Origin of the sequence: Pseudoalteromonas sp. CuT4-3 (assembly GCF_035666335.1) — a bacterium.
Taxonomy (GTDB): Bacteria; Pseudomonadota; Gammaproteobacteria; order Enterobacterales; family Alteromonadaceae; genus Pseudoalteromonas; species Pseudoalteromonas atlantica.
Genome location: NZ_CP142032.1, coordinates 1 through 57671, shown reverse-complemented (window position 1 = coordinate 57671; position 57671 = coordinate 1). Strand labels below are relative to the sequence as shown.

45 protein-coding genes and 2 pseudogenes (1 of these 47 running past the window's edge) are annotated in these 57671 nt (G+C 41.6%); 18 read left to right on the top strand and 29 right to left on the bottom strand.

All coding sequences use genetic code 11. The annotated features are described in order from the left end of the window. The 3 genes from VOI46_RS20705 to VOI46_RS20695 all read left to right on the top strand — a co-directional run. On the top strand, positions 1 to 1597 hold the 3' portion of the coding sequence (locus VOI46_RS20705) for a prolyl oligopeptidase family serine peptidase (protein WP_282338606.1). The gene continues 866 nt to the left of window position 1, outside the view; only the last 1597 of its 2463 coding nucleotides appear in the window; its start codon lies off the left edge, out of view; it ends in the stop codon at positions 1595 to 1597. 68 nt (positions 1598 to 1665) lie between these two features. Next, positions 1666 to 2283 (top strand): LysE family translocator, encoded by a 618-nt coding sequence (locus tag VOI46_RS20700; protein WP_004589553.1) that lies wholly within the window; start codon positions 1666 to 1668, stop codon positions 2281 to 2283. A gap of 76 nt (positions 2284 to 2359) precedes the next feature. Beyond that, entirely contained in the window at positions 2360 to 2851 is a 492-nt protein-coding gene (locus tag VOI46_RS20695) for a DUF2798 domain-containing protein (RefSeq protein ID WP_004589554.1), read from the top strand. Here VOI46_RS20695 and uvrA read toward each other — a convergent pair. Beyond that, entirely contained in the window at positions 2848 to 5409 is a 2562-nt protein-coding gene (uvrA, locus tag VOI46_RS20690) for an excinuclease ABC subunit UvrA (protein WP_004589555.1), read from the bottom strand. The genes VOI46_RS20695 and uvrA overlap by 4 nt on opposite strands. A 192-nt stretch (positions 5410 to 5601) precedes the next feature. Here uvrA and VOI46_RS20685 point away from each other — a divergent pair, with 192 nt between their 5' ends. Then, a complete protein-coding gene (locus VOI46_RS20685; protein WP_004589556.1) occupies positions 5602 to 6012 on the top strand; it encodes a hypothetical protein in 411 nt (136 codons plus the stop codon). 16 nt (positions 6013 to 6028) lie between these two features. Here the strand turns inward: VOI46_RS20685 and VOI46_RS20680 are convergent, their stop codons facing one another. The 3 genes from VOI46_RS20680 to VOI46_RS20670 all read right to left on the bottom strand — a co-directional run bounded on the left by VOI46_RS20680 (position 6029) and on the right by VOI46_RS20670 (position 9735). Further along, positions 6029 to 6817 (bottom strand): LytTR family DNA-binding domain-containing protein, encoded by a 789-nt coding sequence (locus tag VOI46_RS20680; protein ID WP_004589557.1) that lies wholly within the window; start codon positions 6815 to 6817, stop codon positions 6029 to 6031. Beyond that, positions 6814 to 7797 carry a histidine kinase gene (locus VOI46_RS20675; protein WP_232424014.1) on the bottom strand — a complete coding sequence of 328 codons (984 nt, stop codon included), beginning with the start codon at positions 7795 to 7797 and terminating at the stop codon, positions 6814 to 6816. Before VOI46_RS20675 ends, VOI46_RS20680 begins: the two co-directional genes overlap by 4 nt. An 84-nt stretch (positions 7798 to 7881) precedes the next feature. Then, entirely contained in the window at positions 7882 to 9735 is a 1854-nt protein-coding gene (locus tag VOI46_RS20670) for a CIA30 family protein (RefSeq protein WP_004589559.1), read from the bottom strand. 429 nt (positions 9736 to 10164) lie between these two features. Here VOI46_RS20670 and VOI46_RS20665 point away from each other — a divergent pair, with 429 nt between their 5' ends. Beyond that, positions 10165 to 10761, top strand: coding sequence for an HD-GYP domain-containing protein (locus VOI46_RS20665; RefSeq protein WP_004589546.1), 597 nt, complete (start codon positions 10165 to 10167; stop codon positions 10759 to 10761). A 407-nt stretch (positions 10762 to 11168) separates the two neighbouring features. Beyond that, on the top strand, positions 11169 to 11774 hold the full coding sequence (locus VOI46_RS20660; protein ID WP_004588796.1) for a hypothetical protein: 606 nt from the start codon (positions 11169 to 11171) through the stop codon (positions 11772 to 11774). Between the two features lie 172 nt (positions 11775 to 11946). Here the strand turns inward: VOI46_RS20660 and VOI46_RS20655 are convergent, their stop codons facing one another. Both VOI46_RS20655 and VOI46_RS20650 read right to left on the bottom strand, forming a co-directional pair. Next, entirely contained in the window at positions 11947 to 13530 is a 1584-nt protein-coding gene (locus tag VOI46_RS20655) for a sulfotransferase (RefSeq protein WP_004587135.1), read from the bottom strand. A gap of 92 nt (positions 13531 to 13622) precedes the next feature. Continuing rightward, a complete protein-coding gene (locus VOI46_RS20650) occupies positions 13623 to 16040 on the bottom strand; it encodes a TonB-dependent receptor (RefSeq protein ID WP_004587134.1) in 2418 nt (805 codons plus the stop codon). A 425-nt stretch (positions 16041 to 16465) separates the two neighbouring features. Here VOI46_RS20650 and VOI46_RS20645 point away from each other — a divergent pair, with 425 nt between their 5' ends. Both VOI46_RS20645 and VOI46_RS20640 read left to right on the top strand, forming a co-directional pair. Continuing rightward, positions 16466 to 17560, top strand: coding sequence for an NADH:flavin oxidoreductase/NADH oxidase (locus VOI46_RS20645; RefSeq protein WP_004587133.1), 1095 nt, complete (start codon positions 16466 to 16468; stop codon positions 17558 to 17560). A 79-nt stretch (positions 17561 to 17639) separates the two neighbouring features. Then, positions 17640 to 18819: pseudogene (locus VOI46_RS20640) on the top strand (MFS transporter). 75 nt (positions 18820 to 18894) lie between these two features. Here VOI46_RS20640 and VOI46_RS20635 read toward each other — a convergent pair. The 4 genes from VOI46_RS20635 to VOI46_RS20620 all read right to left on the bottom strand — a co-directional run bounded on the left by VOI46_RS20635 (position 18895) and on the right by VOI46_RS20620 (position 23274). Continuing rightward, positions 18895 to 19752, bottom strand: coding sequence for a DMT family transporter (locus tag VOI46_RS20635; RefSeq protein WP_004587132.1), 858 nt, complete (start codon positions 19750 to 19752; stop codon positions 18895 to 18897). Positions 19753 to 19971: 219 nt separating this feature from the next. Beyond that, on the bottom strand, positions 19972 to 20721 hold the full coding sequence (locus tag VOI46_RS20630; protein WP_004587131.1) for a FadR/GntR family transcriptional regulator: 750 nt from the start codon (positions 20719 to 20721) through the stop codon (positions 19972 to 19974). A gap of 512 nt (positions 20722 to 21233) precedes the next feature. Beyond that, complete coding sequence (locus VOI46_RS20625; RefSeq protein WP_004587130.1) at positions 21234 to 22235, bottom strand: Gfo/Idh/MocA family oxidoreductase; 1002 nt, start codon at positions 22233 to 22235, stop codon at positions 21234 to 21236. A gap of 31 nt (positions 22236 to 22266) precedes the next feature. Beyond that, positions 22267 to 23274 carry an AraC family transcriptional regulator gene (locus tag VOI46_RS20620; RefSeq protein ID WP_039972205.1) on the bottom strand — a complete coding sequence of 336 codons (1008 nt, stop codon included), beginning with the start codon at positions 23272 to 23274 and terminating at the stop codon, positions 22267 to 22269. A gap of 176 nt (positions 23275 to 23450) precedes the next feature. Here VOI46_RS20620 and VOI46_RS20615 point away from each other — a divergent pair, with 176 nt between their 5' ends. Next, the gene (locus VOI46_RS20615) at positions 23451 to 25061 is read left to right on the top strand and encodes a GMC family oxidoreductase N-terminal domain-containing protein (protein ID WP_004587128.1); all 1611 of its coding nucleotides are present in this window, start codon (positions 23451 to 23453) and stop codon (positions 25059 to 25061) included. Here the strand turns inward: VOI46_RS20615 and VOI46_RS20610 are convergent. From VOI46_RS20610 to VOI46_RS20600, 3 genes are all read right to left on the bottom strand, one after another. Next, entirely contained in the window at positions 25056 to 25880 is an 825-nt protein-coding gene (locus VOI46_RS20610; protein ID WP_004587127.1) for a class I SAM-dependent methyltransferase, read from the bottom strand. The two genes, VOI46_RS20615 and VOI46_RS20610, sit on opposite strands and share 6 nt — an antisense overlap. Before the next feature lie 3 nt (positions 25881 to 25883). After that, positions 25884 to 26282 carry a hypothetical protein gene (locus tag VOI46_RS20605; RefSeq protein ID WP_029774450.1) on the bottom strand — a complete coding sequence of 133 codons (399 nt, stop codon included), beginning with the start codon at positions 26280 to 26282 and terminating at the stop codon, positions 25884 to 25886. A 67-nt stretch (positions 26283 to 26349) separates the two neighbouring features. Further along, on the bottom strand, positions 26350 to 26769 hold the full coding sequence (locus VOI46_RS20600) for a DUF3429 domain-containing protein (protein WP_004587119.1): 420 nt from the start codon (positions 26767 to 26769) through the stop codon (positions 26350 to 26352). Positions 26770 to 27023: 254 nt separating this feature from the next. Between VOI46_RS20600 and ahpC the strand changes: the two genes are divergently transcribed. Together ahpC and ahpF are read left to right on the top strand one after the other, a co-directional pair. Then, the gene (gene ahpC, locus VOI46_RS20595) at positions 27024 to 27593 is read left to right on the top strand and encodes an alkyl hydroperoxide reductase subunit C (RefSeq protein ID WP_004587118.1); all 570 of its coding nucleotides are present in this window, start codon (positions 27024 to 27026) and stop codon (positions 27591 to 27593) included. 156 nt (positions 27594 to 27749) lie between these two features. Further along, positions 27750 to 29333 carry an alkyl hydroperoxide reductase subunit F gene (gene ahpF, locus VOI46_RS20590; RefSeq protein WP_004587117.1) on the top strand — a complete coding sequence of 528 codons (1584 nt, stop codon included), beginning with the start codon at positions 27750 to 27752 and terminating at the stop codon, positions 29331 to 29333. Positions 29334 to 29437: 104 nt separating this feature from the next. Here ahpF and VOI46_RS20585 read toward each other — a convergent pair whose 3' ends face one another. The 4 genes and pseudogenes from VOI46_RS20585 to VOI46_RS20570 all read right to left on the bottom strand — a co-directional run bounded on the left by VOI46_RS20585 (position 29438) and on the right by VOI46_RS20570 (position 33526). After that, positions 29438 to 29893, bottom strand: coding sequence for a PH domain-containing protein (locus tag VOI46_RS20585; protein WP_004587116.1), 456 nt, complete (start codon positions 29891 to 29893; stop codon positions 29438 to 29440). Between the two features lie 43 nt (positions 29894 to 29936). Then, positions 29937 to 30188, bottom strand: coding sequence for a hypothetical protein (locus tag VOI46_RS20580; RefSeq protein WP_004587115.1), 252 nt, complete (start codon positions 30186 to 30188; stop codon positions 29937 to 29939). A gap of 17 nt (positions 30189 to 30205) precedes the next feature. Next, positions 30206 to 32062, bottom strand: a pseudogene (locus VOI46_RS20575) (ATP-binding protein); the annotation flags it as partial. A gap of 309 nt (positions 32063 to 32371) precedes the next feature. Continuing rightward, positions 32372 to 33526 carry an IS110 family transposase gene (locus VOI46_RS20570; RefSeq protein ID WP_029772239.1) on the bottom strand — a complete coding sequence of 385 codons (1155 nt, stop codon included), beginning with the start codon at positions 33524 to 33526 and terminating at the stop codon, positions 32372 to 32374. A gap of 127 nt (positions 33527 to 33653) precedes the next feature. Here VOI46_RS20570 and VOI46_RS20565 point away from each other — a divergent pair, with 127 nt between their 5' ends. The 3 genes from VOI46_RS20565 (at position 33654) to VOI46_RS20555 (ending at position 36378) form a co-directional block, all read left to right on the top strand. Beyond that, positions 33654 to 34019, top strand: coding sequence for a hypothetical protein (locus VOI46_RS20565; RefSeq protein ID WP_282337881.1), 366 nt, complete (start codon positions 33654 to 33656; stop codon positions 34017 to 34019). Positions 34020 to 34500: 481 nt separating this feature from the next. Further along, positions 34501 to 34800 carry a hypothetical protein gene (locus tag VOI46_RS20560; RefSeq protein ID WP_282337880.1) on the top strand — a complete coding sequence of 100 codons (300 nt, stop codon included), beginning with the start codon at positions 34501 to 34503 and terminating at the stop codon, positions 34798 to 34800. 168 nt (positions 34801 to 34968) lie between these two features. Then, on the top strand, positions 34969 to 36378 hold the full coding sequence (locus VOI46_RS20555; protein WP_282337892.1) for a S41 family peptidase: 1410 nt from the start codon (positions 34969 to 34971) through the stop codon (positions 36376 to 36378). Between the two features lie 52 nt (positions 36379 to 36430). Here the strand turns inward: VOI46_RS20555 and VOI46_RS20550 are convergent, their stop codons facing one another. The 10 genes from VOI46_RS20550 to VOI46_RS20505 form a co-directional block, all read right to left on the bottom strand. Then, positions 36431 to 39364: a TonB-dependent receptor gene (locus tag VOI46_RS20550; protein WP_282337879.1), complete on the bottom strand. Its 2934-nt coding sequence runs from the start codon at positions 39362 to 39364 to the stop codon at positions 36431 to 36433. Between the two features lie 66 nt (positions 39365 to 39430). Then, the gene (locus tag VOI46_RS20545) at positions 39431 to 42091 is read right to left on the bottom strand and encodes a glycoside hydrolase family 16 protein (protein WP_282337878.1); all 2661 of its coding nucleotides are present in this window, start codon (positions 42089 to 42091) and stop codon (positions 39431 to 39433) included. A gap of 597 nt (positions 42092 to 42688) precedes the next feature. After that, entirely contained in the window at positions 42689 to 43480 is a 792-nt protein-coding gene (locus VOI46_RS20540; protein ID WP_004589580.1) for a sterol desaturase family protein, read from the bottom strand. After that, a complete protein-coding gene (locus tag VOI46_RS20535; RefSeq protein WP_004589581.1) occupies positions 43473 to 44117 on the bottom strand; it encodes a CDP-alcohol phosphatidyltransferase family protein in 645 nt (214 codons plus the stop codon). The genes VOI46_RS20540 and VOI46_RS20535 overlap by 8 nt, the downstream gene beginning before the upstream one ends. Positions 44118 to 44144: 27 nt before the next feature. Then, a complete protein-coding gene (locus tag VOI46_RS20530) occupies positions 44145 to 44783 on the bottom strand; it encodes an ATP-binding cassette domain-containing protein (RefSeq protein WP_004589582.1) in 639 nt (212 codons plus the stop codon). A gap of 22 nt (positions 44784 to 44805) precedes the next feature. After that, positions 44806 to 46560, bottom strand: coding sequence for an ABC transporter permease subunit (locus VOI46_RS20525; RefSeq protein ID WP_004589583.1), 1755 nt, complete (start codon positions 46558 to 46560; stop codon positions 44806 to 44808). Beyond that, positions 46557 to 47834: an ABC transporter substrate-binding protein gene (locus VOI46_RS20520; RefSeq protein ID WP_004589584.1), complete on the bottom strand. Its 1278-nt coding sequence runs from the start codon at positions 47832 to 47834 to the stop codon at positions 46557 to 46559. Before VOI46_RS20520 ends, VOI46_RS20525 begins: the two co-directional genes overlap by 4 nt. Next, positions 47821 to 48639 carry a DUF547 domain-containing protein gene (locus VOI46_RS20515; protein WP_039972556.1) on the bottom strand — a complete coding sequence of 273 codons (819 nt, stop codon included), beginning with the start codon at positions 48637 to 48639 and terminating at the stop codon, positions 47821 to 47823. The genes VOI46_RS20520 and VOI46_RS20515 overlap by 14 nt, the downstream gene beginning before the upstream one ends. Position 48640: 1 nt before the next feature. Beyond that, positions 48641 to 50794 carry a bifunctional TVP38/TMEM64 family protein/FAD-dependent oxidoreductase gene (locus VOI46_RS20510; RefSeq protein ID WP_004589586.1) on the bottom strand — a complete coding sequence of 718 codons (2154 nt, stop codon included), beginning with the start codon at positions 50792 to 50794 and terminating at the stop codon, positions 48641 to 48643. 16 nt (positions 50795 to 50810) lie between these two features. Continuing rightward, a complete protein-coding gene (locus tag VOI46_RS20505) occupies positions 50811 to 53165 on the bottom strand; it encodes a TonB-dependent receptor (protein WP_004589587.1) in 2355 nt (784 codons plus the stop codon). A gap of 347 nt (positions 53166 to 53512) precedes the next feature. Here VOI46_RS20505 and VOI46_RS20500 point away from each other — a divergent pair, with 347 nt between their 5' ends. Further along, entirely contained in the window at positions 53513 to 53926 is a 414-nt protein-coding gene (locus tag VOI46_RS20500; protein ID WP_004589588.1) for a hypothetical protein, read from the top strand. A gap of 85 nt (positions 53927 to 54011) precedes the next feature. Here VOI46_RS20500 and VOI46_RS20495 read toward each other — a convergent pair whose 3' ends face one another. Continuing rightward, entirely contained in the window at positions 54012 to 54437 is a 426-nt protein-coding gene (locus VOI46_RS20495; protein ID WP_004589589.1) for a hemerythrin domain-containing protein, read from the bottom strand. A 317-nt stretch (positions 54438 to 54754) separates the two neighbouring features. Here VOI46_RS20495 and VOI46_RS20490 point away from each other — a divergent pair, with 317 nt between their 5' ends. From VOI46_RS20490 to VOI46_RS20480, 3 genes are read left to right on the top strand one after another with little or no spacing between them, the layout of a single operon-like run. Further along, positions 54755 to 55006, top strand: coding sequence for a hypothetical protein (locus VOI46_RS20490; protein WP_004589590.1), 252 nt, complete (start codon positions 54755 to 54757; stop codon positions 55004 to 55006). A gap of 57 nt (positions 55007 to 55063) precedes the next feature. After that, positions 55064 to 55321 carry a hypothetical protein gene (locus tag VOI46_RS20485; RefSeq protein WP_004589591.1) on the top strand — a complete coding sequence of 86 codons (258 nt, stop codon included), beginning with the start codon at positions 55064 to 55066 and terminating at the stop codon, positions 55319 to 55321. A 26-nt stretch (positions 55322 to 55347) separates the two neighbouring features. Continuing rightward, on the top strand, positions 55348 to 55566 hold the full coding sequence (locus VOI46_RS20480; RefSeq protein WP_004589592.1) for a DUF6500 family protein: 219 nt from the start codon (positions 55348 to 55350) through the stop codon (positions 55564 to 55566). Positions 55567 to 55576: 10 nt separating this feature from the next. Here VOI46_RS20480 and VOI46_RS20475 read toward each other — a convergent pair whose 3' ends face one another. After that, a complete protein-coding gene (locus tag VOI46_RS20475; RefSeq protein ID WP_004589593.1) occupies positions 55577 to 57484 on the bottom strand; it encodes a tetratricopeptide repeat-containing diguanylate cyclase in 1908 nt (635 codons plus the stop codon). Positions 57485 to 57671: the final 187 nt, after the last annotated feature.

The following is a 57671-nucleotide window of genomic DNA, read 5'->3' as shown; positions in this document are numbered from 1 at the left end:
AATATGGGGAATGCGCGGTTACGCATTAGCCGAACTTGTAAAACAACCGCTTGCCGATAACATTCCACAAGGCTATGACAGTGTTCGTACCGGCCGCCGCGATTTTGAATGGCGCGCGGATCAAGGCGCAGAAGTTATTTGGGCCGAAGCGCAAGATGGCGGCGACATGAAAACCGATGTTAAGCACCATGATTATATTTACAGCCTACGCGCGCCGTTTAAACGCGAGCCTAAGCTGTTTGCTAAAGTAGAGCGCCGCTATGCTGGTATAGTCTGGGGCAATCAAAATATTGCCATGCTTAGCGACTGGCGCTTTAGCGACCGCCAAGTGCGTACGTATGTTATTCAGCCACGCAATGCAGATAAAAACCGTGTGCTTTTTTCTGAGCGAAGCTATAACGATGCGTATAAAAACCCAGGTAGCTTTATATACGAGCGTAACGATTTAGGCGCCAACGTTATTAAAATTGTTGGCGGGCGTTATATGTATCTGCGCGGTAACGGCGCGTCTGAGCAAGGTAATATTCCGTTTTTAGACCAGTACGATGTAAAAACGAATAGCAGCAAGCGTTTATGGCAATCACAAGCGCCATACTACGAGCGTGTTCGTGCATTGCTTGACGACGAAGGCAAGCGCTTTATAACTGTGCGAGAGTCTAAAACCGAGCAACCTAACTTTTTTATTCGTGATTTAGATAACGATACTCTTACGCAGCTTACTAACTTTGCTCATCCGTACCCAGCATTTAAAGGGGTTACAAAAGAGCAGTTACGTTACAAACGTGATGACGGGGTGGAGCTTTCTGGCACGCTTTATTTACCGCCAGGTTACGATGTAACCCAAGGCCCGTTACCCGTACTTATGTGGGCGTACCCACTTGAATACAAAGATAAAGCCGTAGCATCACAAGTGCGCGAATCGCCATACGAATTTACTTACATTGGTTATTGGGGCCCTATGCCTTACCTTGCTAAAGGTATTGCCGTATTTGACGACCCTAAAATGCCTATTGTAGGTATTGATGGCAGCGAGCCAAACGATAACTTTAGAAAGCAGCTAGTTTCAAGTGCGCAAGCTGCGGTTGATGTGCTGGTTAAAAAAGGCATTGCCGATAAAAACAACATTGCTATAGCAGGGCACTCGTACGGTGCATTTATGGTGGCAAACCTATTAGCGCATAGTGATTTATTTAAAACCGGTATTGCTCGCAGTGGTGCTTACAACCGTACCCTAACGCCGTTTGGTTTTCAGGGTGAAGAGCGTGATTTTTGGCAAGCACAAAGTGTGTACGCAAACATGTCGCCGTTTTTCCATGCTGAAAAAATTGACGAGCCAATGCTAATGATCCACGGTCAAGAAGATCCTAATTCTGGAACTTTCCCAATGCAAAGTGAGCGCATGTACGCCGCCCTAAAAGGCTTAGGTAAAGACGCTCGCTTAGTTATGCTTCCTTACGAAGCCCACGGTTACCGCGCTCGTAAAAGCTTATTACACGTACTGTGGGAACAAGAGCAATGGCTAGATAAGTATTTATTGAGTGATACCGCAAAGCCAGTAGAGGTCATTACTCAGCCAGTGGCAAGTACTGAACAATAGTAGATAATAGGTAACCAATAGCGCGGCTACTTTAGCCGCGTTTTTTGCTTTTAATATAGAGAGAAAAAATGATTGATGTTGCAGCGCTTGCCGTTTTTATTCCTACCTTCTTTTTTGTATCTATTACACCGGGTATGTGTATGACCCTTGCCATGACATTAGGTATGAGCATAGGTGTAAGGCGCACATTATGGATGATGATAGGTGAGCTGTTAGGGGTCGCAAGTGTTGCTATTGCTGCGGTATTAGGTGTTGCAAGCGTAATGCTAAATTACCCTAATGCGTTCGATATTTTAAAATGGGTAGGCGGTGCATACTTAATTTATATAGGTATAAATATGTGGCGCGCAAAAAGTAAAATGTCGATTGATACACATAGCCCAAGTGATGTAAGCCGCCAGTCGCTATTTACGCAAGGCTTTGTGACTGCCATTGCTAACCCAAAGGGCTGGGCGTTTATGATCTCTTTACTACCGCCATTTATTAGCGTTGAACACGCACTCGCCCCGCAACTGTTAGTGCTTGTTTTAGTTATTATGATAAGCGAATTTATCTGCATGTTAGCGTACGCCACAGGCGGTAAAAGCCTACGTTTATTTTTAAGCCGTGGCGATAATATAAAATGGATGAACCGAATTGCAGGCAGCCTTATGGTGCTAGTAGGCATATGGCTGGCATTAGGGTAATTAAATAACAGTTGATATTATCAATTAATTTGATATGGTTGATTTTGTCATCTATTTTAAGAGAAATACCTGTTTAATGAATACGCCTACTTTAGTAAATTCTGCGCTCGTAGAGCCTAAAAAAACACCGATCATTTATAAAATAATGGTGATGGTAAGTATTATTGTTTTTGTAGGCGGCAGCTTAACAGGCATTATGACTTACACAAATGTAGGTATAACTGAGCATTTTTATATAGATTGGTTTACCTCGTTTTTAAGTGCGGTGTTGGTTATGGCTCCTGTGGGGTTAGCAATGACAGCCCTTATGAATACCTTGGTGGCTAAGTTATTACCAAAAGCAAGTGAGCTAAAACGTAATTTAGTGATTAGTGTTTTTATGGCGCTTACCATGGAGTCGCTAATGGCGTTTGTAACCGCTACTAACAATATAGGTTTTGCCAATATGCGCTTATTTTATACCGCGTGGGTAGAGGGGCTATTAGCCGCGCTACCCATTGGTTTAACATTAATGCTTGTTATGTCGGTTACTGTAAAACCTAAATTAGAGCGATTTTTAAAAAGCTAAATTGCGCTTTTTAAAAACGTTGACGTGCGGCTATGCTTAGATTGAGCCACATCTTCAGGTTTACCTTGAGCAACAATTAAGCCACCTTCGTCCCCGGCTCCTGGGCCAATATCAATAACCCAATCGCTGTTACTGGCTACTTGCATATCGTGCTCAACCATAATAACGGTGTTGCCCGCATCAACTAAGCCATTTAACTGCGTCATCAACATGGCTACATCTTTTGGGTGTAGGCCGGTGGTTGGTTCATCTAAAATATACAGCGTATCGCCGCGCTGCGCACGTTGCAGCTCTGTGGCAAGTTTAATGCGCTGGGCCTCTCCGCCCGAAAGCTCAGTAGCCGGTTGCCCTAAACGTAAATAGCCAAGGCCTACTTGTAAGAGCGCATTTAGCGCACGTAAAATAGCGGGTTCATCGGCAAAAAATGTATGCGCTGACTCCACCGTTAAATTAAGCACATCGGCAATGGTTTTATCTTTGTAGGTAATGTCGAGTGTTTTTTGGTTGTAGCGCTTGGCGTTACACACAGGGCAAGGCGAATACACGCTAGGTAAAAATAACAGCTCCACGCTTACAAAGCCTACGCCTTCGCAGTTGTCGCAACGGCCTTTTTTCACATTAAACGAAAAACGACCTGCATCGTATTTACGCGCTTTTGCCTCTTTGGTATTGGCAAACAATTTACGTACGTGATCGAACAAACCAGTGTAAGTAGCAAGGTTTGAGCGAGGCGTGCGACCAATGGCTTTTTGATCAACCGTTATTAGGCGCTTTATATGCTCAAGGCCCTCGGTTATTTTGCCATGGGTTGGTGTTTGGAGTTCTTGATCAAGCAAGTCGGCTTCATCGGTAGGCATTGGCGGCGGCGTTTTTTGTCCTAAAGCATCTTGAATAAGCTCGACTAAGGCTTGGCTTACTAAGCTTGATTTACCTGAGCCAGAAACCCCCGTAACACTTGTAATAACTCCAAGCGGAAATTCGGCACTGATGTTGTGTAAATTGTTGCGCTCAATACCACTTAGCTTAAGCCAGGCTGCTGGCGTACGTTGTGTTTGATGATTTGGCTTTGCGTTATTGTTATGTTTAAAAAGATACTGACTTGTATGTGAGTTGCTCACTTGCTCTAAGCCTTCAACTGGGCCGCTGTAAACAATATTACCGCCATGCGAACCCGCATTTGGCCCTACATCAACGACCCAATTGGCGTGGCGAATTACACTTGTATTGTGCTCCACCACAAATACTGAGTTACCAGCCGCTATTAGCTCATCTAGGGCGCTTAAAAGTGCTTGCGTATCGGCTGGGTGTAAACCTGCCGAAGGTTCATCTAGCACATACACAACACCAAATAATTTTGAGCGAATTTGCGTTGCAAGCCGCAAGCGTTGTAATTCCCCGGCTGATAACGATGGCGTAGTACGCTCAAGCGATAAATACCCTAAACCAAGCTTAGTGAGTGCTTCTACGCGTTTAATAATGTCGCTTGTGATGCGCTTTGCCACAATGGCTTTTTCGGGGTTGGCTGCGTTACTTTTAGCGGGGTTATTGGCAGCAATGCTTAGTTTTTCTGCCAGTTCGCCAAGTGTTAACTGCGAAATTTCACCTATATCAAGGCCTGCTACTTTAACCGATAACGACTCTTTTTTAAGTTTTTTTCCTTCGCACTGTGGGCATTGTGATATTTGCATATACTGCGATACGCGCTTTTTAGTGCGCGGACTTTGAGTGCTCGCAAATGATTGTAAAACAAAGCGTTTAGCACTTATAAATGTACCCATGTAGCTGGGGCTTTCTTCATTTTTAATAGCCGCTTGGGTTTGCTCAAGCGTGTACTGGGGAAACACGGGCACTGTGGGCGTGTCGTCGGTAAACAAAATCCAATCACGGGCTTTTTTAGGCAGGGTATTCCACGGTTTATTAATATCGTAACCTAACGAGGTAAGAATACGGCTTAGGTTTTTACCTTGCCAAGCTGGCGGCCATGCTGCAATGGCGCGCTCTTTAATTGATTTAGTCGGGTCGGGCACTAACAGCTCTTCGGTTACGTTAAATACGCGGCCAATACCGTGGCACTCTGGGCAGGCACCTTGTGGCGTATTTGGCGAAAAAGCATCGGCATACAGTATACCTTGCCCTTTAGGGTATTCGCCCGCGCGCGAGTAAAGCATTCGCAGCGCGTTAGAAATAGTGGTTACGCTACCCACCGATGAGCGTACCGAGGGTGCCCCACGCTGTTGTTGTAATGCTACCGCGGGTGGCAGCCCTTCAATCGAATCTACATCGGGCTCATCTACTTGGTCTATTAATCTGCGCGCATAAGGCGATACCGAATCAAGATAACGATGCTGTGATTCGGCAAATAATGTTCCAAAGGCGAGCGATGATTTACCCGAGCCCGATATACCAGTAAAAACAACAAGTGAATTACGGGGCAAGTTTACATCCACATTTTTTAAGTTATGAACACGCGCGCCTCGTACTTGAATGCTGTGCTCAGGGTTTAATAAAGCCGATTGCGCTTTACTAACCTCATGTGAATTTTTAGGTGTGGTTGCCATGTAATTTACTCCTGTTTAATAACCATGTGTTTATTAACGTGCCGCAAAGTATTAATACTAATGGGGCGTCACTGAATGAGCGCTTAGTTAGTTTACTGAGCGTTTAATAGAGTGTTTACATAATAGGTAAAAACTGCGAGTATAAATTTCAATCAAGTATTAAAGCATCTAAATTTAAAAGGACGTTTAATTGTGGCAAAAATTGTCGTTAGCTTTTTATTTTTATTAGTACTTTGCGCCAATGTGTGTGCAGCGCAAAATAATGTACTAAACGTTGACCGAGCCATACCAAATAGCATGCACTTATCGTTTCCAAACGATAATAATATAACGCCTAAAAAGTCTGACTTTTCTATTGCAAACTATGTACTTATGAGCAACGAAATAGGAGAGCGTTGGGCGGTTATAACCCTTACTAATTTAGCCTCTGGCAAGCGAGAGCTTAATCAAGAACACGTGTTAGCGCTGTTTGCAGATGGCAGCAGGCTAACACCAAGTGAATTTAAATTAGGCTTTAAAGGCAATCAAACACAGTCGGTAACGGTATCGTTTGCTGAGCATACGTTTCCTATTTTAAGTGTGTATACCAGTAATGATCAGTAACATGTTTTTAGATAAGTTAAATATGTAGCAATTGCTTTAGTTTATCGGCACCGGCTCTGCTGGTGCTTAGTTCAGATTTAATATCATCATTTACAATCACCATCAATTTGCCATTAAACCAACGCTGTATTTCTTTAATGTGGTCAACGTTAACCAAATAACTTCGATGAATTCGTACAAAGTTTTTTGCTACTAGGGCATGTTCAAGTTGATCGAGTGTATCGCTTAAGTGATGAAATGTATCGCCATTCCACGCCAAACTATTGCCTTGCTCCGATTTAATAAATTTAATGTCACTTGGGGAGAGTAAAAATATCCGCTCACCGTTTTTACTAATGAGCTTATTTATGGTGTTTTTGGTTAATGTAAAGGTTTGCTCGTGTTCTGGGTTGTTAACTTGGCAGTGGGCACGCTGTAGCTCTAGTTGTTGCTGCGCTTTGGCGAGAGCTTTTTTTAGCCTAGCAATAGGAAAAGGTTTGAGTAAGTAGTCAGTTGAGGCGTGCTCAAAAGCTTCAATTGCAAATTGGTCATACGCGGTTGTGTAAATAATAATGGGCTGGTAGTTAAGTAAATCAATAAGCTCTAAGCCGTTAATTTCAGGCACTTGTATATCAAGTAATACCACATCCGGAGTTAGCTCATTAATTAATGAAATGGCCTCTTTGCCATTTGTGGCCATACCCACTACTTCAACATGCTCCATTAAACTCAATTGATGGCTTAATTTTTCGCGAGCGGGAAGCTCGTCATCGGCAAATAATACGCGCATTTTAGTCATTGTGTTTGGCTGGTTTTTGCTGCTCATAGTGTTAGCTCCAACGTAACCACTGCACCATTATTATTGCTCAGTAGTACCTTACTTTTACCAAGTTGTTTAACGCGTTTTAGTATGTTTTTCATTCCTACACCACTGCCATGGCCGTGTTTTATAACATCGCTCGAAAACCCTTTACCATTATCGCTAATTTGTATTTTAACGCCGTTAGGTAGCTCACTAAGCGTTATATTAAGTATTAACGACGTTTGTTGGGCGTTATGTTTAATGGCGTTTTCAATAATTGGTTGAATAAGTAGCGGGGGCAGCGATATGTTTTTAAGCGTATTGGGAATGTGGTAATTAACTTTGAGTTTATCGCCAAAGCGGGCTTTTTCAATATTTAGGTACTTTTCTATTATTGTAAGCTCTTGCTGTAAAGGTATTTGTTGTTGCTCTGCCGTGTCGAGGGAGTACCTTAAAATGTCAGCCAGTTCATGCAGTACTTCATCGGCTAAATCGGGGTTTGTATGAATATAAGCCGAAATTGTATTTAAGCTATTAAACATAAAATGTGGGTTTAGTTGGTAGCGCAATGTAGCAAGTTGGGCTTGTTTAAGCGCGTGTTTTTCTGCTGTTGCGCGTTTTTTGTTTTCAATAAAAATACTGGTAAAGTAAATACACGAGCCCCAAAGTAAGCCGTTAAAAACAACAAACACCCCCATCGATTTGTGCCCATCAAAAAGCTGTGTGAGTACTATATCGGTAAGTACATTACCGAGTGCCATAAATACAACAGCTATTAACCATTCAAACGCTATTTTGTTAATGTGTTTATTGCGCAGGTAAAAAATAACTGCTGCCGCACTCCAAACAGGAGCCCAGTAAAAAGTAACAAACCATACGGTAGCAGCAAGTGCACTACCCGCAGTAAAAGGTGCAGAGTTAGCAATTATGAGCCCAAGGGCATAAGCAATATCTACAACAAGTAAAATAAAAAAGCTGTATTTATAAAAAGGATGTTTGAGCATAATAGGTGCTTCTTTTTGTAATTGATTAAACCATAACAAAAAACAGTCAAAACCCAAAGAGTTTGTGTTTTGACTGCTACTCTTTTAAAAGTATGTTAGCTCTTTGATTTGTAATGTATTTTTTAATGGCTCATTGCTTGCGCCTGGCATTTTACGCCACATTAAGTTAACTCCAGTTAATTCAGTGGCCGACCACGTAACGGGGCTACCAAAGCCAAATTGTTTAAATGTAGTGAAAGGAATATCAAGCGTTGTCCACTCATCGCGCGGCTTTAAAAGTACACTAAAGTGATCCCAATCTTTTACATCACTATGATAAACAGACAGGGCAAAAGGCGTACTTGAACCTTTATATGTTAGTCGAATACCTTTAAATGATGAGGCATCAGCCGGCGATGTAAATTTTATTTCAGCGCCTGCCCACGCGCCAAAGCTGGTCGGCTTTGTAATGGTTGTATCAATAGTTAAGCTGTTTTTATGCGTGGTAAGTGTTGCCACAGACTGACCACCCATTACCGAGTCGCTCAAGGCTTGCCATGGTGTATCACCGGTAAAATCATCAATAACATGCTGAGCTTGGCGGCTTTTAACTTCTTCATTACAAGTGGGGCCTTGTGGTGTTATAGCCTTGTTTTGCGCAATTAAGGCTGGGCGGTCTACTTGTATACCTGATTTGTAAACCTCTGAGATAGTATGAATGTGGTTTATATCATCAAGCGGGTTTTGCTTAAGCAGTACAAAGCTTGCCTCAAAGCCATTAGCCAGCTTGCCAATGCTCTTGGCTTTATTAATCGCTTTTGCGCCGTTAACAGTGGCCGCATTAATTATTTCACCATTTGTTAGGCCCGCTTTTTTAAGTGCATCTAACTCGTTATGTAACCCAGTACCGTGCAGCGTGTAAGGGTTTCCGGCATCAGATCCTGTGCCTATAGTAATATTAGCTTTATGTAGTTTTTGTATATTTGCATAAGCGGTTTTACGCTCTACCCACGCGTGCTCTTTCCATTTTGAAGGTGCAGGCACGTTTTCAAACAAACACCCTTGAAGCTTTTCGGGAATGGTTTTTAGTAACTCGCTTTGAGAGCTAATAGTGTGGTTATGCTTTTCATCGCTATGGTTATGATACACCGCAAGGGTAGGAATGTAGGTTACATTATGCTGTTTCATTAGCGTAATAAACTCATCGTCAATCGCTTCGCTATTAATACCGTGCGCTAAAGCCGTTGCACCGGCTTTAATAGCGCGTTTAGCATCATTTAGTGTAGAAACATGCAAAAAATACGGTAAATTAGCCGCTTTAGAGCGTTTACCTAGCTCGCTTAATTGGCTATCAGTTAACGATTTACCCACACCGCCAAAGGTTTCAATAACCGCTTTAGTTACATGTGGATTAGTGCTTATATGTTTTTTCCATAGCGCTGCTATGTCTTCATCTTTTGCAATTTCGTATGCGTGGCCGCCAAACTGCGTGCCGTGTCCGCCAGGGTTGGTAAACAAAGTCCCCGCATAAAAAAGGTTAGGGGTTAGCTGGGCTGCTTTTAATTGAGCGGCTTCGTTTAGGGTTTGCTCAAATGAAAACAAATCAACAATGTTTGTTACGCCTAAATACAAGTTAGAATTAAAGTGCGATTTAACCGGCAAATACTGAAACTCAGTAAAGTTACTACCCGATGAACCCAAATGTACATGTAAATCAATTAAACCAGGTATTGCATATTGGTTGTTAGCATCAATAGTTTTATCGGCGTTTTGTCGTTGGTCAGTCGCTTTAGTAATACTTACTATTTTACCATCATCAATATACAGCGAACTCGGCGCAGAAAAGCTTTGCGAACTACTTTGGTATAAACGAATGTTATCGACCCGCAGGTCAATGGCATACGCACTAAAGTGGCTTGCTAAACTCAGTGCTATAACTGTTTTTGTAATAATGTTCATGACTATATTCCTTATCAAAATAGGTGTTTGGCGTTTTGTTGATAAGAAATTTAGCGAGTTTTTTAACCAGCTTCATTAATGTTTATCTGAATCGACATTATTAGAGGTTGAACCGACACAAAAGTAAATAAGCGTTGTGGTGGGGTGCTCGGGCTAACTAAATTAAGTTTTTAAAGAGCCGCTATGAGCGATAACCGGTCATTGAGGATGGCTAAATTTAGGGCTAATTAATAGATAAAGTTGTGTCGTTTATTCATATAGTCAAGCAAACGAGCAACGCGTATATCCTACATTTAAATTTATTTAAAATCTTGAAATACCCTCGGTTATTTGTTGGAATGTGGATAGATGAGCTTGAAGTCAGCAAAAATATGCGTGATGAGCGCACTATTAAATTGTTAGGCGTTGCTGAACAAGGAGAGATATTCAATGGCTTTTGCCCTCGCACCAGATCAAGAAAATGCTTACCCATCACTCATTACGGCATTGTGCGCGCGCGATGCGTATACTAGAGGCCATTGTGACCGCGTCTGTGCGCTTGCGTTGGAAGTGGGGCGTGCGGCCGATTTGAGTGCCCCCTCATTAGATGACTTGCGTATTGCCAGTCAATTACACGACGTGGGTAAGATTGGAGTTCGTGATACTGTTCTCTCGAAGCCTGGAAAGCTCACACCTGATGAAAGGGAAGAGATAAAGGCTCACTCGGTTATCGGTGAGAGAATAATTAGTGAGACATTCCTGACAAACAGAGACGAGGTCGCGTCTATTGTCAGACATCATCATGAAGCATTTGATGGAAGCGGATACCCAGACGGACTGGCTGGTGCCGATATTCCCCTGAGTAGTCGAATACTTTCGATCATTGATGCGTATGATGCACTGACGACTAGCAGGCCATACCGCATGGCTAAATCGCACCTTGAAACTATGAATATCTTGAAGCATGAAGTGGACACGAAGTTTGATCCAAATATTTTTTTGTTGTTTACAAAAGTCATAAAGGCCAGTTCGGCACGTGCCTCGTAAACGCTCGTTCCTAGAATACGGTGAACGCTGCCTAAAAAGTCTCTGCAGATGACATTTGATCCGCCACCCACTTTTTTGCTAACGCAAAAGCAGGCGTTGTCTCAAATGCACCTGAGCTCAGGCGTTGCTAATGTCTGCAAATGGCACTTAGGCGGACTTCGGCAAAGTGCGATAACTGGACACTGAAAAAGTTAAATTTATTCCTATTTTTTGAGTAGGAGCCTAATTTTATCCGATAACATTATTAAACGTCGTTTTGGGGCAAAATAACATGCTTAATTCCTAGCTGTTTAAATACTTGTTTACAAAGGTAATTATTGTTGAAATTATTAGGTTATTATAGTATACGCCGTTTGGTGTGTTACAAGCCACCAAATGGTTTTTAATAAGCTGCTCAAGGAAGAAACATGGAAAATACTGCACAATCTATTGATATTATAGGACTAGTAAAGGCTAGTGGGCCATATTTGGTAGCAGTGGCGGGTATGTTATTTTCTTTTATTCAAACTAAGCGTGTCGCTGAAATTACCAAAGAAAAAGATCTAGAAATTACCAAACTTCAACAGCAATCTGTAATTTCAATAGAAATTTTAAAATCGAAAAGCTCTGCAATATTAAAGTTGCAGGAAATTTATAGCCCCTTATTTGCAAAAGTAACAGCTACTCTAAATGTTTATTGTTGTGTAGTTTCAAGCAAGAAGAAAAGTGAAGATATTAAAACTGATTTAAGTGAAAGGTTCGCGGATGACTATAACTCATTAACATTTGAGAGCAGAAAAATAGTCTTGGCAGAGGCAATTGCTATTTGCCAATCTTTAAAGGATCACAATTGCTATGAGCTTGCAGTCAAACTGGATAATAAAATGACAGAAGCATTAGCACTAGTTGACATACCTGGTGCTTGTGCAGGTAGCGAACACGTTGAGCCTATATACACAGCTTTACGCGAATTAAATTTGTTGTACGTTGCTTTTTTCTTTCGTCTAGCAGAATCCGAGGCCGCAGCAAGCTGAACCGCTTCTTGAAGCATTACGACCGTCCGCTCATGGCACTCTTTAGCCACCGACAACATAAAAAATTGATAATAATTGGCAAGGTATTTTACTGTGTCGGATGGCGCTTCGCTTATCCGACTTACACTTACACAAGTCGCTTATTTAGGTTCACTTACTACCCAAAAAACGTCTATTCAACACTAATACCTTGCTTTAAAAGGTACTCCACTGCTGCATTAGTATGGGGCTTAAACGCCTTCCAACGGCCAATTGCTTTGTTGTTAAGTGGTTGGCGTACTTGTACTTTACTAGCCGTAGAGACCGGTGCGGTGTTTAAGTGAAAGTCTATACACTGTGCTTGCCACTCTAAATTACAAAAGCTAACTAGCTCTTTTATTTGCTGCTCGGGCTGGGCGACTAGCTCTTCGTATTTTACTAATTTTATATTGCTGTGCAGGGCGCTAAAGTGCTGCATGAGTTTGTAAAAGCGGCTGTAAAATTTGGCAGTGTCGAGTAAATCGAGCGAGTATGCGTAGTAGGGGTTATTAATGGTAAATAACTGGCGATAGTTACCAATGCAGGTGTCCATTGGGTCGCGTAGCATGCAAATAATTTTCGCGTTTGGCAGGGCTTTGGTTATTAAGTCGATATAAAAAAAGTTAAACGGGAGTTTATCTATAAAGTGCTTATGGCTGCCGGTGGTTACGCGAGTGGCGTTTAAATACGTTGTCCCAAGCTGATTAAAATCAAGCTCATACGCTTTAGTGAGTGTTTGAGTATCGAGCACATGCGGTGTTTGAGTTTGGCTTAATTTTTTAACGCTTAGGCCAAAGTCTTGTAATTCACCGGCTGATTGTACGTCGCTGTGGCTCGATAAAATACGCTCAACCAATGTGGTGCCAGAGCGGGGCATACCTAATACAAAAATAGGCTCTTGCGTTGGGCTGCCGTGTGTTAGCGCGTGTTTATTCTGCTCACTTAAATGTTTAATGTGTTCAAATAATGCGGCTGAGCTTTTATGATCAAAAGGCTGTATAGCGCGTTTAGTGGCTTTTCCTTGCTCTAGGCTGTTAAACGCATCATCAAACTTGCCTATGTCTTGGTACTCTTTTGCAAGTGCATGGCCAATGTGTAATTTTGCATCGGGGTGTGTTACTTGCTCAAAGACGTTTTTTAAGCGTTCAATATGGTTAGTTTGCAGCGTCGCTTTGGTTAAATCGCTTAATGCGAAATGGCTTGCGTGGTGCAGTGAATTTAGCGCAATGGCGCTTTCAAAGGCATTTTTGGCTTGTTCAAATTGGCCTAAAAATTTAGCGCTTACCCCTAAATTATAATAAAACTGAGGTTGCGGTTTATTTGCATGGTTAGCCAGTTCAATTGCGCAGTTAAAATAGTTTAGTGCCTCTTTGTGCAGGCCTGCTTGTGTAAGCGCTACACCTAGGGTATCGGCATCAAGACTCTTTTTTATTTGCTCAACGGGTATCGCTAAAGCGGTATTTTTGGCTTTGGTAAGCTCACCTGTTAATGCGTAACACTTTGCAAGCTGCGCGCTGTATTCAATGCTTTTACCAAGGCTAAGGGCTTTTTCTATTAGCTTTATGGCTTTGTGAATTTGCCCAACACGTAAATTAACCATCGCCAATAAAAAGTATCCATCAGCAAAGTCGGTTTTTTGAGTGACTAATTCAACTAAGGCTTTATGAGCAAGTTCAATATTGCCTTGGTTTAAATGTGTAATTGCACTTTGGTGGAGTTGTTTTAAATTTGGCTGCATTGTTTAATTTTTATTGTTTAGTTGCGCGTTAATAAAGAAAAAAGGCTCAAATAAATTTGAGCCTTAAAACATTGTTTAAAAGTGACTATAAATTATATTTCAAATTTGTAGTTAAATTTAACGCCTACCGTAAGTGGGCGATTTATATAGTGGCCGTAGTTACGTTGTATGTCGGCACCGTTTGCAGTTGTTATATCGGCATCTGAACGACGTACTGATGTAACGGCGTATTTATTAAATACGTTATCAATGTATAAAGTAGTAGACCACTCATCAGCCGTTAGCTTAGCAGAAATATTACTTAAGCTGTAACCTGGCAGGGTTTCGCCATTGTCATGCAAACCTACTTTTGAAATTACATCACTTTGTGCGGTTAAACCGTAGTTAATATCAAGGGTTTTGTCGTTAAACACATCTGTTTGATAGTTTACACCCATTGAGAACTGATGCTCTGGCGAGCCCGGTAAACGGTCGCCGTCTTCTGCGCCATCGGTGCCATCAGCATTAAACAAAAATGGTGCGTCTGATGTTAGCTCTGCTTTGGTGTATGCGTAAGTTGCATAAACCGAGAATGAGTCAGATAAAATCGCACGGGAAGAAATTTCAATCCCTTTTGCATTTGCGCTGCCTGCGTTTGAAAGGTACGTTAATTGGCCTACATCTGTAGCGCCTGTAATTTGTGCATCATCCCAATCTATGTTGAATAACGCGGCATTAAAGTGTAGTTGGCTTCTAAACCAGGTACTTTTAAAGCCTAACTCGTAGTTTGTAGTAGTATCTGCATCAAAAAGCCTTTCGTCAGCGTTACCACATCCTGTTTGCTGGTTTTCAGGGATAGGATCAGGGCAAACAGCTAGAAGGTTGGAACCGCCAATTCTAAAGCCTTCACTTACTGTTACATAACCCATTACTGAATTAGTAAACTGGTATTTAGCATTAAATTTGAATAAGTTACCGTTATCGCCTGCTTCGTCTTTTTCGTAAGCAACGGTGATTGCATCAGGGTCTGCATCGCCATAAAGTGTATTTGCAAGCGGGAAGTCAAATGCTGCTTGCGCCTCTACATCGTATTCGTAAAAACGTGCACCAATGGTAATATCTAATTTTTCGGTAACTTGGTAGCCAACTTCGCCGAATAGCGCAGACTCAGTGACTTTACTTTTTGTAAGCTCTAAGTATTCTAATGAGTCAGGTCTTAGCTGAGCGCCACCAAAGTTATCGATAGCAAATTGGTCAAACCCAGGCGTAAACTCTCTACTTGATGCTTCGGTTTCTGTTTTGTTGTAAAAGCCACCCACAATCCAGTTAAAGTCGCTGTCGCTTTGAGACACTAAGCGAATTTCTTGAGTGAAGGTGTCTTCTTCTTCAATTTCACGCGTGAAAGATGAAAACGCTGGAAATTCTTCGTAGCCGTAATCAAGACGAATAAGTAAATCGGTTTGGTCGCGTTGGCCGTCGGCATCAAAGCTTGAAATACCCGTAGCCGATACTAGCTCTGCAAAACCTAGGTCTGCTTTTAGCTCGAGGCTTAGTAATTGATCTTCTTTTTCGCGGGGCTCTTCATAACGATAAGCAGACTCGTATTTACCTACAATATCGCTTAAGCCATTATCATCGTTTAAACTGTTGTAATGAACAATCGAGCGGCCTTCGCTGTCTTGGTTTTGGTAAAAGTAATTAAGTGTCCCTTCAAATGTTTCGCTTGGTTTCCAACGTACAGAAATACGCCCTGTGGTAGTTGTTTCGCCGTTGGCGTCTTTTACATTTTTAATGTTTTCGTTAACTGCAGCGCTATCGCTCCAATCAGGGTCGGCAAGCGATACACCTGGCTCACGCACTGTGTAAGCATAATCAATAAAACCTGGGTCTTCATATACGTTTAAGCTTGCACGCACTGCAAGTTCATCTTCGATAATAGGAAGGTTAACAATAAACCCGCCTTCGCCACCTAAAGAGTCACTTTCTTGGGTTTGAAACATATCGCCGTAAACTTCAAGCGATGTAAAATCAAGCTCAGGCTCTTTAAGCATGTAACGAATTGCACCGCCTAATGTGCCCGCACCATAAAGGGTGCCTTGTGGCCCAATAAGTACTTCAACACGTTCTACGTCTACCAAGCGCATATCTACCGAAACCGGAATTTCGTTAATGTAAGTTGATACTGTACCGCCATCTGATGATGGGCCAGACGAGTTAGTGTTTAAACCACGAACAATGATAGGAGAGCCTGAGCGGCCACCTTGATCGGTAATTGTTAAACCAGGTACCCAGCGTGCTACATCCGCAAGCTCACTGATATTTTGATCTTTCATAATATCGGCATCGAGCGCTGTAATATTTAGCGGTGCATTTTGCACAGAGCCACTGCGCCTTGTTGCTGTAACTTCGATTACTTCGAGCGATTTGTTGTTAGCTGCAACTTCTTCTTGAGCAAGTGCGGCATTAGGAAATAAAAATACGCCAGATACAGCGCTCGAAATAGCCAAGGTTAACAAGCTTGGTTTAAACATAAAAAGTGATCCCCAGTTCAAATGTTTTACATTAGTAAATTAAGTGAACAGTTTATCAGGGAGTTAAGGGGCAGGGAATAATAAAATTGAATTTTAATTCACTTTTTTGGAATAAATAGCGCGTTAAAATAAACCTTAACTCATGTAAATACATCTCGCATCCAATGATTTTCAGTAAATTAGGTACATGTTACATACAGCTAGCATGATTGTTTAAAAGTAATAGCCATTCACGTTTTTAAAATTGCACTAATTGTTGTGTTTGTTAATGCTTCTTAAGCCCTGATAAAAAAACGTTTGAGGTAGCTTTTTTAGTAATGACTTATTCTATTTTTTGCACTGTAAAAATTAAGTTTGATCCCCATTATCGTTAGTTATCGTAAGCTATTTCAATTCGCACATGTGTGCGCATCAAGGAGCAAGCAATGAGTCAGTTATTCTCGGAGTTAAACATAGGGCAACTCACATTAAACAACCGAATTATTATTGCACCTATGTGCCAGTATTCAGCAAATAATGGTGCAGCTAGTGATTGGCATACCATTCATTTAGGGCAGTTAAGCTTAAGCGGGGCAGGGTTACTTATTTTAGAGGCCACAGCGGTTAATCCAGAGGGGCGTATTAGTTATGGCGATTTAGGGCTTTGGAATAATGAAACCCAGCAAGCATTAGATAAAAGTTTAAAAGCGGTTAGACAATATAGCTCTATGCCTATTGGTGTTCAGCTAGCACATGCTGGGCGTAAAGCATCTACTGAAAAGCCATGGGATGGGGGTGGTGCATTAAGCCCAACGGATGAAAACGGCTGGCAAACGCTTGCGCCTTCAGCAGTCGCGTACGACGAAAATAGCCCAGAGCCAAAAGCCATGAGCCAATCCGACATAGACTCATTAATTAAAGACTTTGTAAGCGCCGCTAAACGCGCTGATGAGCTAGGGCTTGATTTAATTGAGCTACATGGTGCGCATGGTTATTTGTTACACCAGTTTTTATCGCCTCTTTCAAACAAGCGTGATGATGAATACGGGGGCAGTTTGCAAAACCGTATGCGCCTTGTGCTTGAGGTGTTTAAAGCACTAAGAGCTGAATTTGCAAGCCATAAACCGGTAGGCATTCGTATCTCTGCTACTGATTGGGTAGAAGGTGGCTGGGATTTAGCACAATCTATTGAGCTTGCTAAAGCATTAGACAAGCTTGGCTGCGATTTTATTCACGTAAGTACAGCAGGGCTAAGCCCAGAGCAACAAATACCGGTTAAACCTAACTTTCAGGTACCATTTGCAACCGCTATTAAAGAGGTAGTAAGTATGCCGGTAATAGCCGTAGGTTTAATCACTGAGCCACAACAAGCCGAAGATATTATTAGCGAGCAGCAAGCCGATGGCGTAGCACTAGCGCGAGGTATTTTGTATAACCCGCATTGGCCTTGGCATGCTGCAGCGCAACTTGGTGCAACCGTTAATGCGCCTAAGCAGTACTTGCGATCTAGCCCGCATGGGCAGCCTTCACCTATTAAGTAACCCACACTTTTACATTTACCATGGCTATCCACTGCATTTATATGCAGTGGGTTTTATTATTTATAAATTAGAGTTATTTATGAACCAATCACGTGCACAGCCAGTGCAAATAAGTAATACCTTAGTGAGCATTATTGCTCTGTGCTGTGGCCTTATTGTGGCAAATATTTATTATGCCCAACCTATTATTGAGCTATTAGCGCCCGATGTGGGTTTAAGTGCGCACAGCGCCAGTTTTATTGTGTCGCTTACACAAATTGGCTATGCAATGGGACTGTTTTTTTTTAGTGCCATTGGCTGATTTAGTCGAAAACAAACGCTTAATGCTCATTACCTTAGCCATAACATTTTTAAGTTTAATAGGCGCAGGCTTGGCGCAAAGCCCAAGTGTAATGTTGCTATTATGCTTATTGGTGGGGGCGAGCTCTGTATCGGTGCAAGTATTAATACCGCTTGCTGCGCATTTATCGTCAGATGAAAAACGCGGGCAAGTACTGGGTAATATAATGGCGGGGTTGTTACTGGGTATTTTATTAGCCAGGCCAGTTGCAAGCTTAATAGCCGATCATTTTGGTTGGCGAGCCGTATTTTACTTTGCCGCAGGCTGTATGGCATTTATAGCCAGTGTTATATATTTTGCTATACCGAGCAGGCAACCGGCACACAATACAACGTACTTTAAGTTATTAAAATCGCTTAAGCAGCTAATAATACAGCAGCCCGTGCTGCGTCAGCGGGCATTGTATCAAGCGCTTATGTTTGCCTCTTTTAGCTTATTTTGGACCAGCGTACCGGTTGTATTAGCCAGAGAATATGGTTTATCGCAATCGCAAATCGCCTTATTTGCTTTAGTAGGCGCAGCTGGTGCTATTGCAGCCCCTATTGTTGGGCGTTTAGCCGACAAAGGTTACACGCATCAGTTATAGTTACTTGCAAAAGTGATTGCTGCTGCGTGCTTTTTACCCAGTATATTTGAGCTTCCACACGGTATTATTATTTTAGCGCTAACGGGCATGTTTATTGATTTTGCTGTGCAGGCAAATATGGTGCTGGGTCAGCGGGTGGTATATTCATTAGAGCCGCAAAGCCGAGCTCGCTTAAACGCCATATACATGACCAGTATTTTTGTTGGCGGAGCGCTTGGCTCGTTAATGGCAAGCCCGCTATACGAAGCTGGTGGCTGGGAAAGCGTGGCGTTAGTGGCAGCGGGTATGCCAGTTATATCACTAGTCGGCTATTTAATGACAAGTAAAAAGTAGCGCGATACAAGTTATATAAAATTTTGTTATTTAAAAGGCCAGCGCAGTTATGTGCTGGCCTTTTTATAGAGGCGATTATTGTTTTTTAACACTCGAAAATGAGCTACCCACCGAGGCTATAATCACTAATAAAATAGCCAACCATTGCCACAAAGTTAATAACTCGCCAAGTATAATAAACCCAGCAAGGGCGGCAAATGCAGGCTCTAAACTTAGCATAATGCTAAACCCTTGAGCGGGCATATTACGCAGTGCAACCATTTCAAGTGTATAGGGCAGTGCGCTTGATAAAAAAGCAATGCCAATGCCCAGCGGTATAACACTCCATGTAAACGCACTGCTTTGTAATATGCCGCCATAAGGTACAAGTACAATGGCTGCTACGGTCATGCCGAGTGCGACCGTTGCGCCGCCTGAGCTTTGTGTGCCGGTTTTTTTGCCAAATAAAATATAGGCTGCCCAGCAAGCACCGGCACCTAGCGCGAGTATTACGCCAATTGGGTCTAGGCTTTCTTGGCTGCTCATATCGGGCAGTAACAGTAAAATACCCGCAATTGCACACGCCACCCAAAATAAGTCGCGCTTAGCGCGTGAGCTAAATAACGCCACCGCTAATGGGCCGGTAAATTCAAGCGCAACACCAATCCCTAAAGGGATACGCTCAATGGCGTAATAAAATAAAATGTTCATTCCGCCTAGGCTTAAACCGTATACCACAATTGATAACCGATTACCCTTAGCTGGTAGGTGTTTCCACGGTTTAAATATTAAACACAAAATAAGTGCAGAAAAGCCAAGCCTAAGTGCAGTAGTGCCTTCGGGGCCAACGACCGGAAATAACTGCTTAGCAAATGAGGCGCCAGATTGAATTGTGATCATTGCTAAAATAACGCACACAAGCGCGAGCAAAAAGTCTTTAGTGGATGATTGCATTGTTTTCCTTGGTAACAATCGTCTAGTTTTGCGCAGTGTATCTGTTTTTTATTGGCTAAGTAATAGCTTGTATGGCATACACATTAAATTTGGGAGGGAGTGACTAATATGTGCGATGAATTAGCGTAGCTGATTATGCATAACTAAAGGCAAAAGCTGAGTGTCTTAAAATAAAAAAGCCAGCGAATAGATCGCTGGCTTATAAACGTTTAGGTCGTTTTAGTGTGTTTTGCTAGCACTTTTAACTAGGCCATCTAAAGAATAAAGGCCACGTTTTTCATCATTTTTACGTTTGATTTCTTCAAGCGCACGCGCTTCTACCGCGTCAAATAATGCATTAATTAAACGGTTAAAGTGTTTATGCATTGCGGTACGTGCGGCGCTTGCATCGTGTGTTTGCAGCGCATTATAAATAGCGGTGTGCTCATCCATTACGCAATCGTTATTGTTTTTACACACACTGCCGTAATCAGCTACAATTTGTGAATTGTTTAAACGTAAATCCCATAAATTTGCCACCGCATACTCAAGGGCTTTGTTACGTGTAGCACGCGCTATAATTTCGTGAAACTCGCGGTCTGCTTGTTCTACATATAAGCCTTTTTCCATGGCTATTAGCGTTTGCTTTAATTGAGCTAGTTCTTCATCGGTGATTGATTGAGCGGCAAGTGCGGCTATTTCACCTTCAATGAGTGCGCGAGCTTGTGTTAGCTCAAAAGCGCTGATCTCTTTAGTTTTTACAGATGTTTCTTGTTGTTCTATTACATAAACGCCTGAGCCGGTTTTGACCTCTACGCGGCCTCGTACTTCTAATGCAATAATAGCTTCACGAATTGTTGGGCGGCTTACGTCAAACATGTCGGCAAGTTCTCGCTCTGGTGGTAAACGACTCCCAGCAGAAAACTCTCCTTGGTTTATCAAAGCTTCAACTTTATCAACAATGCGCCAAAATAAGCGACGGTTTCCCATATTCTACCTTTATTACCTTAAGGAATAGCGGCTAATAGGCTAAAATAGCCTAAACCTACTGTTATTAGCAGAGGTTACCCCAAAATTCACTATTATGTCAAAATTCTAAAGTGATGTAACGGTCATATAATATTATAAATGAGTGTTAACCTATTTATGTTACCAATTTAGTATAAATTTTAATAATTGGCTAGCTTGATTGGTCATGTTTTTGTGTACTAAGTTAACTTTGCTCATTTATATAAGCGTGCTTAGAGCAAGCTAACTTTAATGGATTGAAATGTGTGCAATCTAGGCGCGGGTTAATGGTGGTGCGAGGTGAGTAACCTAGTTCGCCTAATAACTGGCGCAGCCTTGGTTGAATGGTGAATAGATTTATGCATATTAAACCATTAAAAATCTACACGCTTTAATAAAGAGCCTGTGTAATTTAGCTGTACCTAATAAAAAATAAGTAAGCACATAATTACAACTAGGCTCTTGCCTTGATTGCCCACGGATGGGGGTCAACTTTAGTCCGCTGCTGCGTTTTTATCATTAGGGTAAACTACCCCAAGCTGTTTTCTTGCGGTATCAAGTACGTTCATTACGTCGCGAGCAAGCTGATGTGTATTAACATCTGACTCTCGCTTTTGCGCGTTTATGGTTTGCATAAAGTGCGCAACTTCGTATTTCATAAAGTGCTCATCAAATTTATCAGAAATAACCTCAACCTCCCCGTTATTGGCAACAAACTCTATGTGTTTTAACTGCGACACGGCATGTATTCGTAAGCGTCCGCGCTCACCTTGTATTTCGGTGATGTTATCGCCTTGAGAAATTTTAGAGTAGCTAATAACGGCTTGTTTATCATCGTAATTTAATAATACGTCGCCTGCACCATCTACGCCTGTATCTAATAGTACACCGCTGGCACTCACGCGCTGTGGAGCGCCCCAAAGTGCTATAAGTAGGTAAAGCGGATACACACCTAAATCAAGCAAAGCGCCATTGGCAAATTCCGGTAAAAAGGTATTTGGGCGTTCGCCGTTTTTGTATTTATCGTAACGTGATGAGTACTGACTGTATTGGCCAATAAACTTACGGGGTTTACCAATTTTACTCAGCGCATTTTTAAGTCGCGCAAAATTTGGCAAATGCGTGGTCATCATTGCTTCCATGTAAAGGCGTTTATTGGCGTTAGCTGCAGTTAAAATAGCATTTAGCTCTTGGCTATTAGCGGCTGAAGGTTTTTCGCCTAGTACATGTTTGCCTGCTTCAAGGCACATTACTGCATATTGCTTGTGTAGGCTATTTGGCGCTGCAATATACACCGCATCAACATCGGGGTCTTGGCATACCAGCTCAATTGAGGTGAAAATTTTTACATCGGTATTGGGGTGATTAGATAAAAAGGCTTCGCCGCTTGATTGTTTGCGTGAGCACACACCGTATAAATTAAATGCAGGTAACGTATTTGCTGCGCTTAATAGGGTATCACTAATAAAATTTGTACCGACAATGACAAAGTTCATGCCTGCTCCTTAGCTTAAATAATAAGAGCCGTTACTTTAACATTTTTTTTGCCCTGTATGCGCGTGGAGAATACCCAAACCAGCGTTTAACACTTGCGCATAAGGTTGCCTGTTCGTGATAGCCTAAAAGCATTGAAATAGTGCTGATAGAGTATTGTTTTTGAAGCAAGTAATGCGCTGCCAGCGCCCGACGTGTGGTGTCTTTAAGTTTTACAAAGCTGGTGTTATGTTTAGCCAATTCACGGTGCAAGGTACGCGGGTGCATATTAAGTGCCTCGGCAATAGTTTGGTTTGAACACTGATAAATAGGCAGCATTGGCCTTATGAGTGCGCTTACTTGGGCAGGTAATGACTGACTGTGTTCGTTGCGTTTAGCTAAAAAATTAAAGGCCGCGTCGGTTTTATTAAGGTTATTGTGGTTAAGCTTTATCGATAAGTCGGCTTTGTTTATTACAATGCCCGCACTGTTGCGGTGCTCTATTACTTTACAGCCAAAATAGGTTTTGTATGCGAGTGTATTAGTTGCCAGCTTTTGCGGTAAAAACACAGTGCGAGGCTTGCACTGATTATTACTTAATTTTTTAATTATGCTCATGGCTAAGCCAAGCGTTAGCTCTATGGCTTGGTTTATTTGTGGTAGGGGCTTTAGGTTAAATTCAAACGATAAAAATAAGCTCTCGTCATTATCTAATGAGTGCGTTGTTAAGCACAATGCGGGGCTGTGTAAGTGTAAATATTTAACCACCCAGCTAAGCGCTTCTTCTAAATTAGTCCCACTTTTAGCGGCTATGGCTATGTGGCCTAAAATATCAAAGTTTTGTTTATTTGCTAATTTAAGCCCAAAGCTTGGGCAGTTAAGCGTGTGGCTGCAGTACTCTAATAAATTTGCATAGCTCAAATAGGGTAAATATTGGTTTTCAAGGTTATTAAAGTCGACATTGACCTTACAGGATTTCATTACGCTTGCTGGGTCTGCGCCAAGTTCTTTAATTAACGAGTCTATTGAATATAAAGAGGTGGCACGTATTGGGCTGCTCATACACTGGCGCTGTAAATTAAAGAAGGTGTCTAAAAATATCAAGTTTTTAGAATTTAATCTATGCACTATAGAGCGAATAGCTTGCTGCAATAAAACTGCTTATTTACAACTGCATGGATGCACAAAGCAGAAGCAGCTACCAATAAGAACTAAATAGTGATGATGCAAAGGCACCTATGAGTAACCACACGTTTGATTATATTATTATTGGCGCAGGCAGTGCAGGTTGTGTGCTGGCAGCGCGTTTATCAGAAGATCAGCATATAAGTGTGTGCTTAATAGAGTCGGGCGGTAGCGATAAGAGCGCTTTAATACAAATGCCTGCGGGTATTGCGGCCAGTGTGCCATACGGCATAAATAGTTGGCATTACAACACGGTACCGCAAAAGGCGCTTAATAACCGATGTGGCTTTGTGCCGCGGGGTAAAGTGCTAGGTGGGTCTAGCTCTACTAATGCCATGGTGTATATACGCGGTAATAAATACGATTACGATAACTGGGCACAAAATGGCAACCTTGGGTGGGACTACAACAGTTTATTACCCTATTTTATAAAAGCCGAAAACAATAAAACGTTTAATAACGCGTTACATGGCACAAAAGGGCTATTGCATGTGCAAGAGCTGACTAAGCCAAGTGCGGTAAACTCTTGCTTTTTAAAAGCGTGTGTTGAGCAAGGAATACAGTTAAATGACGATATAAATGGCGCTGAGCAACATGGAGCACGGCTTTCGCAGGTTACGCAACATAATGGTGAGCGCTGTAGTGCTGCAAAAGCGTATTTAACACCGCACTTAAACAGGCCTAACCTTAGTGTGTTTACCCACAGCCACGTTAATAAAATTATAATCAAAAATAAGGTTGCCTACGGCGTAGAGCTTGAGCGCGGCGGTAAAATTATTACATTAATGGCCAAAAAGGAGGTGCTTTTAAGCGCCGGAGCAATTAACTCTCCGCAGGTGTTAATGCTTTCAGGAACTGGCCCCAAAGCGCATTTAGCAGCGCATAACATACCACTGGAACATGCACTGGAAGGAGTAGGGGGTAATTTACAAGATCACTTAACCGTGGTGCCTTTGTGTAAAGCAAATACTGCAAAAGGCACCTTTGGGGTAAGTGTAAAAGGCGCTGCAAGTATTATTAAAGGGTGTGCGCAGTGGTTTAGTAAACGCAGCGGAATATTAACCAGTAATTTTGCTGAGTCACATGCGTTTATTAATGTGTTGGATAATTCGCCTGCACCGGATATTCAACTTGAGTTTGTAATTGGGTTGGTGGACGATCATAGTCGCAAAGTTCACTTTGGCCATGGTTATAGTATTCACAGTAGTATTATGCGCCCCAAAAGCCGAGGGACAATAAGGCTTGCCAATAGCAATCCACGCAGTGCGCCGCTTATCGACCCTAATTATTTAAGCCACCCTGATGATTTATCACTCATGCTTGCAGGGCTTAAAAAAGCGCTGCGTATTATGCAAAGCCCCGCCTTTGATAAAATTCGTGGCAACATGGTTTACCCGCTTGATGTAAATAACGATTCCCAGCTTATTGAATTTATTCGCCAAACTGCCGATACCGAATATCACCCTGTGGGCACCTGTAAAATGGGCACCGACAATATGGCGGTGGTTAATAGCAAACTACAAGTACACGGGATACGCAGCTTAAGGGTTATTGACGCCTCAATTATGCCAACCATAGTAACAGGTAACACAAACGCACCTGTTATTGCCATTGCTGAAAAGGCCGCTGATTTAATTAAATTGAGCTATAAAACAGGGTTATAAAGTGTGGTTGTAAAAGTCAGTAAGCCACGCCTGCCAGTCATCTTCTAGTTTAAGCATTTGTTGGTGCTTTTTAGCGTTAAGGTGTTTGTTTTCATCTTCGGTAGCAATAAAAGGGCCTACCCGACAAAGCGAGCAATGATTTTCACCTAAATACGCAGGCTTTGTAAGGTGCGTGCTTAGTTCGTCAGATTGCGCCGAGATTGCTTTAGGCGTAAACACATAAGTGATGCCAGTGGTGTCTTTTACGTGTTTATCACGGTCTACGTTTCTTATTTTGTAACCATCAAACTGGTTAATATCAAAAGGCATTTGGCCCGCGTATTTAGCCTCAAGGCCATTACTTAAGCTGCCTTCAATATTCCACTCGCGATAGGGTTTTACATCTTTTGAGGTTATGTAGCAAAGCATAGGGCCGCTTTTGTCGAGTGCGTATTTGTTAGCGTATTTAATAAATTGATGTAGTAACGCGCGATTAAGCACGTTCATGCTGGTTTTTTGAGTGTTGCTTTCAAATGCTTCGCGCCCTACAAAGGCTGGAATAAGCGGAAACTGAAAAATAACCACATCAAAGCTGTGCTGGTGGGCAGCTAATTTTTGCCAACATAAAGGCTCCGTTACATCAAAGCAATTAATAACCTCAACATGACACTTTTTTAAACTACTTAGCGCATTGTGCTGGTATTTTTGCTCTATGGTTTGAGCGCTATCATAAGTAGATGCGACTAACTTTGCCGGTTTTATATGATTAACCACCGCATTAGAGAACGATAGATCGCCATCGCCTACGGTGAGAATTCGCCAATTAGGATTTAAATACATAACTTAATTAGATTTGTGAGTGTTTTGATCTGCACTTTGAGTATTTTGCGCTGTATTAGCACCATGCAAACGATGAAACGCAAGGCGTGTTTTAAGCCCTTCAATGGCTATTTGTTTTAAAATTAAATTAAAGGTAATTAAAATAGCAAACACAATATGAATAGGACCATGTGTAAAACCCGCCTCTGGGTTATAAAGCGTAAGCCCAAACAACATAAATAACACCACTAACAGTATTTCTATTAATTGGTTTGAGTAAAAGCTGAGCCGGCCTTCATTTTTGTGATCTTTTTTAATACTAATAGCGCAAAAAAACGGAATAACTTTAATTTTAAAAGCGGCGTTTTTTTCTACGTAGTTTTCGCCAAGCTCGTTAAGCTGCTGGCGTAATGTATCAATCATGGTGCGTCCTTAAATAGCAGTGCGCGGATGTTACACTATTACGCCTAGTAGGTTAAGCAGCGCAAGGTTATTTTGGGTAAAGGCTCATACCAATGGTGAGTATGTGACACACAAATACCACTGAGGTAAGAATAAAGCGCATTTTTTGATAATCGCGATGGTAGGTTTGCCATTGTGGTGTGGCTTTTTCAAAGATAAGAACTAACCAAAAACTAGCCCCTAACCAGGCAAGCGCCCACTCCAGCGGAATAAACGATAAAAATGGTACGGGTATAACAGGCACAACCGCTTTAATTGCATCGCTGTAGCTTTGCATCCCAGCGCGCCATAAACTGCCCGCCATAAATGCCAGTATGGCAATGCTGTAAAAAGTAAAAAACTCCAAGTTAACGCTATTACTGCCAAACATAAGCGGCCACGCTACACAGCCCAAAAAGGGGAGTAACCCCAAATAGCCAAGTTGAATATGATTAACAAATTTTTCCATTACAGCATGCCTTATGTTGTGTGTTTTTTAGCGCGGCTATTGTAGCAGTATTCTTAGCACTTACAGGTAATAAATCGTTTACGAATAGAAGAGCTGGATAGTTCAATCTTAAAAATCGATTGTTTTAATCTAAACAATCAATTTTATTTAGTTTACCAATGGGCTTATTGTATTAATCAAGCCAACGCGAAAGGCCACACATTTTGGCTGCGTTGAGTAACTTTAAAACACTTTAAATATAAATGAGGAATACTATGAGCACTTCATTGATCAACACAAAAATTCAACCTTTTAACGCAACTGCATACCACAATGGTGACTTTGTAGAAGTGTCTGAAAAAGACGTACTAGGTAAGTGGTCAATCTTCTTCTTTTACCCTGCAGATTTCACGTTTGTATGTCCTACTGAGCTTGGCGATGTTGCTGATTACTACGAGCAGCTACAAGAAATGGGTGTAGAAGTTTACTCAGTATCAACTGATACTCACTTCACGCATAAAGCATGGCATGACACGTCAGACACTATTGGTAAAATTAAATTTCCAATGATTGGCGACCCAACTGGCCGTATTACTCGCAGCTTTGGCGTTATGATTGAAGATGACGGCCTTGCACTTCGCGGTACTTTTGTAATGAACCCAGAGGGCGAAATCAAAGTAATCGAAACGCATGACCTAGGTATTGGCCGTAGCGCTAAAGAGTTAGTACGTAAAGTACAAGCTGCACAATACATTGCAACTCACGACGGTGAAGTTTGCCCTGCATCTTGGCAGCCAGGTGAAGACACACTTGCTCCTTCACTAGACCTAGTTGGTAAAATCTAAATACAGGTTTACCCACTTTTATGAGGGCAGGTAACTGCCCTTAAACCAACATCATTTCGCTTGTTGGTGCCTCCTATCTCAACTCGGACTCATTAGCACATGCATTAGTTGGCATGGGAGGCTTGCTGTTTAAATTTTCCTAAAAAGGGTTAAGCCATGTTAGATAACAACATTAAAAATCAATTAAAAAGCCATTTTGAATCGCTTACTCAACCTGTTGAGCTGCTTATTGCCTTGGATGACAGCAAAAAATCAGCAGAAGTAGAAAGCTTAGCAAACGATTTAGCCTCGCTAAGCGATAAGTTTACGGTAGTGAGCAACCCTGATTCGAGCGCACGTCGCCCATCTATGGTTGTGCATTCACCTGAAAAAAACACCCACATTACGTTTGCTGGCGTACCTATGGGTCACGAATTTACAAGTTTAGTGTTAGCGCTTTTACACACTGGCGGACACGCAAGCAAAGCAAAAAGCGAAGACATTGAACAAATAGAATCACTCAATCAAGAACTTAATTTTGAAGTTTACATAAGCTTAAGTTGCCAAACATGCCCACAAGTAGTGCAGGCGCTAAATACAATGGCAGCAACAAATAGCAAAATTAAAGCAACAATGATTGACGGCGCACTCTTTCAAGACGAAGTAGAAGAGCGCAATATTTTAGCAGTACCAGCTGTGTACTTAAATGGCGAACCGTTTAGCCAAGGTGCATTAAGCCTGACCGACATTTTAAATAAAGTAGACACTAAAGGCGCTGCTAAGCAAGCTGCAGCATTAAGCGAAAAAGGCGAGTTTGATGTGTTAGTAGTAGGTGGCGGACCTGCGGGTGCCTCAGCCGCTATTTATTCTGCTCGTAAAGGGTTAAACACCGGTATAGTGGCCGATAGATTTGGTGGCCAAGTTGCCGATACGTTGGCTATCGAAAACTTTATTTCGATTAAAGCCACTGAAGGTCCAAAGCTTGTTGCTCAGCTTGAAGAGCATGTTAAAGAATACGATGTAGATGTAATTCATAACCAACGCGCAGCAGGGCTTGGTCGCGGTAGTAATGGTTATGAAATTACCCTTGAAAACGGGGCTACTTTAAAAGCTAAATCGCTTGTTTTAGCAACCGGTGCACGCTGGCGTGAAATGAACGTACCTGGTGAGCAAGAATATCGCGGCCATGGCGTAGCTTACTGCCCACACTGTGATGGTCCGCTATTTAAGGGTAAGCCTGTTGCCGTTATTGGTGGTGGTAACTCGGGTATAGAGGCGGCTATCGACTTAGCTAACATTGTAGAGCATGTAACGGTACTTGAGTTTGCTGATACGCTGCGCGCTGACGAAGTACTTATTCGCAAAGCGAATAGCTTAAGCAACATCACTATTATTAAAAATGCGCAAACCACTGAAGTAGTAGGCGATGGTAAAAAAGTAACCGGACTTAATTACACTGACCGTGTAACAGGCGAGGAAAAATCATTAGCACTTGCGGGTATTTTTGTACAAATAGGTTTGATCCCTAATACCGAATGGTTAAAAGAGAGCGACCTTACACTAAGCAAGTTTGGCGAGATAGAAATTGACGCTAAAGGCGCAACCTCATTACCGGGCGTTTACGGTGCGGGTGACGCGACAAATACGCCGTTTAAGCAAATCATTATTGCAATGGGTAGTGGTGCAACAGCAAGCTTAGGTGCGTTTGATTACTTAATTCGCCATAGCGAGCAAAGCAACCAAGACCAAAATGCAGCTTAATAGGCAAACCTTCTCTTGATGTAACAGCAATAGGTACACCCAAAAGCTGTTTGTTAACCCAAGCCGCCCTCTCCAAAGGCGGCTTTTTTAACGACTTTGAGAACTTAGTTAGGTATTCGTTCTTCAAGCCAAACTCTAAGGCTTTTAGGATCTTTGATGAAAGGTATCCTAACCCAGCTTCCATAAGCATATAAGTGGATTGTAGAGTAACCAAAAATACGGCCTAAAAATGTTGTTACTTGTTCAACATTTTCGACACTTTTGAAGCCTAGCTTGTCTTCTCTTCTTGTTAGTATTCCACTAAATACGGTTATCGAGTTATCTTTTGCAATAACTTTTATGAAAACTGCTTCCAGAATTTTATGAGAATCTTTTAAGACATAAATTGCAGGTAAGACGACTAAGCTTAGTAGAACATCATTTTTGAACTGCTCACCTATTAATTCTTGCCCTATGAATGAGAAAATTAGATAGACTAATCCTAGGCCAAGGATTCGCGTACAAATTTCTCCAAATGCTTCAATAGAACGCCAGAATTTAGCAATTTTAATTGCTGGCAAAATACCTCCGTTCTACAAAGCTTTAATAGGCCGCTTTAAATTATTAATCACAGCCGCCAGAATCCCCACCGCAATCATTATTAGAGTGTGAGTTATTACTAGCATAAATTGAAGAGTCAGTGCTTGTATAAGTTGAACGGCCTTGTGATGCCTTACCACTGATAAACGTAACTAATAGCAATACGCTTGATACAATAACAACGATTATTGATGAACCCCATTGCCCTGTAGAAATGCCTTTAAATATGGCTAACAACAGTACAGTAAAAAGTAATGTTCTTATTATATTTCTCATAGTATGTCCTTACTAAATTAAAGCGAATTTACTTTAGCTGTATGTTCTAAGGCATTAGAGAGCGCTTTTTCTATGTGCGGAAGCTTAAATGGCTTAGAGACAAACATATCCATGCCTGCTTGCTGGCAAGCTAGTTTATCTTGCGACGATGTATTAGCAGTTAGCGCTACAATGTAGGTGCTTTCGCTAGGGCAAATACGTTGCGCTCTCAGCGTTTTAGTGGCTTCAAAACCATCCAGGATTGGCATAATGCAATCCATAAAAATAAGGTCGTAATGCTTTTGCTTACACTTAAAAATAGCGTCTTGGCCATCAATGGCGCAGTCGGCTTTTACGTTTAACTTATCAAGAGAGGCATCAAGCACACGGCGGTTTATATCGTTGTCATCAACAATAAGTACACTGAGCGAATGGCTGTTTAACTCAATTTTTGATTTAATATCGTCTATTACTTGCTCTTTACCAAGCTCTAGCGGAATATTAATGCTAAACGTTGAGCCTTTTTGTAGCTCACTTGTCACCTTTATTGTGCCGCCCATGTATTCTACAAGCTCTTTTATAATTGCTAGGCCAAGCCCTGTGCCCCCTTTATTATTTTTAGCGTCAACCTCTTGTGTAAACGGCGAAAATAAAGACTCTAAAAAGGCAGGGGTCATTCCGCGACCAGTGTCAGAAACAGTGATACCAAGAGATAGCGCATCGTTATTATTTATGAGCTGTGTTTTAAGTTTTACATGGCCTTGCTCGGTAAATTTTAACGCGTTACTTAATAAGTTAGAGGTAATTTGGCTCAGGCGTGTGCTGTCGCAAAAGGCCCAGCAGCTATCATCAATTGTATTTTCTATGATTAATTCAACATGGGTTTCTTTAAATAACGGGGTATATAAAGAGGCTAAATCACTAAATATGGTTTTAAGCAGTACATCGGTTGGCTCTAGTTTTAATTCACCATGATTAATTTTAGAAAAATCGAGTACTTCGTTGATAATATTTAGTAAAATATCAGCGCTGCGTAGCGCTATTTTTATTTTTTCGTCTCGTTTTTCAGTGTCTTTTTCATCTATTAGGGTGGTGAGCATGCCGGTTATGCCATTTAGGGGGGTGCGTAACTCGTGGCTAATTTTAGCAAATAGCATACTTCTATCTTCTAACATATGCTCTGCTTCGGCTTTTTTCTTTTTTAGCGCTTCTCTAAGTAAGATTGATTCGGTAATGTCTTGAAATGTACCAAATAGCCTTATGCAATTACCTTCGTGAAACTCGGCTTCTCCAAAAGTCGAAATCCAAATTTCTTGGTTTTGTGCAGTGATAACCTCAAGTTCTAAATCCCATTTTTCACCTTTGTTTATGGCGTTTTCTACTGCTTGGTCTATGGCTTCTCTGCTGGCGCCCTCTTTGTAAAACTCAATCGCGTTATCAACTATTGGCTGATAGTCATCGGCTACCTGATGAATGCGTTTAGTTTGCTTACTCCAATAAACTTTGTTCTCGATTAAATCGACCTCCCAAGTGCCGATATTAGCGATGTTTTCGAGCTTTGACAGGGTGTAGCTATTTTTTAAAAGTTGCTCTTTAGTGTCTATTTTTGCAAATTCAGATCCTAACCATTGGGCAAATAGCTCAATGTAATCGTAGGCTTCGTCGCTAAATGCAGTTGACTCGTTAGGCGATGAAAAGTTAACCGTGCCAAAAGTTTTACCGGCTACTTTTATAGGTGCGCCAATGTAGGACTCAAGTTGAAAATTTATGTAACAAGGGTGAGTTGCAATCGTACTTTGTGAGGCTTTATGAAACGATAGCGCCGAGCCCGCAGATAACGTATGGACGCAATAGGTGCCATCTAGCTCAAATTGTGTACCGGGTAATAAGGCGTTGGTATGACTCCCACTGTCAAGTTAAACGCACTGATCCCTGCCTAACTTTTTAAGCCATAATTACTTTAGCTCGAATTAGAGCGAGTTAATACATAGGATGAAGCAAGTAATGTCGTCGGTTATCTTGCTGATATTCGTTGGTTATTACTATTTCTAGTAACAGAGCAGACCTTACTTATTTCGTCGTGGCACCTGTCTTCAGTCTATGTTCGTGGTTCAATGCAGCGTTAGCTGCACTGCCATCCTAACGCCGTCGGTGGTTGTGCCACACCCGATGCTTGATCCCATGCATTAACTCTAATACGTTTATCATGCGGGTACTCTTGCCAATCTAAGTTTTGTATTCACTGGCGTAAGCACCACTTCTTTTGCAATAGCCCATATGTACGCAATCATTTCTCGGGCAATGGCGGTAACAACCAGATTGTAGTGTTTCCCTTTGGCTATCATTTTTTTATAGCGTTTGCAGAGCCTAATCTGTGCTTTCCACGCAATATCAATAATGTCCTTTGGTAAGCCTTCTTGTCGTTTTTGCATATCTGTTGATATATTTGCCGCATACCGATAAGTGTGTGCACCTTCCACAAGAAGGCGTCTTGCTCGGCCATTTCCGCATTTTGTGATGGCGCCAATATGGCGTTTGCCACCACTCGAGTGTTCACTGGGTACAAGACCGAGATAACTCATTAATTTACGGGGATGGTCGAAACGCGATAAATCGCCAAGCTCAGCAACAACGCCAGTGGCGACCAACAAACGGACACCACGCATAGCTTGTATTGCTTTGACAACAGGATAATAACGCCACTGGTGAACGTGGTGTGTTAGTTCATTGTCTAGCCGTTCAAGTCGGCTTATTCGTTCGGTAATTGTGTGTAAAAATTCTTGTAAGACGATGTGCTGAGCGGGGTGTGGCAGCACAATCTCAGTGAGCCAACGTAAATGTTTTTGTGACCAATTCGCAGTGCCTTTATAATTAATATTATTGCGAAGCAACAGCGCCTTTAATTGATATTTGGCATCTTTTAAGTCCTTCATTGCCACTTCGCGTGCACGAGATAAATCGCGTACAGCTTCATCTTCAGGCTCGGGAACATAGATAGGTGTTAAATCTTCAGACTTAAGTAATTTAGCAAGCTTAAGAGCATCACGTTTATCGGTTTTAATCTTCTCACCAGGTTTTTTAGGAATAAGAGAGGGCGCCACCACGTAACAGCAATGGCCGAGGCTGGTAATTAACCTGTAAATCCAATAACCACATGGGCCTGCTTCATAAACAAAATGAAGTGTTGCGCCAGAGTATTTCGATTCGAACTGACGAACAAGCTTTTGAACGGCCACTTTGGAAGACGAAACTCGGCCAAGATGAACAGGTTGCGCACCTCTATGTTCTTCAATATAGGCGACTTCATTGAATTCTTTATGTGTATCAAGACCGATAAAAAGTATGCTATGTTTATTCATGTTAGCCTCTGCTGTTTAGTTAATTGACAAACTAATTATGGCTCTGGCTTTGAATTAAGCTAACCCACGAAAAGCGGAGGCTAACACCGTGTGGGAGTCATTATGTCTAGGTGATTCTGAGAAATCAATGGCCAAATCAGAGATAAGACAGTTCTTAAAAGAGATCAGCACTAAATTTCCTGACGTTGTGCCTCTCATGGAAAAACATGAAAAATGGGCACTCACATTCCTAATGGAAGAGTTCGCAAATTTGACAACCATTTTGTTTAACCAAGGTAATTTAGAAGAAGCATTAGAACAGTTGCAGTACATGAGCGAAAAACTAGATACTGCAACCAAAGCAGAATTCGAATACATAGATGTATATTATACAGAGCACTTATTCTGGAAAGGTACAAAAGAAGGTATTGAGCGTGGCTGGCCTCTCGTGCCAGGTAATCTCAAAAAACTATACTTGGGCTTTCATGGTAAAGCCCCTAGGGTAGTGGTTTAAATATGCACGCACCTAACAACCTAATCAACACACTCACTTCGTTCGCTGGGATGCATACACATGGGCAGCGTCGCTTCGATCCAAATTATAGCCCATGTGTTTGCGCCTCTAAGCAGGGTGCTATGAGGTGCTCTAGATAGTATGCAGAATATAAATCCATGGCTTTGGTCAGCTTTTGTTTTGTCTCTTTCAGGAATCTTTTTTAGATGGGTGTTTGGTAATACGTTTGTGGGCTTTTTTCTTGCCGTATTGCTAGCTTTAGCGATAGTGCCTTTAGTTAAAAAAATTCAGAGAAAGAATTAACAAAACACCCATTTTAAACTTTACATCTTTCGAAGCCTAGATTCTAATTGGCTAAATAAAGTACGTGTCATTATAACTTGCTTTTTGGGTACAAATTGATTGCCTTAAAGTATAAAGCTATATAACTTATTAAAGTGAATACATTTTATTGACGTAAATTAATTAGCAGGAAAGCCAAATGAACAATAAAATACTCAAATCATCTACAGCTACGTATCAAGGTGGTGTTGCAAGAGCCGATGGTAAATTTTATGTAACGCAAGGTGAGGTACGTTTTGAGCCATACAATGAAAGTGCTGGTTTAGGGCCTTATACTTTTACACGAAGCGCAATCGTAAAAATTGAAAAGTCAGCAGGGAGAGGTGCAGGCATTTTACCACTAACAAGCGATGCAATAACAATCACTTTAGATAATGAAGATACTTATGACTTTATTTTAGCAAACCCCGATGAATGGATTCGTCTACTCAAGCATTAAACAATCTCTAGAGCTGGCATTTAGGCATAATTATTTTAAGTGTGTGCTAAGTTAAACGGCATCAATAGTTTCCAGTTTTAACTATTAAAAAACTACAACAAAAGGATTTGAATGATGGTTAAAATATCTATGCTCACTATTTCTACTAGCAGCTTTATTGTATCTTTTATGGGTTTTGCTAACACCGCTGTGTCACCGCAAACGGATGAGCAGTGGCGAACAGTAATAGAAAATGATATTCAAGCTGCTTACAACATTACAGCACAAAATCACCCAGGTATGTTTGATGCTAACAACCCCGCGTTCCCTGACTTATTAAAAAAAGCAAAAGCAGAAGCACTTACATTGTCGGCTCAAGCGAGTGGGCCGCAGGTTCATGCAGCGGCAATTTCTCGTTTTAGCACTATTTTACAAGATGGCCACGCCGGTGCGTTTTCAAGCGTAGATAGACCCGCGCGCCGCTGGCCGGGCTTTAGAACTGTGTGGCGAGGTGATGCGCTAAAAGTGTATTACAGTGAAAACAAAAATATTAGCAAAGGCGACGTTGTAAGCCAATGTGATGGGCAAAGCACCGAGACCTTAATACGTGAGAGAGTGTTTAAGTTTTATGGGCAAGTTGCACAACCTGGCCATTGGTGGCAGCAAGGTTGGCGGTTACTCATTGACGAGGGCAATCCATTTTTAACTCCTTTAAAAGAATGCGAATTTGTTAAAGCCAATGGCGATACCTATACACACGTATTAAATTGGTCTGTAAGGCCTAAGTCAGCCAGTAAGCATTTAGAAAATGCCTACAACGGTGATGAACTCCCCATTGATTTAACCTGGCCTGAAAAAAATATTGCGTGGATTGCTATGCCTAGCTTTTCATCAACCGAAAAGCAAACTGCTGCCTACAATAAAGTGTTTGAAAAAATACAACAGCAGCGTAGCAAGTTACTTACTGCAAAAGCCGTGGTGTTAGATTTGCGCCATAACCAAGGTGGCTCATCTTATTGGAGCTCACAAGTAGCCAAAGAACTATGGGGCAAAAAAATAGTAGAACAAAAAGTAAATAATACTTCTCAAAACACGCAAGTGTGGTGGAGAGCATCAAAGGATAATACCGACCATGTAGTGTCTTTATTAGAGGTTGTAAAAAATCAGCCTGAATTATTGAAAATATTTAAAATCACAGCTGCGGGTATGGCTTTATCACTTAAAAGTGGTGATCCATTTTATGTAGAGCAAGAAACTAATACGCTAAATAACATACCACAAAAGCCTTTAACTAGTGACTTTAAAACCAAGGTGTTTGTTATTGTTCCGCCGCAGTGCGCCAGTGCTTGTTTAGATGCGCTTGATAAGTTTAAGCTTTTTGAAAATACTACGTTATTCGGTGCGCCAAGTAGTGCTGATTCTATGTATATGGAAGTACGCTTAGCTGATTTACCTTCAGGGTTGGGGAAAGTGATTGTACCTAACAAAGTATACGTAAACAGAGCGCGTGGGGCAGGGGATTTTTATAAGCCCGATGTGGCATATAACGGCATTGATTGGACAACTAATGTATTGCTTGAGCAAATAAAAACGTTATAAAAAAAGCCGCTTGTTAAAACAAGCGGCTTAACTATTCTAACTAGGGAATAGTTTAAAACGTGTAACGGGCACCAATTGAGTAGCGTGGGCCGTACTGATTAGCAAATAAAAACTGCTCTTCGTAACGGCCGTAGCCTTCTTCGGTGGCATTATTTAAGTTTATGCCATCAAAAAATACGGTTACGTTTTCGTTTACATCGTAGTTAACGCTCATATCCCATTGGCCGTAGGCTTTAGCATATTGCGGTGGCGCATCGGCTGAGCCTTGTGCCTGGCCTACACCAATTAGGTATGAGTCGCGCCATGCGTAAGTAATTTTGATTGATAGGCCGTCTTTTTCGTAAAAGCCTTGAAAGTTAGCAGAGTCACTTAAACCTGTAAGCGGCGCTTGTTGGTCTAGGCTTTCGCTATCAAATTCTACATCGCCATCTACAAACGTGGCGTTAACACCTACACCAAAACCAGTTTCGCCAATTAAGTGCTGAACAGCCACTTCAAAACCATCTACCGATTTGCTGTCGGTGTTTTGTGGTTGGCTTATGTTCCATACCATAAGTGGGTCATCGCTATTTGGCTCAATGACGCCATTCGCATTGCCATAACCATTGCTAATCATTTGCGCAAAAATAGCATCGGTGGTTGCTTGCTCGCCGCGCGATTCAATATCGCTAACTGCTTGTAAGTAACGCGGGCCGTTTAAAATGTCGTATAGGCCTTCAATCGTGGTTTGCGTAATGGTGGTTTGAATAAAGTTATCTACGTCTTTTTTAAAGTAACCAACAGAGGCATAGCTGCCTTCTGCGTAGTAATACTCTAATGATAAGTCGAGATTGGTTGATTCAAACGGCAATAAATTTGTATTTCCTTGGCTACCCGTGCGCGAGCCAGGTTTTGGGCTGCCTGTTAAGCTACGGCCACCGGCTAAATCACCCAGTGGTGCACGCGACATAGTTTTACCCCATGAAACACGGGCTACAACGTCTTCGGTTAAATCAACACTTACATCGATTGACGGTAATAATATGTCGTAATCGCCTTGCTGCTCTAAGAAGTTATCATCGCCGCCGGCTGCATATTGCATTATCCACTCTGAGGCGCTGATCCAGTTTACTTGTTCTTCAACACGTTGGCGTACTGTGCTGGTTACATCTGTTTGCTCGTAGCGCAGGCCTGCGTTTACTTTTACGTAGTAATCGCTTACATCAAACTCCCAGCTTGATTGAATATAAAAGCTGTTTGTAATTTCTTCTACGTAGCTTTCGCTATCAATACCATCCATGTAAGCATTGGCTGCGTATGCATCGCCACCGGTTACATCAGAAGTTAGGTAAGCCATTTGGCGAGCCACTGCTTCGTCAAAATCGTAGGTGTAGTAGTAACCTGGTTGTAAGTTACTGCCGCCACCATCAAATTGAGCTAAAAGGCCCGACGTATCGTGGCGAGTAAACATGCTATCTGGGAATATTTCTGTGTACGATGGGTTAAAACCAGGGCCACCTACTAAGCCACTCCAAGCAGTGTAACCACCGGTGTTTTGCTCAGTGCGCGATGCACCAAATTTTACTTTAACTAGGCCAATATCAAAGTTTTCATTGTACCAAGTGGTATGTAATTGTAATTGCTCAATGTTTGATTCACCCGGCGAGTGCGTAAATTGGCTAAAGTTAGAGTCAATTTCGCCTGGCGTTAATTCGCTTGTGCCGTTTAACCAGTTCACCTGTGCACTTGGGATTTCGCCTGTGCGGTAATCGTAAATTTTATTTGCTAGCTGATCAGAGCCTAAAATCACTTGGCCAGTACTGCCTAGCCCGTCATCGGCGCCGTTATCGGTTTCATTTTTAGAGTCATGGTAATCAAGTTCAACGTGCCACGTGTCGTTAATTTCCCACTCTAGGTTTAAACCAATAGAGCGTGCTTTTACTTCTGTGGTGCCTTTGTTGGCTGTAAACGAGGCATCATTACCGCTAATATCGGCATAAACAGCGGTGCCGTTTTCATCAAGCTCGTAGCCATTAATATTGCTACCAAAGTCGTTCCAAATACCCCAACCAATACTTTCAGAGCCCGTAACCGCTTTACTTGCTGTGTAATCTAAGGTGGCTACAAAGCCATCAACTGGTTCAAATTGAAAAGTAACTTGGCCGTTAGTACGTTCACGCTCTACATCTTCAATAGAGTAGTTCATGTCTTTAGGGAAGTAGTAGTTACCTGATGGGTCAGTACGGTTATCAACAACGTTACTGCTATCTAATTCAGGTAAATCAACATTGGCTTGCCAACCTTGAATATTGGCGCGTTGTTTTTGAAAGTCGCGTTCTTGGTGCGAAAACGAAAAACCAAAACCAAATCTGTCATCTGCAAATGTGTTGCTATAAACAGCAGAAAGCTCTGGGGTTACATCATCACCGGCTTCGTTTGATGAGTCGTGATTTGCTTTAACCGTGGCTGAAAAATTTTGACCTGGCTTTTGAAAAGGGCGCGCAGTAGAAATATTAACTGTTGCACCTAAACCACCGCTTGGTACATCGGCGCGCGCTGTTTTAAATACTTCTAGCGCACTTACGCCTTCAGAGGCAATGTTTTCAAGGTTGTACGAACGCGTGTAACCTGTGCCTGGCATTTGGCGGCCGTTTAGCGTAATTAAGTTAAACTCTGGGCCAAAACCACGTACGGTAATTTGGCTACCTTCACCGTTTGCACGGCTCACCGATACACCGGTAATGCGTTGTAATGACTCTGCTAAATTGGTATCTGGAAATTTCCCCATTTCTTCTGCTGAAATGGCATCTACTACGCCCGATGAATCACGTTTCATATCCATAGAACGAATAAGTGAACCACGAATACCTTTTACCTCAATAACTTCTACATCAGGAGATGCTGCAGTGTCTGCCTCGGCAGCAATGGCCGTATTTAACGTGCTTGCAGCAATGATAAGAGACACAGAAGCCGCAAGTTGGCTCTTTTTAAAATTGAATGTGTTCATAATAGCTCTGCTTTATAAAATGTTGTTGTGTAGCAATAGGCGCCATGCGCCTATTGTAGTGTGTTTTTATGGATTCGCGATAATCATGTTATCTATGCGGTATAATGCGCCGTTGCCCATATCCCACGTAGGAAATACCATGAGCACGTTTATAGCGCTAATATCTAAGCCCGCATCAAATAGTTGCCCAATAGGGAAGGTGTATGTTTGCCATTCGCCTGTAACAGGTGTTTGCCCTTCATTGCTTTGCGTTAATGCCAGCTCTACTGCGCTTGAAGCGCCAATTGATTCAATTTTAAATAACCATTGTGCATCCACGTCTGAAGGTGCTGTTATTACTTTTAAATCAAACTGTACAACGCCATTTTCTAACAGGGCTGATGCATCAAACGATACGTCTTCATCGGCTAAAAAGCCCATTACAGTAGGTGTTGCACCAATGCTAAACTGAGCCACTTCGCCGTGCTGATCATCGTCGGTTTCTGTTGTAGGTGTTGAACCACCACAGCAATCCCATATGCTCCACTGATCGGCGACTGTATCTGTAAATACGTTTAGCTCACCAGAGGCAACGGGCGCTGCATTAGGGTTGTAAATTTTAACATTATCTACACGGTAAACCGCGCCTTCACCTGCACCCCATGCCGGAAAAATCATAAGTACATCAATTGCACTTACATCAAGGCCTGCACCAGCGAGATCTGATAACTTAAATGTATAAGTTTGCCACTCGCCAGTCACTGGCGCTACACCTTCAACACTTTGCGTTAGCTCAAGTTCTGCAAATGAAGTTGCACCATTTGCCTCTACTTTAAATAACCACGCAGTTGACGGGTCGCTAGGGGTAGATGTTACTTTTAAATCAAACTGAATAACGCCTTCATCTAAAATGCTGCTTGCATCAAATGACTCACCTGCACCACCTACTTCAACACGGCTGTTAAAGCCCATTACTGTAGGCTCTGCACCAATACTAAATTCAGCGGTTACACCGTGCGCTTCATCATCTACCACTTCGATAGGTGTTGAGCCACCACAACAATCCCACATTGGCCATGCTAGGTTTTGCTCATCTTCAAAAATAGTTAGCTCAGGTGATGCGCCTAGGTTGTCTTGTGTAATTTCAACGTCGTCAATTAAAAAGGTTGCGCCTTCGCCCGTGCCCCACTCAGGAAATACCATAAGTACGTCAATTGCGCTGATATCTAAATCTAAGTCAGCAAGGTCAGAAAGTAAAAACGTATAGGTTTGCCACTCACCTACTACAGGTGCTTGGCCTTCAACGCTACTTGTAAGCGGCATATCAGCATCGGTTGAGGCTTCTGTGCTTTCAAGTTTTACAAACCAAGGTGTGTCTGGCACGCTTGGTGCGCTGGTTACTTTCATTTTAAAGCGTACGTAGCCTTCTTCTAGCATAGGTGATGCATCAAAAGGCGTTGCAGCGCCGTTTTCGTCAGTAATAAACGCATCGCGGCTAATAAAACCAACCACTGTAGGCTCGCTACCTATTGTAAATTCAACAACGTCGCCTTGCTCTTCATCACTTACGATTGCAGGTGTAGAGCCACCACAACAATCCCATGCTGGCCAGTTAGGGTTAAAACTGTCGCCAAAAATAGTTAACGGTGTAGCAATACCTGTAGATGGCGGGCTAGGAATAGGCGCTTCGCCCTCTAGCAGGGCATCGTCTAGGCTATCGTAACCTGGGCGAATAGTTTCACACCCTTTGCCGGTATCTGGGTTTGATGCACATTGATAAACGCGTACGTAGTCAATTGCAAACGTTTGGCCGTTTTCAAATGCGCTGGCATCTACGCCTAACTCATTTACGTTTTCAGGCCAGTCGCCGCCTACTGCTAAATTTAACAGTAAGTGAAAGTCTTTATCGTAAGGAGCGCTATCCCAATGAGTTTCTAGCTCGCCAGAACCTTGTTCAAAATACTCTGCAAACCAACCGCGATGTTTCAAACCTGCGGCTTCGCCTTTGGAATTATATAATACTTCTGATTGGCGCTGTGTGGCATATAGGTAGCCATCAACGTACCAGCGTATTTCACCTTCTTGCCACTCTACTGCGTAAGTATGAAAGTCATCTGCTGGGTTGCTATCTTCAGGAAATTTGTACTCTTGGCCTGTGTAGCTGTTATCTGGCCAAGCGCGGCCGTAATGCAATGTGCCATGAATGCTTGATTCAACACCGCCATCTTCGTCAGCGGTTTTTAGGTTTACTGATTCTAAAACATCAATTTCGCCTGAGCGTGGCCATGTACCGTATTCTTCATCGGTTGGTAGCATCCAAAACGCAGGCCAGCTGCCTTGCCCCGAAGGGAGCTTTGCGCGCACTTCAAAGCGGCCATAAGTAAAATCAGCATTGTAACGGGTATTTAAACGCGCAGAAGTGTAGGGCTTTTCAGCGCCTTCAGTTGCGGGTAGGGCAACAATGTTTAACACACCGTCTTGTATAAAGGCGTTTTCTTCGTTATCGGTGTAACATTGTTTTTCGTTGTTACCACCGCCATCGCAGTTTAATTCAAAGTTCCACTTATTAGTATCAATGGCAGAGCCGTCAAACTCGTCGCTCCATACTAGTTGCCAATCTGAAACTGGCTCAGAAGCGTCGATATTTTCAAAATTAGATGTTGTGGCTGAGTCGCCACCACAGCCAGCTAAAGACGCTAACGAAATAGCAGCCAGTAAGCGAGCAATGTGTGTTTTTTCAATGTTCATAGCTGAACCCCGGTTTCACAGATTGTTGTCAGAATGTGTGTTTAAACTTATTAAAAAGAACCATATTTATTTTTGTAAGCGCTTACATTTATCATGTGTTTTTGTAAGCGCTTACAAATAATATTGCGCACTACGTAAATGGTCAACATATTTGTGTGTTTTATTTACATTTAGTTTACGGTAAGACCAGTTTACCAATTGGAGTTATTAACTAAATCGCTAATAAATTTAACAGCTTACATTATTTGTAATGTTGCATTTTTAATACATCTATTAATGTTTTACTTAATTGGTAAATATTAAAGTGACCTGTAGCAATTACATTTAGCGCAAATTGCGATGATTTACCTGTATTAGGCTAACTATAATGGCGTGTAATTTTGCTTTTTTACAAAAAACGAAAGTTAAAAACAAAGTGAAAGTGGTATAGCATTCAATAGGTTAGTAGACCTTTTAAGTGTTTAGCTTGTTAAGGTTAAATTTTAGGGGGTAAGGCTTTGGCGGGGTTTAATAAGGTAAATGTGTAAATTTAAATACGCATTTACCTCTTAATTTATTGTTTATTTTAATAGTATTGTAGCCACTTGAAATGGCAGCTTATTTACGTTTAAACGGCATAATTAGCAAGCCCCACAGCGAGGCGTTTTGCTGCGGGTTAGGGTATTCTTTTAAGCCTATATCTATGTCGTTATCGGCTTTTTGCGCTTCATTTTTGTAACTACCAAACAGTTTATCCCACCAAATAACGCTAAATCCATAGTTTGAATTGGTTTCGCTCACGCGCTGGCTATGATGAATGCGGTGCAGTATTTGGGTCATTAATATGAGCCGAAGTGGTTTTTCTATGGCATTGGGTAAACGTATATTGGCGTGGTTAAACAGCGCTAAACCATTAAGTGCTATTTCAAATATTAATACAGCAATAGCAGGTACACCCAAAGCGGTAACGGCAATTAATTTTATAACTATGCTGAGTACAATTTCGATAGGGTGAAAACGCAAACCTGTGCTGGTATCTACATGGGCATCGGCGTGGTGCACACGGTGCAAGCGCCACAAAATAGGCACTTGATGAAAAAGCCTGTGCTGCCAATAAATAACTATATCAAGCAGTAATATGCTTAAAATAATAGCAACACTACTTGGTGTGGCTATTTGATTAAATAAACCGATACCGTGCTCTTGGTTATAAAGCGCTACGGCAGTTAAGCCTATTGGCACACTTAAGCGAGCAATTACAGAGGCAGCAAACACCAGTCCAAAATTGGCCAACCACCGGGTGGTGCTTTTTATCGGCGATTTACGGGCAGGCATGCGCGATTCTAGCAGCATCATAATAACCAAAATGCTAAAAAAGAACCCTAATCGCCACCAAATTTCATTACTCATTGGCTTGTGTAACCTCATCAGCTTCTTGGCGTTTAAGCGTGTTATAACCACCATGTATACGTGTAAAAATAGTAATAGCGCACGCAGTGGCAAAAATACTCGCCATTAGGGCAAAGTGCTGCGGCCAAATACAAAAGGCAATAAACAGCGCGATGGTTTCTGTGCCTTCGGTTAAACCATTTAAATAGTAAAAGCTTTTGTATTTAAACTGGGGTTTTTCGAGCTTAAATTTTTCGGCGGCTATGGCAAAGGCTAAAAAGCTTGAGCCAGTGCCTATAAAGGTGGCCAGTAATATGCTACCTGCAATGGCGTTTTGCTCGGGGTTTGCCAAAATAAAGCCAAGCGGAATTGCCGCATAAAATAAAAAGTCGAGGGTAATATCTAAAAAGCCGCCAGCACTTGAACTTAAATTTGCATGGCGTGCCAATGCGCCATCTAGCCCATCTAAAATACGATTTAAAGCAATAGCCGTTAACGCTGCGTACCACATTTCAAACGCAATTAATGGCACAGCTAATAGGCCTATTAAAAAGCCTACCACAGTAAGTTGGTCGGGCGTTATGCCGCGTTTGTGCATTAACGCTACAACGGGGGTTAACAGTGGCTTTATTACTGGGGTGATGTATTTGTCTAACATGCTTGGTGCCTTGTACTTTTTGTGCGTTTATTTGGCTAAATTTAAGGTGATCAGTTTGCCATTTGCGGCCTCTGCATCGCTATGATCGTGGGTTACCATAATAGCGGGCAATTTATGCTCGCGTATTTGGCTAAATACTAGCTCGCGCGTATCTACTCTTAATTGGGTATCGAGCTTGCTAAAGGGCTCATCAAGTAAAATGGCTTTTGGCTCGCTCAATAGCATACGCAATAAAGCTACGCGTGCTTGTTGCCCACCAGAGAGGTTGTCGGGGTGGCGATTAGCCATGCCTTTTAATCCAACTTGTTCAAGGGCGTGCTCTATTTTTTCAAGGCGCTGTTTTTTATTGCCTTTAGGCATAGCAAAGGCAATGTTACCGCTTACCGATAAATGCGAAAATAATAACGCATCTTGATAAAGCACGCCTATGTGGCGTAAATGTGCGGGCAAGTTATTAATATTTTCGCCGTTAAGCCACACTTCGCCATTTGCGCTAAAACCACTGGGTAATGTGCCGGTAAGCCAATTTAATAAACTTGATTTACCACTGCCTGATGGCCCCATAACAGTGAGTATTTCGCCGCCTTTTACCTGCTCGTTTAAGCTAAGTAATTGCTGGTTTTGACGATAAAGCTCACAATTTTTAATCTCTAAAGATGACTGCATTAAAAACCTTTTAATTTATGGGTTAGCGATGGGCGCTTTTAAAAAAGTACTTAGGTAACACCCACGCCAGTATAAAGCCAATGAGTGGCAATGCCATTTGCATAATGGCATACACCGCACTGGTGCGCCTACTTGCGCCATTAGCAAGGGTAACCGCTTCGGTTGTTATGGTTGCTATGCGCCCGCCACCGGCTAAAAGTGTAGGTAAATATTGGCCAAAGCTAATGGCTAAACCAAGTGCCGCCGCAATTAAAATAGGAGCAAATAACTGGGGTAATTTTACTTGTAAAAACACTTTGCAGGGCGTTGCGCCAAGGCTTGCTGCTACATGAGCAAAGCGAGGGTCTAAGCGCCTATAACTGCTCGCAAGCGATAAAAACACATACGGTAGTACAAACAATAAGTGGGTAAATACCACATTAAAAAACGCGGCCTGGTTATTTACTAGTTGTTGCAGCCACACTAGGCCAAATAAAAATGCAATACTTGGCACAAGCAGCGGTAAATAAATAATTAAGCTGGTAAAGCGCGACATAGGTTTGGCACTTAACTGCTCTGACTCTAAGCACAAAAGGGTAATAATAATGGCAAATAACGTAGTAACTAGCCCTATAGCAAGGGTATTAAAAAGCGGGCTTTGCATTTGCATTAGCGCACTTTTAAAGTGAAGTAGCGTGAGCTGATCGGGCAGTGCCGCCGGAAAACGCCAAAATCCGGCAACCGACCACATAATTAAGCCAATTAACGAGAGCAAAATAAAGCCAATTACAAATACTGTTAATACGGTTGTTATTTTTTGCCAATAAACGCCGCCATACTCTCGCTCGCCATTGGTGAGTAAATCGCTAAATAATGCTTTTATCGCTTTTTCGCCGCCAAGCCAAAGTGCTAGCAAACCGCCAGTAAGTACAAGCTGTAATAGTGCCCCCGCTGAGGCTTTAATACGCAGGTTTAAATCTACATCGTGAAACCAGTGCATAATAGCGACAGCCAAGGTGGGTGGTGTATTTGGCCCCAGAATAAGTGGCATTTCTACACTTGCGCTGGCATAAGCCAATACGGCTAAAATGGGTAGGCGCAATAATGGGTAAAGGCTTGGTAATATTACTTTAAAAAAAGCCGTCATAGGGCAGTAGCCCAAGTTAAGCGCTACTTTATGTTGCTGGCGCAGCTTTTTGCCAAGCTCAGGTTGGGCAAGCACACCTAGCGCCATTAACAGTAAAAAAGGCAGCTCTTTGAGGGTTAAGCCTAAAATTATACTAATTCCAAACGCGTCATGCGGAAACATGCCGTTAGGCGCAAGTTCCCACCCACTAAACCAAGGCGATACTAAGCGCGAGATCATTCCCGAAGGAGCAATTAAAAAACCAACCGCAATAGCCGCTGCCGCGTGGGGAATTACCAGTATCGGGCTCAATAAACGCTGAATACGGTTAAGCCACGGGCTATTAAAAAATGCAGCTAAAATCATTAATGTAATGGTAAAGGCTAGTAAGCTACTTATTAATCCGCTGCCAACACTTAGCATAACCATGTGTGTTAGGCCGGGTGTTTGCATGAGCATAGTAAAGCCATGTAGGCCAAGTGTTGTGTGCTCAAGTACCGGCGCATAACCAAAAGCGGGCAATAGCACGCTAATTAAGCCGCCTATTACCGGCAAAATAAGCAATGCCAGTAAAAAGCGTGGGCTTAATGTCACTAATTTACTAAACATATCGGCGCTTTTATGTGGTTTAAGCGTTGGGCTTGCTGCTAACTTATTTGATACAACACTCATTGGCTTACTCCAAAACGCGCTTGCCAACCTTGCAAAATAGCATTTACCCAGCTTGGGTGTGGCTCACTTAGCGTGCGTTTAATACTATTTAAAGGCAGGGCGCTTGGATGCGGTTGCGTTGTTTTAAATAAAGCTTGTTGCTGTGGTGCTAGCGTTGATTGAATAAGTACGCTTTTATCGCCCCATATAGGCGCTTGTTGTTTTTGAGCTTGCGCCTCTGGGCTTAATAAAAAATTAGCCACTAACTGCGCACTTTGTGCATGGCTTGCATTATAAGGTATGGCTACAAAGTGGGTGTTACTTAAACTGCCATCTTGCATTGCATAACTGCGAATACTTTTTGGTAAATCATAACGTTTAACGGCGGCGGGCACTTCTGGCGCTGAAAACGTAAACGCTATGCTTAGCTCGGTGTCGCCCACTAAGCGGCGCATTTGTGCACCACTTTGCATAAAGTGTTTACCGCCGCGCCAAAGTGTTGGGTGCAGCTTATTTAAAAAATCCCATAACGGGTTTAATACTTGGGCTGTGTTTTTTGCAGTAGCTGGCTGATTTAACTGCGCTTTAAGTGTTTCATCACTTTGTTGATGTAGCATAACAAGCGCGTATTTTAAAAAGCTCATTCCTAAAAAATCAGGTGGCTTTGGGTAGCTAAATCGCCCTGGGTTTTGTACGCTCCAGCTAAGTAATTGGTTTAGGGTTGTTGGTAGTGTGTTATTTGCAGTGCCATCAATTGCTAAACTGTCGTAGTAAAAGGTGAGCGATGCTTGGCCCCAAGGTGCTTCCATCCCGTTGGTGGGTATTCCAAAATCAAAATTAACAGCAGGGTTATTACTAGGGTCGGTGTAGCTAAAATTAGGCAGCTTATTAGCCCATTGTTTTAGTAATAATGAGTGCTCGCTCATGGTGGCAAAGTTAGCACCGTTTATCCAAATTAAATCTACGCTGCCTTTATCGTTATTGTTTGCTGATTTTTCGGCAAGTACCCGGCTAACGGCTTCGCTGGTATCACTGAGTTTTACATGTACTAAGTTAATGTTGTATTTGGCTTTTACTTGCTGCGCAGCCCATTGAATATATGCATTTATTTGCGCATCGCCGCCCCACGCATAAAAATATACGCTTTGATTTTTACCTAAGCTTTCTATTTGTTGCCAACGGCTTTGTAGTTGTGTACTTGCTAGGCTTTTAAAGCTAATAATAAGGCAAATGCAAAACGCGACACAGCAAAAGCTGTATCGCGATAATGTTTGCCAACATTTATTGGTGAGCATTTAAATCCCAGTTGTAGTCTAAAAATTTAACTTTCATGTTGTTATTTTTAAGCGCTTTTTGCTGAGCGGGTATCAGTTTTAGTGCTTTAGGGTATTGCATAAAAAACTGCTGCAGCGTGTTTGCGCCTTTAAAGCCTTGTTCAAAATCCTCGCCGTACCACTTAAATATTGAAGATACACTTAGCGTGTTATCTTGCGCTATATTGCGGGTTGCATCTGATAAAAAACGCACCGTTTGCGCTTGCAATTGGCTGTCTAAATCAGTGGCTGTGTAGGCTTCTGCACGTAGGGCTGGGCAGCCAATACTTGCGCAATTTACAGCAAAATGAATACGTGGGTCGTTGTATTTACCACTGCCACGTATTAAACCATGTTCTATATCATCAAGACTGCGCGTTTTACCAAGTAATGGCACAAACTCTTTGCTCCATGGTGAGCTAAAAAAGCTGCCTAAATCTTTAATTGATTTAAGGTTTGGGTATTTTGTTAATATTAGTTCAACAGTAAAGGCGTTATACGCGTTGATTAAAAACGCCAGCTGCTTTGGTTTTTCCCATGTATCAAACTCATTTTGCGTAACAGCCGATAGCGAATCTAAATAGCTTTTAAGCTCGCTGTGCTTAGCTTTAATTGCTGCATAATCAACCTCAGTGCTGTGGCCATTATTAATAGCTACAACATGGTTGTTTAATAATGCGTTCCAGCTGTCGTGCATATTTTGAGCTTGGGCCGAAAATGACGTTGCAAACGATGTTGCAAGCAAAGCAGACCCTAACAATAGCGCTTTTAAAGGTGTTTTAAACATATTAGCCTCTGCGCCATGTGTGGTATTTTTCAAGCATGTTAAGTACTTTTTCTGGTGCGTGAGCGCGTTTCCACTCGCCTGCTGCGTACTTGTTACCTTCAGCCCAAGTAGGGTAGCTGTGAATAGTGCCTAGTATTTTGTTAAGGCCTAAACCGTGTTTCATTGCTAGTACAAACTCAGCTATTAAATCGCCAGCGTGCTCAGACACCACAGTAACACCGAGTATTTTGTCTTTGCCTTTTGGTGTAATTACTTTAATAAAGCCTTTGGTGGCGCTGTCGGTAATGGCGCGGTCTAGCTCTTCAAATTCAAAGCGAGTGATTTCATAGTCTATGCCTTTATCAATAGCGTCTTGCTCGTTTAAGCCAACACGTGCTACTTCTGGGTCAATAAACGTAGTCCACGGAATAACACGGTAATCTACTTTAAACTTTTTAAGATTACCAAATAAGCCATTTACTGCTGCGTACCAACCCTGATGAGCGGCTACGTGCGTAAACTGATACGGACCTACAATATCGCCAGCGGCAAAAATGTTAGGGTAAAGCGTTTCTAGGTATTCGTTAGTGACTACAGTACGATTAGTTTCAATACCGAGTTCTTCAAGGCCGTAACCTTTAAGGCGAGCGCTTCGGCCCACAGCACATAGTAGCTCATCGTATTCAATATCGATTTCGGTATCATTATGTTTTACCACAATGAATTTTTTACCGTCGCGCGCTTCACAGCGCAGTGTCTGATGCGATGTTAAAATGTTTACGCCGCTCTCAATAAGCGCTTCGTGAGCAAAGGTAGACACTTCTAGGTCTTCTTTGATCATAATGCGTTCAGCCATTTCAATTTGCGTAACATTTGAACCTAAGCGTGCAAAACTTTGTGCAAGTTCACTACCAATTGGGCCACCGCCAAGTACAACAAGTTTTTTAGGGGCTTCTTCAAGCTCTGCAAATTTAGTCCATAATGTATCGCTTGTTACATAGCCTGTTTCTTCAATACCAGGAAGTGGCGGTACAAATGGCCGTGCGCCTGTGGCAATAACAATCGTACGGGCGGTTAACGTTTGCGTGCCACCGTCGTTAAGCTTAATTTCTACAGTCCACGGGTCTAATAATTTACCGTAGCCTTTTACTACATCTACGCCTAGGTTAGTGTAACGCTCAACGCTATCGTGTGGGGCGATGTCGGCAATTACTTGGTGTACACGTGCCATTACTTTTTTAAACGAAAACTGCGGTGCCATGTTTTCTAAGCCGTAGTGTTCACCGTGGCGAATTTGCTCAGCAATTTTAGCGCTTTTAATAACGGCTTTACTTGGCACACACCCGTAGTTTAAACAATCGCCGCCCATTTCGCCGGCTTCAATTAGCGTTACTTTGGCTTTAACTGCTGCTGCAATGTAGCTTGTTACTAAGCCTCCAGCACCTGCGCCAATAACAATCATGTTACGGTCAAACTTTTTAGGTTTAGTGTAATTTTTGTATACGCGACGTTTTTTAAACACGTTTAAGATTCCTTTAGCAATAAAAGGGAATACACCCAATAAAGCGAACGATAAAATAAGATCGAGCGATAAAATGCCAGATAAGCTCTCAATTTGCGCAAGTTGCGTACCCGCGTTTACAAATACAAATGTACCCGCGAGCATGCCTATTTGGCTTACCCAGTAAAAGGTCCATGCTTTAATGGCGGTAACACCCATCAATAAGTTAATTAAAAAGAACGGAAATACGGGTACTAACCTAAGCGTAAATAAGTAAAAGCCACCTTCTTTTTCAACGCCTGCGTCAATAGCGTCTAAGCGCTCAGGAAAACGTTGTTTAATTGTATCGCGTAGTAAGTAACGCGATACTAAAAAGGCAAGCGTAGCACCTACCGTAGAGGCAAAAGAGGCAACTAATAAACCTTCAACTAAGCCAAATAATGCACCTGCGGCCAGTGTTAATATTGCCGCACCCGGTAAGGAGAGAGCCGTTACTACTACGTACAGTAAAAAGAAGCCACCAAAAACCAACAATGGTGATTGCTCTTTATATTGGCTAAATTGATCCATCGACCCTTTTAAGCCTTCAAGCGTAAGTAACTGGTGTAAATTAAAGTGAAAGAACAAGCCTATAGCCGCTGCTGCAATCAATACCAAAAATAGTTTTTTAATCATGTTCTCTCAACCGCTCTTAAAAATTATGGGTTAGTGTTAATTTTGCGTTTATTGGCAGTTCTGGAAATGCCAATGTTGCACCAAAGTAACCCCCTTCAAATACAGGACGCCAGTTTTTTTGATTAGTGACATTGTTTACATCTAATCGCAACTTAGTCCTAGGCGAAAAAGCGTAGCTAGTATTAACGTTTAGCGTGTATTGATCACGAATTTTAACTGTTGCTAAAAAGTCTAATGGGTAACTCTTTGTATATAGGCCTGAAAAACCCATTTGCCATTTCGAATTAATTGAATAATTTCCGTTAAAACTGAACGATTGCTCAGGAATGCCCTGAACTTGGCGGTTTGAAGGTGCAAACGCGGTAAAACTTGGTGCGCCAACGCCGGTACCTGCAATAATATCTGGGCGTGAATTGTCAAACGCATCGATTACTTGAGCAGAATCTTGACTGCTTGCAGAATTGTCGTAACGAGCGTCTATGTAGCTGTAACCCGCACTTAGCCAATAAGGGTAGGCATCGTAAAATACTTGGCTTTCAAAACCTGTAGTACGAATACCTGTATTGCTGCCGTCGCGATTACGTAAACTACGGCGCTGGCTAAATACCGCGCCATCAGCGTACCAGTCGCTATTGGTAGGGGCGTACTTTAAGCCAAACTCAACTAAGGTGTTTTCGGTTGCAAAATTTTGTGCGCTAATCGTGTTATCGCTGCCAAGCGATGTACCGCCAGCCATACTGTTTGATGTGGCTTCGTTATAACTTGCTGCACCATAAGTGGTGTAATCACTATTTAATTTGTAATTAAAGCTAACTTGGCCAGAATGCAGGGTTTCGTTAATGCTGTCGCTTGCGGCAACTTGGCCTTGTGGTGCAATAGGATCGTTTGCTTCTACATCGTAAAAGTCAATGCGGTAACCCACACTGGTATGAAGTTTATCGCCCCAATCTGAGTCTTGTTGAATGGCAAGCCCTGTTTGCCATGAGCGTGAGTCGGTGGTGTCTGATAAGTTAAAGTCGCCGCTGCCATCGTTATCTAAATCGTATTGACCACCAGGCGATACAAATACACCTGGGCTTAGCTCTACTAAACGTGCTTTTTGTGCATCGGTTAAGGGAATGCGACGGTTTGAAAGTGGGCCAGTTAAATCAATTGGTAAATCGGCCTCGGTAGTAAATTGGCTGTAGCCAAGTACTTTGTTGTAGCGTACGTCAAAAGCAAAAATTGTTTGCTGGTCACTATTCCAGCGGTAGGTAAGCTCAGTGCGGTTTTGCGCTGTATCGGCGCCGTCTATAATTTCTACAAAGCTGTTTTGGGCTATTTCTTCACGCTGTAAATGCTGAAAGTACGTAATGTTTTTAAGTGAGGCATTAGCACTTAGCTCACGCTTATAAATGCTGTGAATTAAATAAGTGGTTGCTTCGTTTTGGTTATCAGGGTCGGTAAGTACGGTGCTGCGATCTATTTTTACTTGCCCAGTAGGCGAAACAATTGAACCCGCTGCTGGTACGGTACTGCCATTGGCTTGCACGCCTTGGCCGGTAATATAAAGGCCATCATCAATTAAGGCTTGGATAGGGCGGTTAATACCGGCGTTGTCGGTAAATTCAACTTGGTATAGCTCAAAGTTAATATCCCAACTGCTTTTATCATCGGGCAATATGCGTAGTGCTGCAAATAAACTGTCGCTTTTAGTGCCTGAGTAATCGTAGTAACTGCCTTCATCAAGGTGCTCGTAACTTACTCTAAGGCCCACTTTATCTTTTATAATGGGGGCAGTGTAATCTACCTGGGCACTGTATTGATCCCATCGCCCGGCTGAGAGTTTAACTTTACCTTTACTTTCATCTGTAGAGGCAGTCTTTGAGTGTAAATTTACAAAACCACCGTTACGTTGGCTTGAACCAAATAAAACAGGTGGTGCACCTTTTACTACGTCTATTTGTTCTACAGAATTGAACGATAACGGCACGCCAAAGCCATTATTACCCGCTTGACGACGTGTACCATCTTGAAAAAGCTCACCCAGTTGGCCACGAATAGTAGGTAAGCTTGGCGCACCAAAGCCACTTGCAGAGTAAGTGTTTGGGCTCACGGCTAGTACGTCTTGTAGGGTAGTAATATTTAGTTGCTCTATTAACTCGCTTGAAATAGGCGTTACTGAGCGTGCTATGTCTTGCAGTGCAAGGTTGTCGCCGAAGGGGCCGTTAATAGTGGCATCTTTTACAGAAAGCCCTTGAGATTTAATCGTTTGGCCTGCTACTTCAATACGTTCAATTGAGTCGGTATTAGCTGCAGATTGTGCCGCATGAGCATAAAAATTAGGTGTGAGTGAAGCGGCTATAAAAAGTGCCAAATATGAATGTTTCAAAAGGGTTCTCATTTTGGTTAGTGTGAATGTGGCAATAAAGACCTGCAGCTTTGTGAATAACTTTCAGTAAATATTAATTCTTTTTGTTTTTTAGAATGAAACGTTAAAAGTTTAGCACATTGCTCAAAAGCGTTATTCAGTTTTAGGCACTATGTTTTTGTTTTACAAATACTGTAGTTAGTTATTGCCATAATAGGTCGTAATTTATAAATAGCGGTTTTATACGCAAACAAACGCAAAGCAGGGCACAGAATTTATTAAAAAATTATACATTAAGGTGAAATAAAATATGTGTTGAGCGGTCTTGCTAGTTTCAACATTAAATTATTTAGTTTTAAGGAAATTTTATGACTGGTACAACAGGTACTGACTTTCAAAATCGTTTGCAGTGGTCGCTTTTTTCGCTACGCCTAGGTGTATTTATTGTAATGATTATGTGGACGTTTGATAAGTTTGTTAACCCTGGGCATAGCGCACGAATTTTTGAGCATTTTTATGGTGTTAGCGGCTCTACAGATGTGGTTGCTTATGTACTGGGGGCGTTACAGCTTATTTTAGTGTTGGCTTTTTTAGCGGGTATTAAAAAGCGCCTTACTTATGGCGTTATATTTGTAATGCACGGCCTATCAACGCTTTCATCTTATAATCAGTATATTGATGGCTTTAATAACTTATTGTTTTTTACAGCGTGGCCAATGTGGGCAGCGTGTTTTGCACTTTATGTGTTACGCGAGCAAGACGTTAAATTTACCATTAAGTAGCACTGCAAAAAAAATGGTTATAAGCCATACGGCTTATAACCAATAAGTACACAAGGGAGTGTATGGAAGTCGGTTTAATTAATAACTAATGCATGGCATCGTTGTACTGTTTAGCTAGGCTTTCTTTTTGCCCTTCGGTTAGGGCTTTACCCGCTAATTGAAATACTTCATGTTCTTCTTCGCTTAAATGATGATGCACTAAATGGTGCAATTTTTTAGCAGCAACTAACCATGCCGATGAGCTCATTTCGGTGTCTTCAAGTTGTTCTATTAATTCGTCAATTTCATGGTGTTCAGCAACGCTGTGGCGTGCTTTTTCGTGCGTTAGATCGTCAAACATAAGTGGGTTATAAAAATAACGCTCTTCAAATTTTGCATGATCTTCTAATTCGGTTTTTAGCTCGTCCATTAGCTTGTGGCGCTGCTGCGTATCGCCGTGCGTTTGAATAAGGGCATCTACTAACTCGCGTTGTTTATCGTGGTCGTGACGTAGCGCTTCAAAAATATTCATAACTCTTTCCTTGCTGTAATTGCTTTATAAACTTTTAAAAAGCAAGCGCAGTGCCAGATTTTAATATGTTGATATAATTGACTTTAATGTACTTTTGGTTGGTTTGGATGGCGTTGCTCTGTAACTTTTACACATAAACAGCTGCAATTTTTTCAGATTAAAAGAGGTGATTGCTTTTGACGCTACATAAGCTTACATATTTTTACTGGTTGGGTATTTTATTGAGGTGGTAAAGTAGCGCATTATTTGGGTACAAGCTGTACATACTTGCCTTACCTATATTTTTATAAAACTTTAGATATTAGGATAGTTTAAGGATGAACTTAAAAAGCCCCACTACAGCATTATTACTGTGCGCGTTATTAAGTGCATGTAGTACAGCCGAGCATTCTGAACGACGTGTATGCATACAAGAGGCAGAAATGACTGAGCTAAATGGCGCTAAAACAAGCTCAGAGGTTTACAATGAATGTGTAAGCGCTCAAATAAAAAAGGATGCTAAAGGCGACACTTTTTTTGATGAAGTTGGTGTGTTTTTTATTGATCTACTTGTTTTAATAGCCGACTAAGTAAGCAAACTTACAGCTATAATTTAAAGCACAAGGGTGCGTAAAATAGGATTGAATATGAAAGCGTTTTTAATTGTATTTTCATTGTGTATATTTTTAACTGGCTGTGCGGCAAAGCCTTATGCGGGCTCTGCTCAATGTATGGAGCAAGCTGATATAGCTTATGAAACCAATATACATAAAAATGAGCCGCTAAATAATGAATGCAAAGCTACAAAAGTAAATACGCCTAATAAAGAGTTTGAGAATCATAGTATTGTTGATAGAAGTCTTTTACAGCTAATTGTTAGTTTTTTAAACGGTATATTTAGATAATTAAAATACAATTAAATAAGGTATGTATGCAGGAAGAACTAAAAGCAAAAATTATAGCTGTGTGCGATAAAAAAATAGCAGCCAAAGGCGAAAACGTAGGCCTTTCTTTTTACGCTTTTTTTGCAAATAAAAACGACAATCCAGAGCTGCTGATGCAAGCCGCTACGTGGTGGATACACACCCACAAGTTAGATCACTTTGAAAAAGCGATAAAAATAAAACAAATGATTATTGAAGGTGACTAATAACGTATATTTACGCGATTGCTACTTGGTTTCTGCCATTTTCTTTTGCTTTATAGAGTTGTTGGTCTGCACGTTTAATTAGCTCGCTGAGTGAGTTGCTTTTAGCATCACTTATTGCCACGCCAGCACTAAAGGTAACGTGTGTTTTACTTGGCAATGCCTCAATATGACTGCAGTACTGCGTTAACTTATTTTCAAGATTTTCAAAAAAGTTGTTTATTTTATCCCGGTTTTGCGTTTTTAAAACAAATAGCCACTCTTCGCCGCCATAGCGCCCAAACTTATCGTTAGTACTTAGTGTGTCTTTTGCTGCTTGAGCAAATTTTATAAGTACTAAATCTCCTATATCATGGCCAAATTTGTCGTTAATAGCTTTAAAGTAATCTAAATCGACAATAGCTATTGCTAGGCTCTGCTGGGATAAACACTCATTTGCTTTTTGCAAAATGCCACGCCGGTTTAAGCTGTTAGTTAGGTAGTCGGTTAATGCTATAGCATGGTATTTTTTACGTTGGCGCATTTGGCGGTAAAATAAAAATAGCGACACGATGACTAAAATAAAGGCAATTGAGGCACTTAAGCGCCAAATTATTTTTTGCTGGTGTTCTTCTGTTGCCTGCAGTTTGTTTATGTCTTTTTCGTATTCTAGCTGTAAAATTTTGTCTTCTTTTTCTTTTACTTCAAATTTAACTTGCAAGGTTTTTATATTGGTTTCGCTGGTGGCTTCGTAGTGTTTTATTGTATAAGCAAGCTCATCTTCAATAGCTTTAAATGCATCTTCAGTGAAGTTAAGCTGGCGCTTTAATTTATAGCGTTTGCTTAAAAAATCAGCCTTATAAATGCTGCGGCTAAATTTATCTAGGTTTAAAAATACTTCGTCGTTTACTTGGTTGGCTTTATTTAATAAATTTTGCTTTGTGTAGATGTCTGATAATAAAATCATTGATGCTAAATGCATGTCGTTAATGCCGGCAGAGCTTGCAAGTGCAATATTTTTGTTTGCAAGCATTAAAGCTGTATCGTAATTACCCTGCAGGTATTGAATATTTGCAATAGAATATTGAGCGAAGGCTAAACCTTTTTTCATATTAACTTTGCTAAAATAAGCCAGCGCTTTATTTAAGTATACAAGCGCGTCTTTAGGCTGACCGACCTCAAGTAATACATTTCCTAAACTCCAATAAGCTTTAGCAGTAAATAGGCCGTCGCTTGTTTGCTCGTAGGCATCTACCGATTTTTGGGCATAATAAATGGCTTTTTCTTTATCATCTTTGTAGAGGTAGTTGTAAGCGTCGGCAATTTTTCTAAAAAAGTAGCCCTGCGAGGCTATGTCTTCTTCTTTTATAGCAAGCTCTAAACCTGTTAACGCCGCACTTAGCGTTTTTTTAAGTTCGTCGGTTTCGGTGTAGTAATAGGCTATAGCCCGAAAAACAATGATTTTTTCGTTAGGAGAAAGCTGTTTTACCTGCGTTTGCAGTTGATTAGCAAGCGATTGCGCATTACTTAACTCTTTGTTAATTGCGAAAAGTTTAAGCTGAGCCTCTAAAAATAGTAGGTGACTGTTTTTATATGTTACAAGCTCAGTACTCTTTAAATACATTAGCAAATGGGTACTTAGCGCGGTGTATTGTTCTTGTCGAAAAAGTAGCTCTGAATATAAGGCAGCCGCTTCAAGGTGCAACTGTTTATGCTTTGTATGTTTAGTGACATTATAAGCGTGGGTTAGTTGTTTTTGGTGTAAAAGGTAATCTAGCTTGTTGGCTTTAATATCACTAAGCAGGCTTTGGATTGATTTTATATCAGATGAAGTTAGTGAAGAGCTATTGGCAAATGTAGCACTACTTGTTAGTAAAAATAACAGGAGCACAAAAAAGCGAAACCACACCATATTGATTTTTATTATTATATTGTTCGTCATTTATTTTTTACTGAATCAACACCTAAAACGATATAACTAACTATAGCATTGCTTGTAAATAACAAGTTAATGCTTTATTGGAAATACACCACCACATCCCTTTGAAAGTTCAATTTCTAGTAAATAAGTACGAAAAGCATTATTAAAATAATGATGACACCCATGACAAATAAGGAAGACACCCATT

Bases quoted from the DNA above. Each gene is read 5' to 3' on its own strand.
- VOI46_RS20700 (WP_004589553.1), top strand. From the start codon at position 1,666: ATGATTGATGTTGCAGCGCTTGCCGTTTTTATTCCTACCTTCTTTTTT.
- VOI46_RS20695 (WP_004589554.1), top strand. From the start codon at position 2,360: ATGAATACGCCTACTTTAGTAAATTCTGCGCTCGTAGAGCCTAAAAAA.
- uvrA (WP_004589555.1), bottom strand. From the start codon at position 5,409: ATGGCAACCACACCTAAAAATTCACATGAGGTTAGTAAAGCGCAATCG.
- VOI46_RS20680 (WP_004589557.1), bottom strand. From the start codon at position 6,817: ATGAGCAGCAAAAACCAGCCAAACACAATGACTAAAATGCGCGTATTA.
- VOI46_RS20675 (WP_232424014.1), bottom strand. From the start codon at position 7,797: ATGCTCAAACATCCTTTTTATAAATACAGCTTTTTTATTTTACTTGTT.
- VOI46_RS20670 (WP_004589559.1), bottom strand. From the start codon at position 9,735: ATGAACATTATTACAAAAACAGTTATAGCACTGAGTTTAGCAAGCCAC.
- VOI46_RS20665 (WP_004589546.1), top strand. From the start codon at position 10,165: ATGGCTTTTGCCCTCGCACCAGATCAAGAAAATGCTTACCCATCACTC.
- VOI46_RS20660 (WP_004588796.1), top strand. From the start codon at position 11,169: ATGGAAAATACTGCACAATCTATTGATATTATAGGACTAGTAAAGGCT.
- VOI46_RS20655 (WP_004587135.1), bottom strand. From the start codon at position 13,530: ATGCAGCCAAATTTAAAACAACTCCACCAAAGTGCAATTACACATTTA.
- VOI46_RS20650 (WP_004587134.1), bottom strand. From the start codon at position 16,040: ATGTTTAAACCAAGCTTGTTAACCTTGGCTATTTCGAGCGCTGTATCT.
- VOI46_RS20645 (WP_004587133.1), top strand. From the start codon at position 16,466: ATGAGTCAGTTATTCTCGGAGTTAAACATAGGGCAACTCACATTAAAC.
- VOI46_RS20635 (WP_004587132.1), bottom strand. From the start codon at position 19,752: ATGCAATCATCCACTAAAGACTTTTTGCTCGCGCTTGTGTGCGTTATT.
- VOI46_RS20630 (WP_004587131.1), bottom strand. From the start codon at position 20,721: ATGGGAAACCGTCGCTTATTTTGGCGCATTGTTGATAAAGTTGAAGCT.
- VOI46_RS20625 (WP_004587130.1), bottom strand. From the start codon at position 22,235: ATGAACTTTGTCATTGTCGGTACAAATTTTATTAGTGATACCCTATTA.
- VOI46_RS20620 (WP_039972205.1), bottom strand. From the start codon at position 23,274: ATGAGCAGCCCAATACGTGCCACCTCTTTATATTCAATAGACTCGTTA.
- VOI46_RS20615 (WP_004587128.1), top strand. From the start codon at position 23,451: ATGAGTAACCACACGTTTGATTATATTATTATTGGCGCAGGCAGTGCA.
- VOI46_RS20610 (WP_004587127.1), bottom strand. From the start codon at position 25,880: ATGTATTTAAATCCTAATTGGCGAATTCTCACCGTAGGCGATGGCGAT.
- VOI46_RS20605 (WP_029774450.1), bottom strand. From the start codon at position 26,282: ATGATTGATACATTACGCCAGCAGCTTAACGAGCTTGGCGAAAACTAC.
- VOI46_RS20600 (WP_004587119.1), bottom strand. From the start codon at position 26,769: ATGGAAAAATTTGTTAATCATATTCAACTTGGCTATTTGGGGTTACTC.
- ahpC (WP_004587118.1), top strand. From the start codon at position 27,024: ATGAGCACTTCATTGATCAACACAAAAATTCAACCTTTTAACGCAACT.
- ahpF (WP_004587117.1), top strand. From the start codon at position 27,750: ATGTTAGATAACAACATTAAAAATCAATTAAAAAGCCATTTTGAATCG.
- VOI46_RS20580 (WP_004587115.1), bottom strand. From the start codon at position 30,188: ATGAGAAATATAATAAGAACATTACTTTTTACTGTACTGTTGTTAGCC.
- VOI46_RS20570 (WP_029772239.1), bottom strand. From the start codon at position 33,526: ATGAATAAACATAGCATACTTTTTATCGGTCTTGATACACATAAAGAA.
- VOI46_RS20565 (WP_282337881.1), top strand. From the start codon at position 33,654: ATGGCCAAATCAGAGATAAGACAGTTCTTAAAAGAGATCAGCACTAAA.
- VOI46_RS20560 (WP_282337880.1), top strand. From the start codon at position 34,501: ATGAACAATAAAATACTCAAATCATCTACAGCTACGTATCAAGGTGGT.
- VOI46_RS20555 (WP_282337892.1), top strand. From the start codon at position 34,969: ATGGGTTTTGCTAACACCGCTGTGTCACCGCAAACGGATGAGCAGTGG.
- VOI46_RS20550 (WP_282337879.1), bottom strand. From the start codon at position 39,364: ATGAACACATTCAATTTTAAAAAGAGCCAACTTGCGGCTTCTGTGTCT.
- VOI46_RS20545 (WP_282337878.1), bottom strand. From the start codon at position 42,091: ATGAACATTGAAAAAACACACATTGCTCGCTTACTGGCTGCTATTTCG.
- VOI46_RS20540 (WP_004589580.1), bottom strand. From the start codon at position 43,480: ATGAGTAATGAAATTTGGTGGCGATTAGGGTTCTTTTTTAGCATTTTG.
- VOI46_RS20535 (WP_004589581.1), bottom strand. From the start codon at position 44,117: ATGTTAGACAAATACATCACCCCAGTAATAAAGCCACTGTTAACCCCC.
- VOI46_RS20530 (WP_004589582.1), bottom strand. From the start codon at position 44,783: ATGCAGTCATCTTTAGAGATTAAAAATTGTGAGCTTTATCGTCAAAAC.
- VOI46_RS20525 (WP_004589583.1), bottom strand. From the start codon at position 46,560: ATGAGTGTTGTATCAAATAAGTTAGCAGCAAGCCCAACGCTTAAACCA.
- VOI46_RS20520 (WP_004589584.1), bottom strand. From the start codon at position 47,834: ATGCTCACCAATAAATGTTGGCAAACATTATCGCGATACAGCTTTTGC.
- VOI46_RS20515 (WP_039972556.1), bottom strand. From the start codon at position 48,639: ATGTTTAAAACACCTTTAAAAGCGCTATTGTTAGGGTCTGCTTTGCTT.
- VOI46_RS20510 (WP_004589586.1), bottom strand. From the start codon at position 50,794: ATGATTAAAAAACTATTTTTGGTATTGATTGCAGCAGCGGCTATAGGC.
- VOI46_RS20500 (WP_004589588.1), top strand. From the start codon at position 53,513: ATGACTGGTACAACAGGTACTGACTTTCAAAATCGTTTGCAGTGGTCG.
- VOI46_RS20495 (WP_004589589.1), bottom strand. From the start codon at position 54,437: ATGAATATTTTTGAAGCGCTACGTCACGACCACGATAAACAACGCGAG.
- VOI46_RS20490 (WP_004589590.1), top strand. From the start codon at position 54,755: ATGAACTTAAAAAGCCCCACTACAGCATTATTACTGTGCGCGTTATTA.
- VOI46_RS20485 (WP_004589591.1), top strand. From the start codon at position 55,064: ATGAAAGCGTTTTTAATTGTATTTTCATTGTGTATATTTTTAACTGGC.
- VOI46_RS20480 (WP_004589592.1), top strand. From the start codon at position 55,348: ATGCAGGAAGAACTAAAAGCAAAAATTATAGCTGTGTGCGATAAAAAA.
- VOI46_RS20475 (WP_004589593.1), bottom strand. From the start codon at position 57,484: ATGACGAACAATATAATAATAAAAATCAATATGGTGTGGTTTCGCTTT.